At 47.3% G+C, this 57,450-nt stretch carries 55 protein-coding genes, 1 pseudogene and 1 riboswitch (2 of these 57 cut by a window edge); of the genes and pseudogenes, 17 read left to right on the top strand and 39 right to left on the bottom strand.

The annotated features are described in order from the left end of the window. The 19 genes from rpoE to CQS04_RS06525 form a co-directional block, all read right to left on the bottom strand. Positions 1–545: the 5' portion of a DNA-directed RNA polymerase subunit delta gene (gene rpoE / locus CQS04_RS06610; RefSeq protein ID WP_100353373.1), read on the bottom strand. 16 nt of this gene lie to the left of the window's left edge; only the first 545 of its 561 coding nucleotides appear in the window; the start codon lies at positions 543–545; the stop codon falls past the left edge of the window. Between the two features lie 68 nt (positions 546–613). Beyond that, a complete protein-coding gene (locus tag CQS04_RS13755; RefSeq protein ID WP_165775474.1) occupies positions 614–775 on the bottom strand; it encodes a hypothetical protein in 162 nt (53 codons plus the stop codon). A 382-nt stretch (positions 776–1,157) separates the two neighbouring features. Then, a complete protein-coding gene (gene icmF / locus CQS04_RS06605) occupies positions 1,158–4,424 on the bottom strand; it encodes a fused isobutyryl-CoA mutase/GTPase IcmF (RefSeq protein WP_100353372.1) in 3,267 nt (1,088 codons plus the stop codon). Continuing rightward, positions 4,425–5,066, bottom strand: a complete 642-nt coding sequence (locus CQS04_RS06600) for a TetR/AcrR family transcriptional regulator (protein WP_100353371.1) — start codon at positions 5,064–5,066, stop codon at positions 4,425–4,427. Next, the gene (locus CQS04_RS06595; protein WP_100353370.1) at positions 5,067–6,206 is read right to left on the bottom strand and encodes an acyl-CoA dehydrogenase; all 1,140 of its coding nucleotides are present in this window, start codon (positions 6,204–6,206) and stop codon (positions 5,067–5,069) included. 20 nt (positions 6,207–6,226) lie between these two features. Next, complete coding sequence (locus CQS04_RS06590; protein WP_100353369.1) at positions 6,227–7,363, bottom strand: acyl-CoA dehydrogenase; 1,137 nt, start codon at positions 7,361–7,363, stop codon at positions 6,227–6,229. 12 nt (positions 7,364–7,375) lie between these two features. Then, positions 7,376–8,227 (bottom strand): 3-hydroxybutyryl-CoA dehydrogenase, encoded by an 852-nt coding sequence (locus CQS04_RS06585; protein WP_094943589.1) that lies wholly within the window; start codon positions 8,225–8,227, stop codon positions 7,376–7,378. 37 nt (positions 8,228–8,264) lie between these two features. Next, complete coding sequence (locus CQS04_RS06580) at positions 8,265–9,458, bottom strand: acetyl-CoA C-acetyltransferase (RefSeq protein ID WP_100353368.1); 1,194 nt, start codon at positions 9,456–9,458, stop codon at positions 8,265–8,267. A 169-nt stretch (positions 9,459–9,627) separates the two neighbouring features. After that, complete coding sequence (locus CQS04_RS06575; protein WP_100353367.1) at positions 9,628–11,787, bottom strand: heterodisulfide reductase-related iron-sulfur binding cluster; 2,160 nt, start codon at positions 11,785–11,787, stop codon at positions 9,628–9,630. A 333-nt stretch (positions 11,788–12,120) separates the two neighbouring features. Further along, positions 12,121–12,693, bottom strand: a complete 573-nt coding sequence (locus tag CQS04_RS06570) for a cob(I)yrinic acid a,c-diamide adenosyltransferase (RefSeq protein WP_100353366.1) — start codon at positions 12,691–12,693, stop codon at positions 12,121–12,123. 3 nt (positions 12,694–12,696) lie between these two features. Further along, the gene (locus CQS04_RS06565) at positions 12,697–14,160 is read right to left on the bottom strand and encodes an adenosylcobinamide amidohydrolase (RefSeq protein ID WP_100353365.1); all 1,464 of its coding nucleotides are present in this window, start codon (positions 14,158–14,160) and stop codon (positions 12,697–12,699) included. Further along, complete coding sequence (locus tag CQS04_RS06560; protein ID WP_100353364.1) at positions 14,161–15,156, bottom strand: FecCD family ABC transporter permease; 996 nt, start codon at positions 15,154–15,156, stop codon at positions 14,161–14,163. Continuing rightward, on the bottom strand, positions 15,149–16,102 hold the full coding sequence (locus CQS04_RS06555) for an ABC transporter substrate-binding protein (RefSeq protein ID WP_100353363.1): 954 nt from the start codon (positions 16,100–16,102) through the stop codon (positions 15,149–15,151). Before CQS04_RS06555 ends, CQS04_RS06560 begins: the two co-directional genes overlap by 8 nt. Positions 16,103–16,229: 127 nt before the next feature. Continuing rightward, positions 16,230–16,367, bottom strand: a riboswitch (cobalamin riboswitch). A gap of 4 nt (positions 16,368–16,371) precedes the next feature. Continuing rightward, on the bottom strand, positions 16,372–18,036 hold the full coding sequence (gene argS / locus CQS04_RS06550; RefSeq protein ID WP_100353362.1) for an arginine--tRNA ligase: 1,665 nt from the start codon (positions 18,034–18,036) through the stop codon (positions 16,372–16,374). Continuing rightward, positions 18,037–18,453 carry a YwiB family protein gene (locus CQS04_RS06545; RefSeq protein ID WP_100353361.1) on the bottom strand — a complete coding sequence of 139 codons (417 nt, stop codon included), beginning with the start codon at positions 18,451–18,453 and terminating at the stop codon, positions 18,037–18,039. A 128-nt stretch (positions 18,454–18,581) separates the two neighbouring features. Then, a complete protein-coding gene (locus tag CQS04_RS06540) occupies positions 18,582–19,640 on the bottom strand; it encodes a diguanylate cyclase (RefSeq protein ID WP_165775473.1) in 1,059 nt (352 codons plus the stop codon). Positions 19,641–19,761: 121 nt separating this feature from the next. Further along, complete coding sequence (gene speB, locus CQS04_RS06535; RefSeq protein ID WP_100353359.1) at positions 19,762–20,634, bottom strand: agmatinase; 873 nt, start codon at positions 20,632–20,634, stop codon at positions 19,762–19,764. A gap of 1 nt (position 20,635) precedes the next feature. Next, a complete protein-coding gene (speE, locus tag CQS04_RS06530; protein WP_100353358.1) occupies positions 20,636–21,469 on the bottom strand; it encodes a polyamine aminopropyltransferase in 834 nt (277 codons plus the stop codon). A gap of 618 nt (positions 21,470–22,087) precedes the next feature. Then, positions 22,088–22,609 carry a YwhD family protein gene (locus CQS04_RS06525; RefSeq protein ID WP_100353357.1) on the bottom strand — a complete coding sequence of 174 codons (522 nt, stop codon included), beginning with the start codon at positions 22,607–22,609 and terminating at the stop codon, positions 22,088–22,090. A gap of 72 nt (positions 22,610–22,681) precedes the next feature. Here CQS04_RS06525 and CQS04_RS06520 point away from each other — a divergent pair, with 72 nt between their 5' ends. Further along, positions 22,682–22,867: a 2-hydroxymuconate tautomerase gene (locus CQS04_RS06520; RefSeq protein ID WP_094943571.1), complete on the top strand. Its 186-nt coding sequence runs from the start codon at positions 22,682–22,684 to the stop codon at positions 22,865–22,867. A 200-nt stretch (positions 22,868–23,067) separates the two neighbouring features. Here the strand turns inward: CQS04_RS06520 and CQS04_RS06515 are convergent, their stop codons facing one another. From CQS04_RS06515 to pta, 5 genes are all read right to left on the bottom strand, one after another. After that, on the bottom strand, positions 23,068–23,571 hold the full coding sequence (locus tag CQS04_RS06515; protein ID WP_100353356.1) for a YwgA family protein: 504 nt from the start codon (positions 23,569–23,571) through the stop codon (positions 23,068–23,070). A 2-nt stretch (positions 23,572–23,573) separates the two neighbouring features. After that, positions 23,574–24,875, bottom strand: coding sequence for an HD domain-containing protein (locus CQS04_RS06510; RefSeq protein WP_100353814.1), 1,302 nt, complete (start codon positions 24,873–24,875; stop codon positions 23,574–23,576). Between the two features lie 161 nt (positions 24,876–25,036). Beyond that, complete coding sequence (locus tag CQS04_RS06505) at positions 25,037–25,285, bottom strand: YuzB family protein (protein ID WP_094943566.1); 249 nt, start codon at positions 25,283–25,285, stop codon at positions 25,037–25,039. 305 nt (positions 25,286–25,590) lie between these two features. After that, a complete protein-coding gene (lipL, locus tag CQS04_RS06500) occupies positions 25,591–26,424 on the bottom strand; it encodes an octanoyl-[GcvH]:protein N-octanoyltransferase (protein ID WP_100353355.1) in 834 nt (277 codons plus the stop codon). A 29-nt stretch (positions 26,425–26,453) separates the two neighbouring features. After that, positions 26,454–27,401 carry a phosphate acetyltransferase gene (gene pta / locus CQS04_RS06495; protein WP_100353354.1) on the bottom strand — a complete coding sequence of 316 codons (948 nt, stop codon included), beginning with the start codon at positions 27,399–27,401 and terminating at the stop codon, positions 26,454–26,456. Positions 27,402–27,544: 143 nt separating this feature from the next. Between pta and hemQ the strand changes: the two genes are divergently transcribed. Further along, positions 27,545–28,294, top strand: coding sequence for a hydrogen peroxide-dependent heme synthase (hemQ, locus tag CQS04_RS06490; RefSeq protein WP_100353353.1), 750 nt, complete (start codon positions 27,545–27,547; stop codon positions 28,292–28,294). A gap of 50 nt (positions 28,295–28,344) precedes the next feature. Here hemQ and CQS04_RS06485 read toward each other — a convergent pair whose 3' ends face one another. From CQS04_RS06485 to CQS04_RS06470, 4 genes are read right to left on the bottom strand one after another with little or no spacing between them, the layout of a single operon-like run. After that, positions 28,345–28,725 (bottom strand): DUF423 domain-containing protein, encoded by a 381-nt coding sequence (locus CQS04_RS06485; RefSeq protein WP_100353352.1) that lies wholly within the window; start codon positions 28,723–28,725, stop codon positions 28,345–28,347. An 18-nt stretch (positions 28,726–28,743) separates the two neighbouring features. Further along, the gene (locus CQS04_RS06480; protein ID WP_100353351.1) at positions 28,744–29,025 is read right to left on the bottom strand and encodes a YwdI family protein; all 282 of its coding nucleotides are present in this window, start codon (positions 29,023–29,025) and stop codon (positions 28,744–28,746) included. Between the two features lie 38 nt (positions 29,026–29,063). After that, a complete protein-coding gene (locus tag CQS04_RS06475) occupies positions 29,064–29,714 on the bottom strand; it encodes a uracil-DNA glycosylase (protein ID WP_100353350.1) in 651 nt (216 codons plus the stop codon). Positions 29,715–29,718: 4 nt separating this feature from the next. Next, positions 29,719–30,459 (bottom strand): DUF4230 domain-containing protein, encoded by a 741-nt coding sequence (locus CQS04_RS06470; RefSeq protein ID WP_100353349.1) that lies wholly within the window; start codon positions 30,457–30,459, stop codon positions 29,719–29,721. 96 nt (positions 30,460–30,555) lie between these two features. Between CQS04_RS06470 and CQS04_RS06465 the strand changes: the two genes are divergently transcribed. From CQS04_RS06465 to CQS04_RS06445, 5 genes and pseudogenes are all read left to right on the top strand, one after another. Then, entirely contained in the window at positions 30,556–30,816 is a 261-nt protein-coding gene (locus tag CQS04_RS06465; RefSeq protein WP_100353348.1) for a hypothetical protein, read from the top strand. A 63-nt stretch (positions 30,817–30,879) separates the two neighbouring features. After that, a pseudogene (gene thiD, locus CQS04_RS06460) lies at positions 30,880–31,712 on the top strand (bifunctional hydroxymethylpyrimidine kinase/phosphomethylpyrimidine kinase). Between the two features lie 57 nt (positions 31,713–31,769). Continuing rightward, on the top strand, positions 31,770–32,120 hold the full coding sequence (locus tag CQS04_RS06455) for a YojF family protein (protein WP_100353347.1): 351 nt from the start codon (positions 31,770–31,772) through the stop codon (positions 32,118–32,120). Positions 32,121–32,133: 13 nt separating this feature from the next. Beyond that, positions 32,134–32,823 carry a bacillithiol biosynthesis deacetylase BshB2 gene (bshB2, locus tag CQS04_RS06450; RefSeq protein ID WP_100353346.1) on the top strand — a complete coding sequence of 230 codons (690 nt, stop codon included), beginning with the start codon at positions 32,134–32,136 and terminating at the stop codon, positions 32,821–32,823. A gap of 329 nt (positions 32,824–33,152) precedes the next feature. Further along, complete coding sequence (locus tag CQS04_RS06445; RefSeq protein WP_100353345.1) at positions 33,153–34,499, top strand: YjiH family protein; 1,347 nt, start codon at positions 33,153–33,155, stop codon at positions 34,497–34,499. Positions 34,500–34,541: 42 nt separating this feature from the next. Here the strand turns inward: CQS04_RS06445 and CQS04_RS06440 are convergent, their stop codons facing one another. Continuing rightward, positions 34,542–35,495, bottom strand: a complete 954-nt coding sequence (locus tag CQS04_RS06440; RefSeq protein ID WP_100353344.1) for an L-threonine 3-dehydrogenase — start codon at positions 35,493–35,495, stop codon at positions 34,542–34,544. 365 nt (positions 35,496–35,860) lie between these two features. On the opposite strand from CQS04_RS06440, the gene CQS04_RS06435 reads away from it, so the two are divergent. Continuing rightward, a complete protein-coding gene (locus CQS04_RS06435; RefSeq protein ID WP_100353343.1) occupies positions 35,861–36,163 on the top strand; it encodes a hypothetical protein in 303 nt (100 codons plus the stop codon). 222 nt (positions 36,164–36,385) lie between these two features. Here the strand turns inward: CQS04_RS06435 and CQS04_RS06430 are convergent, their stop codons facing one another. Next, positions 36,386–37,576, bottom strand: coding sequence for a glycine C-acetyltransferase (locus tag CQS04_RS06430; RefSeq protein ID WP_100353342.1), 1,191 nt, complete (start codon positions 37,574–37,576; stop codon positions 36,386–36,388). Positions 37,577–37,623: 47 nt separating this feature from the next. Next, positions 37,624–38,268 carry a YczE/YyaS/YitT family protein gene (locus CQS04_RS06425; RefSeq protein WP_100353341.1) on the bottom strand — a complete coding sequence of 215 codons (645 nt, stop codon included), beginning with the start codon at positions 38,266–38,268 and terminating at the stop codon, positions 37,624–37,626. A gap of 96 nt (positions 38,269–38,364) precedes the next feature. On the opposite strand from CQS04_RS06425, the gene CQS04_RS06420 reads away from it, so the two are divergent. After that, positions 38,365–40,542, top strand: coding sequence for a DNA topoisomerase III (locus tag CQS04_RS06420; protein ID WP_100353340.1), 2,178 nt, complete (start codon positions 38,365–38,367; stop codon positions 40,540–40,542). Positions 40,543–40,772: 230 nt separating this feature from the next. Here the strand turns inward: CQS04_RS06420 and CQS04_RS06415 are convergent, their stop codons facing one another. Then, complete coding sequence (locus tag CQS04_RS06415; protein WP_342745762.1) at positions 40,773–42,608, bottom strand: cation:proton antiporter; 1,836 nt, start codon at positions 42,606–42,608, stop codon at positions 40,773–40,775. A 59-nt stretch (positions 42,609–42,667) separates the two neighbouring features. Here CQS04_RS06415 and CQS04_RS13750 point away from each other — a divergent pair, with 59 nt between their 5' ends. Genes CQS04_RS13750 through CQS04_RS06405 form a run of 3 tightly spaced genes read left to right on the top strand, consistent with a single transcriptional unit; the run spans position 42,668 to position 44,711 of the window. Next, positions 42,668–42,844 carry a PAS domain-containing protein gene (locus CQS04_RS13750; RefSeq protein ID WP_165775472.1) on the top strand — a complete coding sequence of 59 codons (177 nt, stop codon included), beginning with the start codon at positions 42,668–42,670 and terminating at the stop codon, positions 42,842–42,844. Between the two features lie 52 nt (positions 42,845–42,896). Further along, on the top strand, positions 42,897–43,079 hold the full coding sequence (locus CQS04_RS06410; protein ID WP_094943536.1) for an SE1832 family protein: 183 nt from the start codon (positions 42,897–42,899) through the stop codon (positions 43,077–43,079). 51 nt (positions 43,080–43,130) lie between these two features. Continuing rightward, complete coding sequence (locus CQS04_RS06405; protein ID WP_100353339.1) at positions 43,131–44,711, top strand: ABC-F family ATP-binding cassette domain-containing protein; 1,581 nt, start codon at positions 43,131–43,133, stop codon at positions 44,709–44,711. A gap of 41 nt (positions 44,712–44,752) precedes the next feature. On the opposite strand, the gene CQS04_RS06400 is transcribed toward CQS04_RS06405, so the two are convergent. After that, the gene (locus tag CQS04_RS06400) at positions 44,753–45,295 is read right to left on the bottom strand and encodes an RNA polymerase sigma factor (protein ID WP_094943533.1); all 543 of its coding nucleotides are present in this window, start codon (positions 45,293–45,295) and stop codon (positions 44,753–44,755) included. Between the two features lie 267 nt (positions 45,296–45,562). Continuing rightward, positions 45,563–46,831 (bottom strand): hemolysin family protein, encoded by a 1,269-nt coding sequence (locus CQS04_RS06395; RefSeq protein ID WP_100353338.1) that lies wholly within the window; start codon positions 46,829–46,831, stop codon positions 45,563–45,565. 150 nt (positions 46,832–46,981) lie between these two features. Here CQS04_RS06395 and CQS04_RS06390 point away from each other — a divergent pair, with 150 nt between their 5' ends. Continuing rightward, on the top strand, positions 46,982–48,376 hold the full coding sequence (locus CQS04_RS06390) for a dipeptidase (protein ID WP_100353337.1): 1,395 nt from the start codon (positions 46,982–46,984) through the stop codon (positions 48,374–48,376). 477 nt (positions 48,377–48,853) lie between these two features. On the opposite strand, the gene CQS04_RS06385 is transcribed toward CQS04_RS06390, so the two are convergent. Continuing rightward, entirely contained in the window at positions 48,854–49,408 is a 555-nt protein-coding gene (locus CQS04_RS06385) for a nitroreductase family protein (RefSeq protein WP_100353336.1), read from the bottom strand. A gap of 96 nt (positions 49,409–49,504) precedes the next feature. Here CQS04_RS06385 and CQS04_RS06380 point away from each other — a divergent pair, with 96 nt between their 5' ends. From CQS04_RS06380 to CQS04_RS06370, 3 genes are all read left to right on the top strand, one after another. After that, complete coding sequence (locus tag CQS04_RS06380) at positions 49,505–50,080, top strand: glycerol-3-phosphate acyltransferase (RefSeq protein WP_100353335.1); 576 nt, start codon at positions 49,505–49,507, stop codon at positions 50,078–50,080. 82 nt (positions 50,081–50,162) lie between these two features. Further along, on the top strand, positions 50,163–51,008 hold the full coding sequence (locus CQS04_RS06375; protein ID WP_100353334.1) for a DegV family protein: 846 nt from the start codon (positions 50,163–50,165) through the stop codon (positions 51,006–51,008). A gap of 70 nt (positions 51,009–51,078) precedes the next feature. Then, positions 51,079–52,110, top strand: a complete 1,032-nt coding sequence (locus CQS04_RS06370) for a DUF2804 domain-containing protein (protein WP_100353333.1) — start codon at positions 51,079–51,081, stop codon at positions 52,108–52,110. Positions 52,111–52,175: 65 nt separating this feature from the next. Here CQS04_RS06370 and CQS04_RS06365 read toward each other — a convergent pair whose 3' ends face one another. Beyond that, the gene (locus CQS04_RS06365) at positions 52,176–52,880 is read right to left on the bottom strand and encodes a glycerophosphodiester phosphodiesterase (RefSeq protein ID WP_100353332.1); all 705 of its coding nucleotides are present in this window, start codon (positions 52,878–52,880) and stop codon (positions 52,176–52,178) included. 93 nt (positions 52,881–52,973) lie between these two features. On the opposite strand from CQS04_RS06365, the gene CQS04_RS13745 reads away from it, so the two are divergent. Continuing rightward, a complete protein-coding gene (locus CQS04_RS13745; RefSeq protein ID WP_165775471.1) occupies positions 52,974–53,123 on the top strand; it encodes a hypothetical protein in 150 nt (49 codons plus the stop codon). A gap of 166 nt (positions 53,124–53,289) precedes the next feature. On the opposite strand, the gene CQS04_RS06360 is transcribed toward CQS04_RS13745, so the two are convergent. The 3 genes in view from CQS04_RS06360 to CQS04_RS06350 are tightly spaced (each overlapping or abutting the next) and all read right to left on the bottom strand, a layout consistent with a single transcriptional unit that may run on beyond the window. Continuing rightward, the gene (locus tag CQS04_RS06360; protein WP_100353331.1) at positions 53,290–54,159 is read right to left on the bottom strand and encodes a GNAT family N-acetyltransferase; all 870 of its coding nucleotides are present in this window, start codon (positions 54,157–54,159) and stop codon (positions 53,290–53,292) included. Further along, complete coding sequence (locus CQS04_RS06355) at positions 54,156–55,985, bottom strand: ABC transporter ATP-binding protein (protein ID WP_100353330.1); 1,830 nt, start codon at positions 55,983–55,985, stop codon at positions 54,156–54,158. The genes CQS04_RS06360 and CQS04_RS06355 overlap by 4 nt, the downstream gene beginning before the upstream one ends. Next, positions 55,969–57,450, bottom strand: the 3' portion of a protein-coding gene (locus tag CQS04_RS06350; RefSeq protein WP_100353329.1) for an ABC transporter ATP-binding protein. It continues 255 nt past the right edge of the window; only the last 1,482 of its 1,737 coding nucleotides appear in the window; the start codon falls outside the window, past its right edge; its stop codon occupies positions 55,969–55,971. Before CQS04_RS06350 ends, CQS04_RS06355 begins: the two co-directional genes overlap by 17 nt.

Raw genomic sequence — 57,450 nt, 5'->3', positions numbered from 1 at the left:
TCGTCCTCTAAATCATCTTCGTCTTCGTCGTCTTCCACTTCATCGTCGACCAGGTCGAATTCGTCTTCGTCCTCATCTTCAATCAAGTCTTCGTCGATTTCTTCATCCACGGGAAGAAGCACTTCATCTTCGTCCTCATCGTCGTCTTCATCTTCGATTAGTTCTTCGAGCTCTTCATCTTCGTCATAAAGAAGCTCGTCCTCATCTTCCAAGATCTCTTCTTCATCGTCCGCCACTTTGGCTTTCTTCTTACGGACTTTGACCGTTGGTGCAGATTCTTCTTCAATCGTGTCTACTGGGTACCACTCGCGAAGACCCCATTTATACTCAGATGTTGCCAAGAAGCGGCCATCAATGTTCATGTCTGTGTAGAATTGTAATTTCTTTTGTTCCATTTCTTCATCTGTATAACCCGTAACGTCTTGGATAGCTCGGAATAACTCTTGAAGCTCCAAGGCTTCACGACGGTCTGTTAAAATAGCGAATGCTAAGTTGATTAAGGATTCTTCTTGTAGCTGTTCTTTCGTCATATCACGAAAATTCATTCGGTCAACGTCCTTTCTGTGTCCGTTTGCATACCTTTCATTGTACTCATTCTACGAAAAGATTTCCACTATCTCTTTGTTCTTTTTTTGGATTTCATGATGTAGAACCACACGGCGAATAAAAAGAAGGCCAGAATTAGCAGTGGGATCGCGCCGATTTGTTCGTTATAGACGAACGCTGTGATGAAGAGAAGAATCAGTACGATAAGCCAGACGATGAATTGTTTCATGGGTGGGCCTCCTTTGGCTGTTAAAGTTATCGTACTATTTTGATAACGGGAGTGCAACGAGAAAAGTGAAAGGCGTTCGCTCAGAAATCTCGTAAAAACCAGGCGGCCCAATTGAGGCGCTCTTTGCCTCGGTTGGGGTGAATGGTTTTTGCGTGTATTTCTAACGCCTGCAACTGGACAATCAGAAATGTGGAGCAGCCTCGCTCAGAAACTCCTCGGGAATCAGGCGTGACCCGTGAGGCGTTTTGTGCCTCATGGGTTGCGACTGATTATTGAGTGGGTTTCTAGGCTGCGCAACTGGACAATTAGAAAAGTGAAAGGCGTTCGCTCAGAAACTGGCAAAGAGAAAAGGCGCCTGTTACCAGGCGCCCCACATCTAAAACTACATATTTCTTCTATACTGCCCGCCCACTTCATAAAGAGCGTTCGTGATCTGACCTAGGCTCGCAACTTTAACTGTTTCCATCAACTCTTCGAAGATGTTGCCACCTGTTTTAGCGACGTCTTTCAAGCGAGCAAGAGCCGCTTCAGAAGCGTCTGCATGTGTCTGTTGGAAGCTGCGCAAGTTGGTAATTTGAGTTTCTTTTTCTTCTGTTGAAGCACGTGCGATTTCCATATTGTCGATGTCTTCTTCTGAAGCCGGATTTGGATTCAGGTAGGTGTTGACGCCGATGATTGGAAGTTCGCCAGTGTGTTTCTTCATTTCGTAGTGCATCGATTCTTCTTGAATCTTACCGCGTTGGTACTGAGTCTCCATCGCACCAAGTACTCCGCCGCGGTCGTTCATGCGGTCGAACTCTTGAAGCACCATTTCTTCAACGAGGTCTGTTAACTCTTCCACGATAAACGCTCCTTGAAGCGGGTTCTCGTTTTTCGACAGGCCGTGCTCTTTCGTGATGATCATTTGGATCGCCATCGCGCGACGTACGGATTCTTCTGTCGGTGTCGTGATTGCTTCATCATAGGCATTCGTGTGAAGCGAGTTACAGTTGTCTTGCAGTGCCATCAAGGCTTGCAGCGTCGTGCGGATATCGTTGAAGTCGATTTCTTGCGCGTGCAGACTGCGTCCAGATGTTTGAACGTGGTATTTCAATTTCTGTGAACGCTCGTTTGCGCCGTACTTCTCGCGCATTGCGACTGCCCAGATGCGACGTGCCACGCGGCCGATGACCGTATATTCCGGATCTAGACCGTTCGAGAAGAAGAACGACAAGTTCGGTGCGAAGTCGTCGATGTTCATCCCGCGGCTCAAGTAGTACTCGACGTATGTGAAGCCGTTCGATAACGTGAACGCGAGCTGTGAAATCGGGTTCGCTCCTGCTTCTGCGATATGGTACCCAGAGATCGATACCGAGTAATAGTTACGCACTTTGTGGTCGATGAAGTACTGCTGAATATCGCCCATCATACGAAGTGCAAACTCGGTTGAGAAGATACACGTATTTTGACCTTGGTCTTCTTTCAAGATGTCCGCTTGTACTGTTCCACGAACGACTTGCAGAGTTGCTTCGCGAACTTCAGTGAACTCTTCCACAGTCAATGTGCGGCCAAGCTCGTCTTCACGCTTCTTCACTTGCTGATCGATTGCCGTGTTCATGAACATTGCCAAGATGATTGGCGCTGGACCGTTGATTGTCATCGAAACTGAAGTCGATGGCGCACATAAGTCGAAGCCGTCATATAGCTTCTTCATGTCTTCTAATGTACAGATGCTAACACCTGATTCGCCGACTTTTCCGTAGATATCCGGACGGTGGTCTGGATCTTCACCGTAAAGTGTTACCGAGTCAAAAGCAGTCGATAGGCGTTTTGCCGTATCGTCTTTTGATAGGTAGTGGAAACGACGGTTCGTGCGTTCCGGTGTTCCTTCTCCAGCGAACTGGCGCTTCGGATCTTCCCCTTCGCGCTTGAACGGGAATACACCTGCTGTGTACGGGAACGAGCCCGGTACGTTTTCTTTATAAGCCCAGCGAAGGATTTCGCCGTAATCTTTAAATTTTGGTAATGCAACTTTAGGAATCTTAAGGCCTGACAAGCTTTCCGTACGCAGAATCGTGCGAATTTCTTTGTCGCGAACTTTTGTAACGAACTCGTCACCAGAATAGGCTTCTTTCAACGCTTCCCAGTTTTCTAAGATACGTTTCGACTCGGCATTCAACTCGTTTTTCACGCCCTCAATCAGAGACTCTAACGAGTTCACTAACGCTTCTTCGCTGCCCGCTTCTTTCACAGCTGCCAGTGCGCCTTCTAATTGGAACAAGCGACGAGCAAAGTTGACTTGCTGCTCTGTCTTCGCGTGGTAGCCACGAACCGTGTCCGTCAACTCGCGGAGATAGTAACGGCGGTCGTTCGGGATGATCACGTTCTGTTTTTGCGTTTTTGCGAATTCTTCGTACGATGTCACCCACTCAGAACCAGTCACTTCATTGATTTTCGCAATGAGTGCTGCAAACAACGAGTTCGTCCCTTTGTCGTTGAACTGGCTCGCAATCGTTCCGTAAACTGGCATTTTGTCAAGGTCATCGTTCCAAAGTTCGCGGCTGCGCTGGTACTGCTTCTGCACTTGGCGAAGCGCATCTTCAGAGCCTTTGCGCTCGAACTTGTTGATGACGATCAAGTCTGCGAAGTCGATCATGTCGATCTTTTCAAGCTGAGATGGGGCTCCAAACTCGCTTGTCATGACATACATCGAAAGGTCCGAAATCGTTGTGATTTCTGCGTCCCCTTGTCCGATACCGCTCGTCTCGACGATGATTAAATCGTAGCCAGCCGCTTTCACGACATCTAGGACGTCTTTGATCGCGCCAGATAGCTCTGTTCGAGACCCACGTGTAGCCAATGAACGCATGAACACGCGCTTGTTGAAGATGGCGTTCATACGGATACGGTCACCAAGAAGTGCCCCGCCCGTCTTTTGTTTCGTTGGGTCGATTGACAAGATTGCCACGCGCTTGTCCGGAAGTTCGGATAAGAAGCGACGAATCAATTCGTCCGTCAATGAGCTCTTTCCAGCTCCCCCTGTACCTGTGATACCAAGGACTGGTGTGCCTTTTGATTTGCCTTTTGCCGCTTCGATTAGCTGCTTCGCTTCTTCAGAACCTGTCAGCGTCGCTTCTTCCGCCACTGTGATCAGGCGAGCAAGTGTTTCAGGAGTTTCAACAGAAGTGGACTCTAACTTCGCTAGAGCACCTTCAGTTGGAGTCGGCACGTCACATTCTTCGATCATGCGATTGATCATGCCTTGAAGCCCTAGCTTACGTCCGTCTTCTGGAGAGAAGATACCGCTGATGCCATATGCTTGAAGTTCTTTGATTTCTTTTGGCAGGATAACACCACCACCACCGCCGTAGATGCGGATGTGCGGAGCGCCTTTTTCTTCAAGTAGATCTTTCATATATTTAAAGTATTCAACGTGTCCTCCCTGGTAAGACGAAATCGCAATCCCTTGCGCATCCTCTTGGATGGCCGCATTGACGACTTCTTCGACCGAGCGGTTGTGTCCGAGGTGAATGACCTCAACGCCGCTAGCTTGTAGGATACGGCGCATGATGTTGATTGATGCGTCGTGCCCGTCAAAAAGACTCGATGCCGTAACAAAACGCACCGGGTTCGTTGGACGGTATACTTCTACTTTTGCCGCTTGTACCACTTATAGTTCCCCCTTTGTTGTTGCCCCTAGACCGCGCAGGATGAATGCCACCTGCAGGTCCGTAAATTCATCGATTGAATAGTTCTTATGCAGTGCCCAGCGACGATACGCCCACATCTGCCCCTGTGTAAAAATCGAGTGCGCATAAAGGTCGATCTCTCGGTCATTCAAAGAGAGCGCCCCTGACTGGACACAGCTGTTCAAAATGCCTCGGAAGATTTCCGTCATCTCTTGTTCTTTTTGAAGCACATAAGACAACGCCTCTTTCGGAAGCGACTTGGTTTCTTGATACATGACGACGAACTCGTCCTGCATGTCGTTGATAACGCTGTAGTAGTAGCGGATCGCGGACACCAGTTCTTCAAGTGTGCCGTTTTTCGCACCGACAGATTCGATGCGTTCAAATACTTCATCATAGATGCTGTCACAGACGAGGTAGAGCACGTCTTCCTTCGTACGGATGTATTCATAGAGCGTGCCTATGCTGAATCCGGCTTGCTTGGCAATCTCCCGAGTAGTGGTGCGGTGGAAGCCCTTCTCTTTGAAGAGCTTGACCCCCGCTCCAATCATTTGCTGACGGCGCTTAGCAATCAGCTGTTCGTCTTTGACGGACGTTTTGACAAGGTGCTTGCCCTCTGTCATTTATTTTGTCAGATTACGCGAGATCACGAGACGTTGGATCTCTTGCGTACCTTCATAGATTTGTGTGATTTTCGCATCACGCATGAAGCGTTCCACCGGATAGTCTTTCGTGTAGCCGTAACCACCGAAGACTTGAACCGCTTCTGTAGAGACTTTCATCGCTGTATCTCCTGCCATTAGTTTCGCCATTGCAGACGCTTGACCGTATGGTAAGTTGTTCGACTCAAGCCATGCTGCTTGATACGTCAACAGACGAGATGCTTCTGTTGCTGTTGCCATGTCTGCAAGCTTGAATGAGATTCCTTGGTTCGCCGTGATTGGCTTGCCGAACTGAACACGCTCTTTTGCGTACCCGACTGCAGCGTCAAGTGCGCCTTGAGCGATTCCGACTGCTTGTGCAGCGATTCCGTTTCGGCCGCCGTCTAACGTTTTCATTGCGATGATGAAGCCTTGACCTTCTTCACCGAGCAAGTTCTCTTTTGGCACGCGGCAATTATCAAAGATGACTTCAGTTGTTGGTGATGAACGAATGCCGAGCTTCTTCTCTTTTTTACCTACGGAGAAACCTGGTGTGCTCGCTTCTACGATAAATGCAGACGTCCCTTTGTGCTTGGACTCTGGATCTGTTACTGCGAATACGATGTAGATGTCCGCAATGCCACCATTTGTGATGAAGATCTTAGACCCGTTGATCATGTACTCATCGCCATCTAGTTTCGCAGTTGTTTTCATACCACCTGCATCCGAACCTGAGTTTGGCTCCGTTAAGCAGTAAGCACCGATTTTTGAGCCTTCAGCCATCGGACGAAGGAACTGTTGTTTTTGCTCTTCTGTACCGAACTTGAATACCGGCCACCCAGCAAGAGAAGTATGAGCTGAAAGCGTTACTCCAGTAGATGCACAGACGCGTGATAATTCTTCTACTGCGATGACGTACGCCAAGTAGTCCATTCCTGCTCCGCCGTACTCTTCCGGCCAAGGGATACCTGCAAGACCCAGTTCCGCCATTTGGTCAAAGATCTTACGGTCAAAGCTTTCGTTTTCGTCACGTTCTGCAGCTGTTGGAGCCACTTCTTTTTCTGCGAAGTCGCGTACCATTTTACGAATCATTTCATGTTCTTCTGATAATTGAAAGTTCATTTCATTTCCCGCCTTTAGGTTTAGTTAGTTAGATGTTTGCCGATTACGAGGCGCTGAATCTCAGACGTCCCTTCGTAGATTTCTGTGATTTTTGCATCGCGGAACAAGCGCTCCACTGGATATTCTTCTGTATAGCCGTAACCGCCGAATACTTGGACTGCCTCAATTGCCACGTCCACTGCTGTTTTCGATGCGAACAGTTTCGCCATTGATGCTTCTTGTCCACAAGGTTTGCCAAGTTGACGCAAGTTCGCTGCGTTGTATACAAGTAAACGAGATGCTTCGACTGCTGTTGCCATGTCCGCTAGCTTGAACCCGATTCCTTGGTTGAACGAGATCGGCTTGCCGAACTGCTTACGTTCTTTCGAGTACGCAACCGCTTCGTCTAGAGCCGCTTCTGCGATACCTAGGGCCTGAGCAGCGATTCCGATACGGCCGACGTCTAGGTTGGCCATCGCGATCTTGAATCCTTCGCCTTCTTGGCCAAGTAAATTCTCTGCCGGAACGCGCATGTCTTCAAACGTCAATTCCACTGTTCGAGAGCCGTGCAAGCCCATCTTGTGCTCGTCTTTTCCGACGATAAAGCCTGGCGTGTCTTTTTCTACGATGAATGCGGAGATGCCGCGAGAGCCTTTTTCAGGATCTGTATTGGCGAAGACGATGTAGACGTCCGCTTCTCCCCCGTTTGTGATGAACACTTTCGAGCCGTTCAGCTTGTAGTGGTCCCCGTCTTTCACAGCGCGTGTCTTCAAAGAACCTGCGTCACTCCCCGCTGAAGGTTCTGTTAAGCAGAACGCACCAAGATACTCGCCACTCGCAAGCTTCGGTACGTATTTTTGTTTCTGGTCTTCTGTCCCGAAATACAGGATCGGATTTGTTCCGACCGATGTATGCACAGAGAGAATAACCCCCACTGTTGCGGAGACTTTAGACAGCTCGTGGATAGCGATGATGTAACTCATGAAGTCCATCTCTGCGCCGCCGTACTGTTCTGGAATCGTGATTCCCATCAAGCCAAGCTCGCCCATCTCTTTGATAATCTCGCGAGGAAACTCGCCAGCTTCCATGTGTTCGATAAACGGAGCAATCTTTTCTTTAGCGAACTCACGTACCATGTTGCGCATCATATTTTGTTCTTCTGTAAATCGTAGTTCCATGTGAACCGCTCCTTATTCGTAGACGTAGAATCCGCGACCAGATTTCTTACCGAGCCAGCCAGCCTTCACGTATTTGCGAAGCAGTGGGCATGGACGGTATTTGCTGTCACCGAAGCCGTCGTGCAAGATTTCCATGATGTAGAGGCACGTATCAAGACCGATGAAATCTGCGAGCTGCAGGGGCCCCATCGGGTGGTTCATACCAAGCTTCATGACATCGTCAATCGCTTCTTTTGTCGCCACGCCTTCATACAACGTGTAGATGGCTTCGTTGATCATAGGCATCAAAATGCGATTCGAGACAAATCCTGGGAAGTCATTCACTTCAACAGGGACTTTGCTGAGCTTCTTCGTCATCTCTTCGATTTCTGTGTACACTTCGTCAGAAGTCGCTAGACCGCGAATGATTTCGACAAGTTTCATGACCGGTACCGGGTTCATGAAGTGCATCCCGATGACTTGCTCAGGACGGTTTGTGACCGCTGCGATTTCTGTGATTGGAAGTGACGATGTGTTGGTCGCTAAGATTGCGTGTTTTGGTGTGATTTCATCAAGCTGTTTAAAGATCTGTTGCTTGATCTCCATGTTTTCAACTGCTGCTTCGATGACGATGTCCACGTCACTTGCATCGCTTAAATCTAGTGACTTTGTGATTCGTCCCAGGATTTCATTTTTCTCGTCTTCTGTTTTGCGTCCTTTTTCAACGTCACGAGACAAGTTTTTAGTAATCGTCGCAAGACCACGTGCGTAGAACTCTTCTGCTCGGTCGTTAAGTTTTACATCAAATCCTGCTTGCGCGCACACCTGCGCGATTCCTGAACCCATTTGTCCTGCCCCGATAACGAGAACTTTTTGAATTGCCATGAATGGTTTCCCTCTTTCTTATCAAATTCGTTGTAGATTACTGTTTTGGTACTTCGACTAAGACCGCATCTCCTTGACCGCCACCTGAACAAATAGCTGCGATTCCAAGACCGCCGCCGCGTTTCTGTAATTCCACTGCTAATGTGTAGACGATACGAGCGCCAGACGCTCCGATTGGGTGACCTAGTGCCACGGCACCGCCGTTGACGTTTACTTTTTCAGCGTCGAGGCCTGCAATTTGGTTGCTCACTAAAGCGACCGCTGCAAAGGCTTCGTTGATTTCAATCAAATCGATGTCTTCGATAGTTTTGTTGTATTTTTCAAGTAATGTGTTGATAACAAGACCTGGTGTTTGTGGAAAGTCTTCTGGTGCAACTCCTACTTCTGCATGACCGACGATGTAGCCAAGTGGTGTTACGCCTAGCTCTTGTGCTTTTTGTTCAGAAGCAAGGACTACCGCACACGCTCCGTCGTTAACCCCAGGTGCGTTCCCCGCCGTGATTGTTCCTTCTTTGCCAAACGCTGGTCTCAAATTCGCCAAGACCTCTGTAGTCGTTCCTTGACGTGGCGCTTCGTCTGTCTTGACGACGACTGGATCTCCTTTACGCTGAGGAATTTCAATCGGTGTGATTTCTTCGTCGAAACGGCCTGACTCCATTGCCGCAAGGGCACGCTCGTGAGAACGCGCTGCCCATTTGTCTTGCTCTTCACGCGAGATTTCGAATGAATCGGCTGTCGAGTTCCCGTACGTTCCCATGTGAACATTCTTCGGATGGAAGGAACATGAGAGGCCGTCGTATACCATGCCATCGATTACTTGTGAGTTCCCCATGCGGAAACCTTCACGAGCTTTTGGCAAGTAGTACGGTGCATTCGACATCGATTCCATGCCGCCAGCTACGATGATGTGTTCTTCTCCTAGGCGAATGATTTGGTCACCTAGTGAGATACTGCGCATACCTGATGCACACACTTTGTTGATCGTCTCTGTTTTGACGTTCCAAGGGATTCCTGCTTTGTGAGCTGCTTGGCGAGACGGAATTTGACCTTGTCCTGCCTGTAGCACCGTTCCCATGATGACTTGGTCGACTTGATCTGGTTGAACACCTGCGCGTTCTAATGCCGCTTTGATCGCGTGACCTCCCAGGTCTGATGCAGATAACGGGCTGAGTGCACCGCTGAATTTTCCAAAGGCCGTACGGGCGCCTGAGAGAATGGCTGTTTTCGTCATAAGTGGTAGCTCCTTTATAGAGAAGTTTTGTTGTAATCGCTTTCACGAGAATTAAAAAAATATAATCTATCGAGCGCTCGCTCAGTTTAGTTCCGTAAAGAAAGGGAGTGCACAAAACACTCCCTTCACTTACGTCCAGTTTACCGAATTGTCTATAAAATTGCAATAGTTACTGCAGGACTGGCTCCACTTCTTCTTCAGCTGTTGGAGGTTGCATTTCACCGAACACCGCAAGCTCCAGAAGTTCTGCCACATCGTACGTGCCGACTGTATCTTCTACTTCTTTCGCTTTCGTGCCGTCAGACAGCATCGTCAAGCAGTATGGGCAACCAGAAGAGATCACAGATGGATTCACAGCTAGCGCCTGCTCCGTACGAGCCACGTTGACACGGTTTCCTACGTGTTCTTCCATCCACATCATACCGCCACCCGCTCCACAGCACATTCCTGTTTCACGGTTACGTTCCATCTCTACAAGCTTGACGCCTGGGATGGCTTTTAAGATTTCACGTGGTGGATCGTAGACGTCGTTGTAACGACCTAAGTAACACGAATCGTGGAACGTGATTGTCTCGTTGACCGCGTGCTGCGGTTTCAAGCGACCTTGGTTCACTAAGTCATACAGCATTTCCGTATGATGAAGGACTTCACCCGACCACCCGAAATCGCTGTACTCGTTTTTAAAGATGTTGTAAGCATGTGGGTCAATCGTAACGATTTTCGTCACGCCTGCTTTTTCGAATTCTTTGATGTTCGCTTGCGCAAGCTCTTGGAACAAGAACTCATTTCCGAGACGACGTGGTGTGTCTCCTGAGTTTTTCTCTTTGTTTCCTAAGATAGCGAACTTGACGCCTGCTTCGTTCATCAAGTGAGCGAAAGCCAAAGCGATTTTTTGTGAACGGCTATCGAATGATCCCATTGCACCGACCCAGAATAAATACTCGAATCCTTCTCCTGATTTGTCTGCTTCTTTAACAGTTGGAATCGAGATTTCTGGACGTGCGTCACGCCAGTTTTCTTTTTCTTTACGGTTTAGTCCCCATGGATTTCCTTGCTTCTCGATGTTTGTCATCGCGCGCTGTGCATCTTTGTCCATGCGACCTTCTGTCATAACTAGGTAACGACGAAGGTCGATGATTTTGTCTACGTGTTCGTTCATTACCGGACATTGGTCTTCACAGTTACGGCAAGTTGTACACGCCCAGATTTCTTCTTCTGTGATGACATCTCCGATTAGAGACGGGCTGTAGATATCTTCGATGACCGCACCTTCAGCTCCAGCAGCCATCGCTAGCTGATTCCCTTTAGTTCCGCTGAATGCCAGTGCAGGCACCCAAGGTTTTTGTTTCGTCTCGATTGCTCCTGTGAATGTCAGGTGGTCACGAAGCTTCGTGATCAAGTCCATTGGAGACAGCATCTTCCCTGTACCAGAAGCTGGACACATATTTGTACAACGGCCACATTCTACACAAGCATAGAAGTCGATCATCTGTGCTTGTGTGAAGTCTTCGATACGACCGACCCCAAACGATGGCATCTCTTCTTCTGCTTCCGGGTTGTCTTCGTCTTCTTCGATGTCGAAGTTGATCGGACGAAGGCGACCGACGTTATCTAAACGATGGAAATAAACGTTTGCTGGTCCTGTGATCAAGTGGAAGTGCTTTGATTGCGGCACGTACACTAAAAATGTGAGTAGGAATAGTAAGTGCGCCCACCACATGATGAAGAAGATTACAGCTGCAGCAGTTGGTCCGATGAATCCGAACACGGTTGCGATTGACGATGCGACTGGCTCTGTCCACGTCGCTGCGTGGTCGTGCCAAATCATGTTCATTCCGTTTCCGATCAATACAGAAACCATCAGTCCGCCGATGAAGATCAGGACAAGTCCACTCTTCCATCCACGTTTTAAACGAGCGAGTTTTTCAACGTAGCGGCGATAGAACGCCCAAACTACAGCGATTAAAATAACGAGCGTAACGATTTCTGTGAAGAATGTGAAAGCAGGATACAAAGGCCCAAGTGGCAAGTGTGAATCCGGTTTCAAACCTTTCCAAATGAAATCAATCGCGCCTAGTTGAACAAGTAAAAAGCCGTAAAAGAACATGACGTGGATGGCTCCACTTTTCTTATCCTTTAATAGTTTTTTCTGTCCAAATACATACACCCAAATTTTACGCAGACGCTCTTTCACGTTGTCTTCAAACTCTACTTTTTTACCAAGCTTGATGAACTGGTACCGTGTTTTGAGCAAGTATGCGAATAAGTAAATGGCATAGCCAGTTACAGCAATGAATAAGACCCAGTTAGCAATTAGTAACGGACTCAATTTCTTCTCCCCCTCTAGGATGAAATTCGATCTTACTTGTAAGCATAACAACGCACTTCGAAGAAAGAAAGTATTAGTTTTAGTATAAAAATGAATGAGCATTCAGTCAAGTCTGAAAACTAAAAAGGTTTTGTGAGTATGGAGGATTGGTGTTTGATGGGGTATATTCGGTGATTGTGTCGGGAGATTCAGTACTTGTTCCGGAAGATTCGAGCCCTATTTGATTCTGTTTGGGAATTGTGACTGCCGGTTAAGGCACAACTCGTTTTATGGAAACCAATCCAACCAAAAAATCCCCCAACCAGCACCAGCTGATCAGGGGACTCCTCACTTTTAGTCTTTTTCCGTATGGAACACTTTCGCACCGCGAATATACTCGACATCGCGAACGCCAGCACGAGCATTGACCACGCGTGCTGCTGCAAACAAGTAATCCGATAAACGGTTCAAATACTTTTGTACGACAACCGGAACATCTTCTTGCTCTTTCATTAAGCTCACCATTTGGCGCTCCGCACGACGTGAGACTGTGCGCGCAATGTGAAGCGTCGCAGCTGCTGGTGTGCCCCCTGGTAAGATGAAGCGCTCAAGAGCCGGACCTTCTTCCATCAGTTCATCGATTCGTTTCTCAAGAACCGAAATCGGCTCGTCCGTCATCTTGTAGTGACGTGTTTTAGTGACAACAGCTAAGTCACCGCCGCAATCGAACAATTCGTGTTGAATCGCTTCCAAATCATCTAAGATGTCTGCAAATGTTTCGGCGTCTAACTCTGTGACTGCTTTGCCGATAAACGAGTTTGCTTCGTCAATCGTACCGTACGTTTCGATTCGTAAATCGTCTTTATCCGCACGAGCTCCGATCAAGCTGGTCTGTCCTTTATCCCCTGTTTTCGTGTAGATTTTCATGTGTTATTCCTCCCTTTGTGCATCGCGATAATGGCGAATGGCTTGGCGTGTACAGTCTACGACACCTTTGCCGATAAGTTTTCCGAGCTCTGTGATCGGCCCACCATATGGTAGTGCCTCTCCTGACTGAGTCGCAGCCACGACCAAGCTGTCAGTAGGTGTACCTGTAGCTAGTGTTTGTGTGCGGCAATCAAGCACCTGCTCTTCAGCAAGTGCCTTCGTTTTTGCTTCTGTTGCGGTCATCATCGCTTCAATGAACGCTTCGTCTGACATATGGCCGTTGACGAGGATCCATGTGTTGATTGTACCAATCGCGGGCAACGTCTGCACTTCATGTGCGCGAGACACGTCTAGAGCGTTCCCGACTCCCGCCGTCACTAAAATGACGACCGACCCGAATGGAGCCTCGTATTCACGGATGACGGCGCCTCTTGTAGCAACAGCTGTCAATTGCATGACCGTCTCCGTAGGAATCCACCCACGCGAAACGGCAAACTCTTTGACTTCTGAGGCGACATCATTGACGTTATAGGTCGGTTCGACTTGGCGGTTGACGAGGGTTCTGTACCAACCAAAGCCCGGGTTCAATACGGCAGAGGATACGACCCGCATCGGACGCTCTGTGTGAAGCAAGACGACGTCATCAAGCACTTGGATATCTGCAGCTCGCACGATGCTTCCGGCCGCTTCACTATCTTCTGGCAACAGCGTCATCTGAGGCTTCGGCTCTACGGGGTGAGGCGCTACATCAAGACGCGTCGCATACACATCTTCAAGTGTTGCTTTGTCCACTACTTGATGCGGTTCTCCGTAGGCAGAAACTCGCCCTTTTTCTAGCAGCAACAAATGGTCGCAATAAAGCGATGCTAAATTGATATCATGAAACACTATGACCACAGCGGTTTGGTGCATTTGGACATGGGTCTTCAAAGTGTCCAGCAATTGTTTTTGGTGCGCAATATCTAAGTGGTTCGTCGGTTCGTCGAGAAGTAGCAGTTCCGCTTGCTGCGCGAGAGCCTGCGCGACGAACACACGCTGTTGTTCCCCACCTGAAAGTGTGGTGATTTCTTGAAGCGCATACGGGACAACCTGTGTGATCTGCATCGCTTCCATCACCGCTTCTTCGTCCGCTGTCTTCCAGCTCGAGAACAACCCCTGTTGGTGCGGATAGCGCCCAAGTGACACCGCTTCTTTCACAGTCATTCCAAAACTTTGCGGAGGCAGCTGTGGCAACACCGCCATCTTGCGAGCGAGCTCTTTCGGTCGATAGTCTTGAATCGGTTTACCATCAATCTCGACCGTTCCTTGACTCGAAGAAAGCAATCCACTGACCATCTTGAGCAGTGTCGACTTTCCGCTTCCGTTCGGCCCAAGGATTCCGAGTATCTGACCAGGCTTCACTTCGAACGAGACGTCTTTCACTATCGGGTGCTGATAGCCTCCTGTGAGGTTGTGTACGTTCAGCATCTACTTCACACCCTTTCTGCGTTGACGGAAGAAGATCCATGCAAATACTGGTGCCCCGATAAACGCGGTCATGACACCGATCGGCAATTCAGTCGGTTCAATGATCGTCCGTGCGACAAGGTCACATAGAATCAAAAGCGTTGCGCCGTTGATCATACTGAGCGGCAGCACATGGCGGTTATCAGCACCGAACAATTGACGCACCATATGAGGTACGACAAGACCGACAAAACCGATAGTTCCGGAGACTGCAACAGCTGCTCCTGTCAACATCGAACCCGCAATGAGCACTTCGTTCTTCACACGAGAGACGTTGACACCTAAATGATGCGCACGGTCTTCGCCTAGTTGCAGGGCATTCAAATCTCGAACGCGAACGAGTAACCAAGCTCCAGCAATCAACACAAACGGAGCAATCATCTGAACATGCGCCCATGTACGAAGCGCTACACTTCCGAGTAACCAACCGATAATTTGACGCAGTTCCTCTCCAGTCAAAGCGATCATCAAGGAAATCATCGCCCCGAAAAAGGAGCTCGTGATAATCCCCGTTAAAATGATTGTCTCCATGCGAAGCGAGCGATCGATCATCCGCGCAAAGGATACGACAATTAACAGAGTCGTAATGGCGCCAATCATACTGAGAAGTGGCAATGTATACATGCCGATGACCGGTAGTGAGATGCCAAAGAAGATCGTGGCGACCGCGCCAACGGAAGCACCTGAAGAGACCCCTAAAGTGTAGGGGTCTGCCAGAGGATTTTTCAGCAAGGCTTGAAAAGCCGCTCCTGCAACAGCGAGGGCGGCTCCGACAAGGGCAGCGAGGAACACGCGTGGCATCCGAATGTTCCAAACAATCGTCGTGGCAGTTGCATCCTCACTCCCTCCCCATATCGTACTGAGTGGGATCTGGACGGCACCTACAGAGATGCCGAGCCAGACAGAGGCGAGCAGCAGCAAAATCGATGCAACCCAGCCCACTTTCCGTTTAGTCATTCATCAAGTCCGGATATACAGCCTTTGCGAGCTCTTCAAGAGCAAGCGGTAAGCGTGGTCCTGGACGTGTCACGATGTCTTCGTTCACTTGCACGACAGCGTCTTGCTGAACCGCTGTCACTTGATCAAAGCCTGGACGAGCCTTCACTGCGTCTACAGCATTTTCGATATAGTTATATGTCAACACGATGACGTCTGGATTGCGCGAGACGATTTCTTCCGAGTTCATCATGAACCAACCCTCTTGGTCGGCAACTGCATTTTCAGCGTTGATACGGTCTAAGAATTCTTGCATTAACGTGCCTTGGCCAGCTGTATAGATTTCAGGGTCTCCTGAAGACTCGATAAATACCGTTTTTTTGTCTTCAACCTCTGCTAATTTGGCCTCGACCTCTTTTACTTGTGTTTGCATATCTGCAATAAGGGTTTCGGCTTCTTCAGCTTTTCCTGTCACTTCACCAATGGCTTCAATCGTCTCATATGTCTCATCAAAACTCATGGCGTTGCCTACTACAAAGATGGGAACTCCAGCGTCTTTTAAGGGCTGAAGACCTGCTTCTGCCGTTGACCAAGCAGACTCATGCGCTAAAATCAAATCCGGCTGCAATGCCGTAATGGTTTCGACGTTAAATTCAAACCCGCCAATTTTTTCTTTTGTTGCAGCGGCTTCTGGGTAATTGTCGTAATCGCTGACTCCTACCACTTCTTCATCAAGGCCTAATGCGAAAAGGATTTCTGTATTGCTTGGAATCATCGAGACGATGGCATCCGGTGCTTCTTCAATCGTCACTTCGTTCCCGACAGCGTCCGTCACCGTCAGTGGGAATACGGAGTCTGTACCTTGTTCTATCTTAGGAGATGTTACCTCAGAAGGTGTAGCCTCTTGTTCGTTACAACCTGCAAGCACGAGTAGTGCAATCAATAAACTGCCTAACCATTTTTTCATGATGTCCGTCCCTCTTTTCTATGTATATAAAAACCCGCCTCTCCACTACGGAAAGACGGGTAGAAATAGGTATAAATCGGCTAACGTACACAAAGAGTCGACTTACACCACCCCATCCTCGTAGGTTTACGGCGCATTCAACAAGGCAGGTTTCCTGGCTTACGACAGTTGTCGTTTACAGTGGCGGGACCGCGCTGGACTTTCACCAGCTTCCCTTTTACCTCAAGCAATCCGTTACTTGAGCACCTTGTTGTAGTAGGTATAGCGTACTACATTTTTTCTGGAGCGGAAACCCCTAATAGTTTCAGGGCGTTCTCAATCGTCTGACGCGTCGCTGAAATCAGGGCAAGACGAGCACTTGAAAGTTCCGGTGCTTCTGGATCCAACACTTTGTTAGCGTTATAGAAGCTGTGGAAGTTCGCTGCAAGCTCTTGGATATACGTCGCCACGCGGTGTGGTGCACGAAGTTTTGCTGCATCCGCCACGACTTGTGGGAAGTCTCCAATTTTCTTCATCAAATCTTCTTCTTTTTCGTCGTTCAACAGCTGCAAGTTCTCAACAGAGGCAGCTAGTGACTGCTCTTCTGCAGCGCGTAAGATTGAGCAAATACGTGCGTGTGCATATTGTGCGTAATACACCGGGTTCTCGTTCGATTGCGAAACGGCAAGGTCGAGGTCAAAGTCCATGTGCGAATCGCCTGAACGCATTCCGAAGAAATAGCGGACAGCATCAAGCCCCACTTCTTCTACTAGCTCACGCATCGTTACAGCTTTACCCGTACGTTTGCTCATCTTCATTTTTTCGCCGTCTTTGTAGAGCTGAACCATTTGAATGACGCTAACTTCTAATGTGTCACGGTCATAGCCAAGTGCTTGAATCGCTGCTTTCATACGCGGGATATAGCCGTGGTGGTCGGCTCCCCAGATGTTGATCAGCTTTTCAAAGCCACGGTTGATCTTGTCTTCGTGGTACGCAAGGTCTGGAGTCAAGTATGTGTAGCTGCCATCTTGTTTGATCAAGACGCGGTCTTTGTCGTCTCCAAACGTAGTCGAGCGGAACCAAGTCGCGCCTTCTTCTTCGTAAATGTGGCCGTTGGCACGAAGTTTATCGAGTGCCACGTCAATTTTGCCGTTCTTATAAAGCGAAGACTCTGAGAACCATACGTCAAAGTTCACGCGGAAATCTGCTAAGTCGTTCTGTAGTTTTTCAAGTTCTTTTTGAAGACCGTACGTACGGAAGAACTCATAACGCTCTTCGTCTGAAAGTGATGCGTATTTGTCACCATCGTTCGCAGCCAGCTCGCCTGCGATGTCTTTGATATCTTGACCATGGTAGCCGTCTTCTGGCATGTCGCGGTCTTGACCGAGTGCTTGGAAATAACGCGCCTCGAGTGATAACGCCAAGTTGTGGATTTGATTTCCTGCATCATTGATGTAATATTCGCGGCTGACATCGTAGCCTGCAAAATCCAACACGTTGCATAGAGAATCTCCTACAGAAGCTCCACGTGCGTGACCCAGGTGCAAGTCTCCAGTTGGGTTCGCTGAAACAAACTCGACTTGGACTTTTTCCCCTTCGCCCGCATCAGAGCGACCATAAGCAGAGCCCGCTGTGAAGGCCATGTTGACGACTTGTTGGAGGTAATCTTTTCTCGTGCGAATGTTCAAGAACCCAGGGCCCGCGATTTCAATCGACTCGATTGGCGTGCCTTCCGTCTTCAAGTTTTCAAGAATCTTTTCTGCGATCATGCGTGGGTTTTGCTTTGCAATCTTTGTTAGTTGCATTGCCACGTTCGTTGCATAGTCCCCGTTCGCTTTGTCACGTGGTGCTTCGAGATGGATCGAGACCGTCTGATCTCCCGCAAGACCTGTTGCGTCTACTGCTTGTTGCAGCGCGTCTTTAATCGATTGTTGCAGTTGTTCTACAGCGTTCATTTAGTTGCCCTCCGTATAGTAATAGTCAATGGTATAGTCGCCCATTTTTTGATTGTCTTGAAACAGGGCGTATTCGATGCGGTCATGTCCTACTGAATGGATGATCCGGTTCGTGTAGACCTCTAGTGGCATCGTATGGCCATGCATTTTGTAATGTCCCTTCGTCTGCTTCCCTAGTTCAAATTCGAGGCGCATGTCGGCGACGCCGCGCCGCCGGATGAACCCACCCGAACCCTCAAATTTCACTAGTGTCTGCGTGACTTCTTCCGTCACTTCTTCAAAGCGAAGATAGCGTTTCTCATCTCTATAGTGCATCGTGCCGGTTGCACGGTGGTATTCCTGTGTCATTTTCGTACCGGGATGCTTGAAGGTTGACACAATCTTCAGCTGAATCGGAATCCCTGCCTGTTCGGTCATCTCAAGCCCTCATTTCGTTTGGTTGAATTTTTCTATAACCTTTTTAGTATACGAGAAATTGTGTGGAATGTGAAGATATAGTGGTTCACGAAAAAAAGAGCCTGTCGGTGGACGGGCTCTTCTCATATCTAAGATGAAATTCTCACGCTGTTTCGGCCACCTAGCTTCGCATCATAAAGTCGTTCATCTGCTTTTTTATAGAGATCCGGCATCGCTTCCGCATCGTCCGGATAACATGCTACCCCTATGCTTACAGTCACTCGGAGTTCTAGACCTTCAGGGAGCTGAAACCTTATCGAATCCACACTCTTTCTCAGAAGTTCTGCTTGTTCGAGTGCATGGTGTGTGGTGGTAGCGGAAAGAAGCACTCCGAATTCTTCTCCTCCAATACGCGCAACTTCTCCTCCAAAACTAGTTGTCGTTCGCTTCAATCTGTCAGCAAGTTCCACTAGGACCAAGTCACCCGTAGGATGTCCGTAAGTATCATTCACTCGCTTAAAGTAGTCGATATCAAGAACAGCCAGATGAAATCTCTCCCTTTCTTGACGCCAGTTATAGAAACGTTCTTCAAACTTTCGGTTGTTGGGAATTCCGGTCAAATAGTCAGTAGACGAGTGCTGTTCAATCTGCTCCACTTCTCTTGAAAGCTGATCCATTTTTAAAAGCGTGACATACACAATAGCAAAGCTTATGACCGAGTAGAGGATGAACACAGCTCCTCGACCTGCTACAAACTCGTTGGCAAAGGAAAGGGATCCAATAACAAGCACCGTTTGAATCGTTGTATACGCAAAGTACTTCCAAGCATTTTGAAATGTGATGGGAATCCGCCTCGCTACCAAACCGATGATTAATCCAATGATTATAGTATTGGTACCCGCAATAATGGCAGGCCAAGTTATTTCATTCACTAAAATTCGCGCCATCCCCATTATTGTACCGGCAATTATAGGTGCAACAGGTCCCCCAAAAAGTCCGGATAACGCGAGGACCACCATACGACCGTCGATAATAATAGCACTTCCCACATGAATGGATTTCAGCATCAATACGACGCCGAAAACACCCGATATCAAGCCAATCGAATACCCTGGAAATTTTCGTAGAAGAGGGAACTTGGTTCGCTTTTGCTGTCGAGCCACCCAAAACAGGAGCATTGCGAACGTGAACAGAATACAAAAATTCACAAACAAGTCTAGGACCATGTTCCCCTCCCCCTTTCTTCATAGGTTCATTATACGGCTAAGGGTAGTCGCTTGGATAGAAAAAAAGAGCCTGTCGGATGACAGACTCTTTCTACATCTAAAACTATTTAATCCATCCCAACAACATCTCACGAATTAGTTTCGATGCTGTGTTCGCTGTTTGTTCAGATGAATCGTAGATTGGTGCGACTTCAACTAAGTCGAAGCCAACGACGTTGACGCCTGAGTTCGCAATCGCATGGATTGAAGCAAGTAGCTCACGGCTAGTGATTCCGCCGCAGTCCACAGTTCCCGTTCCTGGCGCATGCGCTGGGTCTAACACGTCGATGTCGATTGTCACATAAACCGGACGGCCTTCAAGCTTCGGTAGCACTTTTTTCAGTGGCTCCAACACTTCGAACTTCGCGATTTCCATGCCATTTGCCTTCGCCCACTCGAACTCTTCTTTCATTCCAGAACGGATTCCGAATGAGTAGACGTTGTGTGGTCCGATGTGCTCGGCAATCTTACGAATCGGTGTCGAGTGAGAGAGTGGCTCTCCCTCATACTCTACGCGAAGATCTGTGTGCGCATCCATGTGAATGATGGCGAGGTCTTTATGAACTGCTGCCACTTCTTTCATGACTGGCCAAGATACTAAGTGCTCGCCGCCCATGCCGACAGGTACTTTGCCGTCTTGAAGCAGTTGACGGATGAACCCGCCAATGAGTTCCAGGCTCTTCTCTGCATTTCCGAAAGGAAGTGGAATGTCTCCTGCATCAAAGTAGTTCACGTCGTCTAGTTCGCGGTCAAGATACGGGCTGTACTCTTCAAGACCAATCGACACTTCACGAATACGCTGTGGGCCAAAACGAGAACCCGGACGGTAGCTCACTGTCCAGTCCATCGGCATTCCGTAGATCACAGCTTGTGCATTTTCATAATCTTGTTTGCTTTTAATAAAGACGTTGCCGCTGTAAGCTTCATCAAATCTCATGTTACTCACCTGCAAGATCTTTCACGAATTTCGGTAGTACGAAAGCTGCTTTGTGAAGCTCTTTCGTGTAATACTTCGTATCGACTTCATGGAACTGCTCATCTGGCACAGCAAGCGGATCGTGTTTCTTCGAACCGATTGTGAAGCACCATAGACCTGATGGGTATGTTGGAATGTTAGCAGTGTATAGCTTTGTGATCGGGAAGATTTCCTTCACGTCGCTTTGTACTTGCTTGATCAGGTCTGCTTTGAACCAAGGGTTGTCAGACTGCGCTACGAATAAGCCGTCTTCTTTCAGTGCTTTGTGGATCCCTGCGTAGAAACCTTTTGTGAACAGGTCAACTGCAGGTCCCATTGGCTCTGTAGAATCAACCATGATGACGTCGTATTCGTTTTCTGATTTTGCGATGTGCATGAAGCCGTCACCAACGATGACTTCCACACGTGGGTTGTCGAGTTCCCCAGCAATTTCAGGAAGGTATTTTTTCGAGTACTCGATTACTTTTCCATCTATATCAACTAACGTCGCTTTTTTGACTTTTGGGTGCTTCATCACTTCACGAATAACCCCACCGTCTCCTCCACCAACGACTAATACGTTTTCTGGGTTCGGGTGTGTGAATAATGGCACGTGTGCCACCATCTCGTGATAGACAAACTCGTCTTTTTGAGACGTCATGACCATGCCATCTAGGAACAACATGTTGCCCCATTCAGCTGTTTCCGCCATCTCTAAGAACTGCCACTCTGTCTGTTCAACGTGTAACGTTTTATTTATCTTCATCGTAATGCCGAAGTTTTCGGTTTGCTTTTCTGTATACCAGTTTCCGCTCATTTATCTATCTCCTTTCAAACTCAAAAAATTAAAATACAGACAAACTATACAGGTTTTTTCAAAAAGTGCAACTGTTTTTCGTTTAATCTGCCCGTTCCCTTTCCATACTAGAGGAAAGGGAGGGAATCGTCTATGAATCGTGCGCAGTTTCGCCGTAGAAAGAAACAAAAGTCCCGGATTCGCACACGATTTCTAGAGCGGCGTTCTACACACATCTAAAGTAATCGAGTTGCGCCTCCTAGAAACACACGCCAAATATCATCGCAACCGATGAGGCAAGGAACGCCTCCATAGAGGCAAAAGCGCCTCTACACGCAAGCGAGCTGCACAGGCTAGAAGCACACTCAAAAATCGAACGCACCCTCTGAGGCACAAAACGCCTCACAGGGTACGCCCGATTCCCGAGGAGCTTCTGGGCGAGCCTGTTTCGCATCTAAAATATAAAAAACCCCAAATGGTTTCCGGCCATTTGGGGTCGTGACGCCTGCTTTTACGAGCGTGTACGGGTATGCAAACTAGTAAAAGAGCGTCGTGTCCTAGCATTACAGTTACGTAAGCTTTAATTTCATTTTACTTTCTTTAAGTCCGAAATTCAACCGGATTTGAAATTGTCACAGTTTAGTCAGAACTTGCAAGTGCTTGTTTGAGTTCTTCTGGACTTCTTTCCCACATCGCTTCGTCGTGTGTAATCAAGAAGTCACGCAAGATCGTTTTTGAACGCTCATCCAAGTTTTCGAGTAAAAACTTCCGCTTCATAGACTTGTCCATCCGGTTGACGTGATCGGCTAGCAGTTTGTAGCCTCGGCGTTTTTCTCGGTTGATGACCATTTCGCAAGAAGCCATCCCTGCATAATAAGGGCCTTGTGGCATCTGATCGATTGTGACCCAAACTAGCCAGTAAGGTTTACCACCTTCCGAATCCTCACGATTGGTCGTGAATTTGATCCCACGCTCCGTATCACTTCGTGCGTGCATGGCACCGACCTCTACTCGAGCTACTCCTTCTTCCACGTCGATGATGACGGGAGATACATTTTCTAATGAGAGCGATCCGATGCCGTAGCCTTTGTGGCCATCTGTCGGATCATTTTTTATGATGGTAAAGCCGATTTTTTGTTTGGGTTTCTGTTCTTCTGACATATCGCCTCGCTCCTTCCTCTATGGTACGATAGCTATTAGTATACCGAACATCTGACGGAAGGAGGAAGAAAAATGCCATATGTAACAGTGAAAATGTTAGAAGGTCGCACAGACGAGCAGAAACGCGCGCTTGTAGAACGAGTGACGGCTGCCGTTACAGAAACAGTCGATGCTCCTGCTGAGAAAGTGGTCGTGTTCATCGAAGAGATGCCGAAAAACCACTACGCGGTAGCTGGAAAGCGTCTTTCAGATCAATAATCTTTACTATCAAGAAAATTATAATTCAACTAGAAAAAGCAATTTCTCATGAAACTTAAGAGAAATTGCTTTTTTGTGCTTTTAAGGTGTAGGGGTAGCGTTCCGCGGGCGCGGGCTGAGCCAAGATCTCAGCTTCCGCTTGTAATCCCGCTGGAGTCACCCCTACACTCTTTATAACTCGATTGCTTCTCAAAAAAATCTCAGCAATTATTTTTCTTCAAGTCGTCGATAAATTGAAAAGCTTCCTCAAATTCCTCGTCCGTGAAATTCAATTTCCCTTTCACAATATGTACCTTTTCAACTTGAGCCTCTCGTTCTAAATCATCAAAATAAAATAGCGTCGCCACTAATTCTAAGAAACGAGACGACTTGTGCTTCATTTCTTCGATACAAGTGGAGAACGAGTCGGTAAGTGGAGGGACGAGTTCCATGAAGGCGCTGCTTTCAGGCGTCGTCTGATAGGCGTACTGTGTGTATGCCCCCTTGTCCTCTTTTTGCTCGGATAAGAAGCCCATCGTACACAGTTCTTCAATGCGAGCCGTCAGTTCTTCGGAATACGGGCCGTACATATGGAACTCATATTTTTCATGAACCGGATAGCCCAGTTTCTTGGCGATGTACATCATCTTCTGAAGTTTTTTACGTCCAGTGATGCCTTGTGCCTGTGCGACAAAGCGCACGATACTTGCGTGGTCACGTAGCATGGTTACACCTCCTTCAGTCCTAATACGTCTCGGATGCAGCGCTCAGCAGGTGTGTTCCCGCGCAGTCGCTCTTCCGGAAAATATAGCTTATGGTCAGATCGTCGCTTGCCTGAGACGGCTTCGACGATTTCAGATTGACGTGACAGTTCTTTGATTTCGCCTGATGGCATCAGCAGATGGATTGGAATCCGTTCGCCTTCTTCTCCCGGACGGTAAAAGTCGTAGGGTAAGTCAGACGATGAATCGAAGACGAGATAGTAATCTGGGTCGATTCCCGCTTCACGGAACAGCTGCTCCAGTTCTCTCATCTTCGTGAAGTCTTTCGCTGGATCGAATTCGATGTACTGGAACAACTTGCGGTACATGAACCGCGAACAGAGGTCTGCTAGGATTACATCCTCTTCCTTTGTCCACAGCTGGAAATACGTCAGCAAGACACTTTCATCGAGCGACACATAATCTTCGAGCGTGAACGTTCCATCGAAAAAGCTCTTGAAATGCGTCGGCTCATGTGCGAACTGGTAGCCCTCTTCACTCAGCTTTTTCGCACGGTGCAGGGCTTTCGTCAAAATCACTTCCGCACTGCGAGAGACGGGATGAAAGTACACTTGCCAATACATTTGGTAGCGGCTCATGATGTAATCTTCTACAGCATGCATCCCGCTAGATTTGATGACGACTTGATCTTCACGTGGTCGCATGACGCGCAAGATTCGTTCCATGTCGAAGTGGCCGTAACTCACCCCAGTGAAATAAGCATCTCGCTGGAGGTAATCCATGCGGTCTGCATCAATCTGGCTTGAAATTAAGCTGACGACTTGTTTGTTCGGGTAGGTCTTGGCGATGACGTCCGCGACTTTTTGTGGGAAGTCCTCACTCACTCGACTTAAAATTTCATGCACTTCGGTGTTACCAAGTAAGATAGCCTGTGTGAAATTCTCATGATCAAGTTGAAAAACATTTTCAAAGGCATGTGAAAACGGACCGTGCCCGAGGTCATGAAGAAGCGCGGCACATAATACAACGAGGCGCTCTGATTGGTCCCATTCTGGACGCCCTTCAAAACTGTTGTCGATGATGCGGCGGACGATTTCATAGACTCCGAGTGAGTGGCTGAAGCGGCTGTGCTCTGCTCCGTGAAACACGAGATACGTCGTCCCAAGCTGGCGAATCCGGCGCAGGCGCTGAAATTCTTTGGCTCCGATGACGTCCCAAATGACTTGGTCGCGAATATGTATGTAACGGTGTACGGGATCTTTGAACACTTTTTCTTCTGCTAGTTTTTGCTGTGCATACGGAAGCATGCTTTCACCGTCTTTCTGTGCTGTTCTCTCAGTATAAGGAAGTTTCTTTTTGAAAAAAAGGGTCTTCCGCACTGCTCTTCTATACCCTATTTGTTCGTGAACAAGGCCTCATTTTCCTTTAAAAAATAGAAACAGCCTGACAAAAAATCTCCGTCAGACTGTTAGGTGTTCGGCAGCATCCCTTGGGACTCTAGCTTGGCCACGATTTTTTCCATCAGTTCTTCTTCCGACAAAGCGGCTACGGGACGATTGTTGACGAATGTGAACGTCTTCTTCCGACCAGGTCCGCAGTAGGATTGGCATTCTTTCACTTCTATTTCAGCCTCCGGATCGAGGGCTTTTAATTTAGGAAGCAATGTTTTGAGATGGACGGCATCGCATTCAGTACAAACGCGGAAATGGTTTGCCATACTCTTCACAACCTTCTTTGATAGTGTGGAACTGGTTGTCATTGTAGCGCACTCCCTTGTTTTCTAGCAAGCGAAATTTCTGTGAATAAAAGTCTTCAAATCTGCCTATGCTAGATACTAGAACACAAGAGAGAAGAGGGAATTACCTATTACGCACCCGTGCGCTAAACTACTCTGATTATTCACTACAATTTTATGACTATTCAAGATGTGTTCAATGATACTAAGAAAGATCCTTCATTTATGCAAATTGAGTTGAATTGTTTGACGCACAGGTATACAAAAAGGGCAGCCGCGGCTGCCCTTTACTTCGTTTTCGCTAGCATTTTCTGATTTCGTTCGAGCACTCGCGTCAGATACGACGTGTACAGCTCCATCTCGTCTTGCGCAAGAGACTGAATCCGCACATCGCCAGCAAGCGCTTGAATGGCTTGGTAGCTCCTCACGACGAGGTCTTGGACGGTCAGTGGCAAGCCGGTCAGCTCAACTAAAGAAGCCATCACTTCAGGTTGAATCGCCGGATAGGTGAACTTCGTCGGCTCTCCCTGTAAACTTCGCTCGTAAAACTCACGCACGAGTTCGGCTCGCGCAGGGCCACTCCCTTCGACGCACAAATAAATCTGTACGGCGATTCCTTGTCGGATGCGACGCTGTGAGATACCAGCAAACTTCTTACCATCGATACTCAAATCGTAATCACCTGGACAATACGAACCGACGATTTCGTAGGCTTCGATTTGATCAGCAACTTCTGGCAAGATCAAGCGAACAAAATTGACCATCGCCTCGTAACCGGCTGGAATATCGATAGACTCTTCATTCTCAGAAAACACAAGAGACAGATTCAGCACACCGTCATCAAGTACAACAGCGAGTCCTCCTGAGTTTCGCACGATGGGTGTGAATCCCTGCGTACGCAAATACTCCATACCGTCCTCCAAATAAGGAAGTCGGTGATCTTGAATGCCGAGCACGACGGTTTGGCGATGAACCCACGTCCGTAGCGTCGGCGGGGACAACTGCTGGCCTACCGCGTGACACAACGTATCATCGGTAGCAAACGATTCTAAAGCGGAACGAGACTGCGCACTGAGCGACTCGTCCCAAAAGCGCCACAACGGGCGTTGTAAAAGTTTCATGGGGCAACTACTTTCTTTCCATATCGATTCTACTGCAGACTTTGTGCAGCAGTTAAATAACTTAATTTATAGACGTCTTCTGCAGAACAGCCACGGGACAGGTCGTTCACCGGTTGGTTCAACCCTTGCAAGATCGGACCGATAGCTTCGAATCCGCCAAGGCGCTCAGCAATCTTGTAGCCGATGTTTCCTGCTTCAAGTGATGGAAACACAAAGACGTTCGCTTGACCGGCAACTTCCGAACCTGGTGCTTTCTTAGCGGCAATCGAAGGAACAAGACTCGCATCGAACTGAAGCTCCCCGTCTACTGACAACTCAGGTGCCTTTTCTTTCACAAGAGCCAACGCCGTTGACACTTTTTCCGTTTCCGGTGAGACAGCAGAACCTTTTGTAGAGAACGATAGCAGCGCCACTTTCGGATCGATTCCAAAAGCCTTCGCCGTCTTCGCGCCTTCTACTGCGATTTCTGCAAGATCTTCGCTCGTCGGTGCAATCGTGATCGCACAATCTGCGAATACGTAACGCACATCGTCTTTTACCATGATGAACGCTCCGCTTGTCTTGTTGATGCCAGGCTTTGTTTTGATGATTTGTAATGCTGGTCGCACGGTATCTGCTGTCGTATGAGCTGCGCCGCTCACTAGACCATGTGCTTTTCCTGTATAAACAAGTAATGTACCAAAGTAGTTGACTTGCTTCAATAACTCGCGCGCCTGCTCTTCTGTCGTCTTTCCTTTTCGGCGTTCAACAAACGCTTCTACCAGTTCGTTCAGATGCTCGTACGTTTTAGGATGGATGACTTGAATTCCACGCGCAGCAAGTTCAGGTACGTCACCAATGACGATCGGCGTGATGATGCCTTCCTCGTGAAGACGAATGGCAGCTTCTTGAATGCGGGAATCGTTCCCTTCAGGTAAAACGATGGTCTGGTTGTATGGTTTTAGTAAGTCTTTAAGCTGATCAATAAAATGAGTCATAAGGTCTCCTCCTCCGGCTCTACTATTGCAAGAATACATGATTTTGCCACAGTTTGTCATGCCCTGTCATCGCTAGGATAGAAAGGGCGGCAAGACATATGGTAAACTGAGAATGTTGAGAAGTACTAAAGGAGTGTTTAGATATGAACGAAGCAGCAATTACATTAGATGGCTGGTACGTCTTGCATGATTTCCGCACTATGGACTGGTCATCATGGAAACAACTACCGGCTGAAGAGCGCCAAGCCGCTACTGCAGAATTTTTAGTGTTCTTAGACGAGATGCAACAAGTGGACGAGTCGAAAGAAGGCGCACATGCTTTCTATACAGTTGTTGGTCAAAAAGCAGACTTCATGCTGATGACACTACGTCCTACAATGGACGAGTTGAACGCTATCGAAAACCGCTTCAACAAACTGACGATCGCAGAATTCACGATTCCTGCTTATTCGTACGTTTCTGTAGTAGAATTATCGAACTACTTAGCGGGCGAATCAAACGAGGATCCGTATCAAAATCCACATGTTCGTGCACGACTATACCCAGAATTGCCACGCACGCAGTATGTCTGCTTCTATCCGATGGACAAGCGCCGGCAAGGAGACGACAACTGGTACATGCTTTCTATGGACGATCGCAAAACCATGATGCGCAGTCACGGCATGATTGGTCGCGGTTATGCGGGTAAGGTGAAACAAATCATTTCTGGCTCTATCGGTTTTGACGATTTCGAATGGGGTGTGACGTTGTTCTCGGACGACGTACTTCAGTTCAAAAAGCTAGTTTATGAGATGCGTTTTGATGAAGTGAGTGCTCGTTACGGGGAGTTCGGTTCGTTCTTCGTAGGAACATACCTAGACGGCGAGAAGCGCAAAGAGTTCTTTACTATCTAATTAGACATACAAAATCCGGTCCGCAACCAAGCGAACCGGATTTTTTAGTTTTATAAAGCTGATTTGGCAACCGCTACGATGAGCATTACCCAACCTACTAAGAACGCCACGCCACCGATTGGCGTGATGGCACCTAAGATACCAACACCGCTAAGCGCTAGCGCGAAAAGACTTCCTGAGAAGATGATGATTCCGATTAAGATGGCATAGCCTGCAGTCGATAAAGCGCCGCTTGCTCCCAACAAGTTCGGGTGCATCAAGATAGCAATCGCAATCAATGCGACTGCGTGGAACATCTGGTACTGGACCGCCGTTTCCCAAATAGCGAGATACTTTTCGGATAGACGTTCTTTTAGTGCGTGTGCCCCAAACGCTCCTAAGGCTACAGATAAAAAGCCGTTAATGGCTCCTGCAATTAAAAACAACTTCACTACAATTCCTTCTTTCTATTAAAAATCAAACAGCGAATCTCCGTTGGCATCGTCTTCTTCAAAGCGTTTGCCACTTAACGGAACGCTTGGTGTGACTGGCGGGCTCACTTGCGTGGGAACAGCTTGTACAGGCGGTGGCGTCGCTATACTCTGCGAAGGTGTCGGCCCAGTTGCTAGCCCAACATCACAAAGCGCCTTGATGGCCGCAAAACACTCTCTTCGCTCCGCGTCACTTGTCGCCACTTGGAGTCGCTGTGTATACGTCTGTATTTGTGTTGCCACTTGTTGATAACTGATCATGTCTGTCGACTCCTTTTCACCGTTTCATGCTAGCGCAGTTACCGGCAAAAATCAATTGGGGACTGCCCCCATCCTTCGAGTTGCTGATTGATTTTCGAGTACGGTTTGCTCCCAAAGAACCCTCGAGAAGCACTTAACGGGCTAGGGTGAACCGACTCAATGATGACGTGCTTTTCCGTATCAATCAATGCTTTCTTCGTCTGAGCAGGTCGCCCCCACAATACAAAAATGACAGGTTCGTCTTTATCGGAGACGGCACGTATCACTGCGTCCGTGAACTCTTCCCAGCCCCATCCTTTGTGTGAATGGGCATTGCCCTGTTCGACCGTCAATACGGTGTTGAGAAGTAACACACCTTGAGCCGCCCAACTGCGAAGGTCCCCTGTATTTCGTTTGCAGCCGAGATCCGCTTCGAGCTCTTTGTACATATTGCGAAGTGACGGTGGCAGCGGAGTGCCTGGTTGAACAGAAAAGCTCAACCCGTGCGCTTGACCTGGCCCGTGATATGGATCTTGCCCGAGAATGACCACACGAACATCGTCATACGCTGTGTATTTCAAAGCATTTAATACGTCATCCCACTTCGGAAAAATGGTCTTTTGCTTGTACTCTTCCTCTAATCGCTCTTTTAAGAATAGAAAATACGGAGCTTCCCATTCATCTGCAAGTACTTCTTTCCATTTCGGCATCCACTCACTCCTCGAATTCGATTGTGACCTCGTACTCTACTAGTTGGAACATATCTTGCAAGACTTTCTCGGCGTTGGTTTCGGCGAGAGTTAGTAAGCCGATAGATTGTGCTCTTTCCACCATCAACTCTTGAGCTTCACTTGCAATTTCAAAACCTTCTGTAATGGAAGCTTCGTCACGTAACAGCCCTTCAATCGAATACACTTTAACTTGATCATTCATAATTGTAGGTTGCCCAAGCAATTCAGGTTTCGGAACGGTAATAGTAGCGGTCATCGTCTCTTCATCTAGCTCCACATCGTTCTCTGTCACTACAGACATATCAATCCCTGCTCTCACTGTCCCAGGGACTTCCACTAATACTTTGCGAAACGTCCCAGGGATAGGGAAGCCAATTTCTTGGCCAAACAACTCATTGTTCTCTCGTTGAATAATGACAGTTGTTACGGCTTCAGCAGTAGTCAACTGATCTAATTTTTGCAGTCGCTCTACTACCATACTTTTTTGTTCTTTGTAGGAGCTACCACTAATGAAGCCAACAAAGTCCATACGACTAATTGCTACGACTGCAACTAGTAGAGCTATACCCAAAACGAGGAATACCCAAAGCTTTTTCGGAAGTCCGTTGAAAGGTCTCTCAAAACTCCTCGACCGCCCCGGAGCTTCCGCATATGTAGCAGCCTCTTTTCGCTTCAGTTGCTGAAGCTGTTTTTCAAGGTCTTGGATTTTTTTATCTCTCGACATGAGGTTCCCTCTTTCGCCATTTTCTTACACCTTACCAGAAAAATTCTGCTAGGAGCAACGGAGAGCGCGTGATAGGATGGCAAGAGAGGTGAAATTATGTCAGATTTACGATTTCGAGAGAAACTTCGTCAAGTGGAAAAGGCTACGACTACCAGTGATCAAGTGCCTGAGAAAGCCAAGCGAGTTGGCGTATTGATAGTCTTTGCATTCGCCATTTTAGTGATCATGGGATTGTTGACGCTCGCTGTATTTGCTGCCATCGGTTCAAGCTACGGAACGGCCATCGTCCTCACTGCTATCGGTCTTGGTCTCACCTTTATCGTCTGGAATGTCTACCGGGCGCCGAAGCTTCCTTAATGGAAATTCGGTGAGAGTCTGATACAATGAAACATAGAAATTTAGGAAAATGGGGGAACTCGCATGGCAATCAAGAAAACTCTTACAATTGCAGGATCCGATACTTCAGGTGGCGCAGGAATTCAAGCGGACTTGAAAGCATTCCAAGAACACGGGACGTACGGTATGACGGCCTTACGGTAGTCGTCACAATGGACCCAGACAATGGCTGGAGCCACGGTGTGTATTCTCTTCCAACAGATGTATTGAAGTCTCAGATCAAGACGGCTCTTTCTACTGGGGTTGATGCGATCAAGACAGGAATGCTCAGCACGGAAGAAATCATTGAAATCGCGGGTAATGCGATTCAAGAAGCTGGGGTAGAGAACGTCGTCATCGATCCGGTAATGGTGTGTAAAGGGGAAGACGAAGTATTGAACCCAGGTACTGTCGGCGCGATGATCGAGCACTTGTTGCCACACGCTAAAGTTGTGACACCAAACTTGTTCGAAGCGGGTCAACTTTCTGGCCTTGGCGCTTTGAAGACAATCGAAGATATGAAAGCTGCTGCTCAAAAGATCCACGAGCTAGGCGCGAAAAATGTCATCATCAAAGGCGGCAAGCAGTTGCAACATGAAAAAGCGGTCGACTTGTTCTTTAACGGCGAGACTTTCACGCTTCTTGAGACAGAAAAAACACCAACGACTTACAACCACGGTGCTGGATGTACATTCGCTGCTTCTATTACAGCGAACTTGGCAAACGGCATGTCCGTTGAAGACGCCGTATTTGAAGCAAAAGAATTCGTTTCAGCTGCAATTAAAAACGGTTGGAAACTGAACGACTATGTAGGACCTGTCCTTCACGGTGCAAAGAGCATTCACGGTGCACCCGAAGTAACAACAACTCAAGTTTAATCACACTAGAGCCTGCAGCAGCAGGCTTTTTCTATCGAACGCATAAGGAGGGTTCCCATGGAAACTGTACAAGTTGCTACATTACAACAGCATCTCGACCGGTTTGCCGGAGAAGATGTATTTATCCATTTAGAAACGACAAATGGCGCATATGCGAACCATTTTAACGAAGAAGTTTTCAATGCCGGTGCCTTCATTCGGAACGTCCAGCTTCGCTACGAACTAGCAAAAGTAGTGGGCGATTCTCCGCACCGCGTCGGACTGAAGCTGCCAAACGGTTGGGTCTACGCTCAAGGAATCACACATTTTGAAATCGATGAACACGACCGTCTGTTGATGGCAGGTCATGACTTTAGCGGAAAGCTTGCGGTGGCACTCCAGATCAGCCGCACGCCATTCGCTTATTAAGGAGGAAGATGAAATGACTATTCCACACGAAGAAGCTGTCCTCGTCATCTTTCCTCACCCAGATGACGAAGCATTTGGTGTCTCAGGCACCATTTCAACGTATATTAAACAAGGAACTCCTGTGACTTATGCTTGCTTGACTTTAGGCGAGATGGGCCGCAATCTAGGGAATCCTCCTTTTGCAACTCGTGAGTCGTTGCCACAGATCCGCAAGAAAGAACTTCAAGCTTCAGCAGACGCTATGGGCTTGAAAGACCTTCGCATGATGGGTCTGCGCGACAAGACGATTGAATTCGAAGATGACAATAAGATGGTACAGCTCGTTCAAGATTTGATCGACGATGTGAAGCCTTCTCTGATTATCACGTTCTATCCGGACTATTCGGTTCACCCGGACCACGAAGCGACAGCTCGTGCCGTGTCGCGTGCTGTGTACCGCATGCCACAAGAACAGCGTCCGAAAATCTACGCAGTAGCGTTCTCCAACGCGACGAAAGATGACTTAGGCGAGCCACACGTTATCCATGACATTACGGAAGCTCGCGAACAAAAGATGGGCGCCATGCGTGCGCACATCTCGCAGACTGCTTGGATGTTAGAAGAGATGGAAAAGCGCTTGGCTGACGGAGAACCAGAGGCGGAGAATTGGCTCCACTTCGAGCGTTTTTACATTTTCGATGTTGAAACTAGTAAGTATCAGTAAAATCTAATCAGATGCTTGCCATTGGCAGGCATCTTTTATTTTTTTCTGATTTTTTTCGTATTGATTCGACTTTTGAAGTATATTCAAAAATTCTGTATATTCATTCAACATTATGCACTTTAGCGCTATAAAGCATGCATATAAATTGAATAGTTTGAATACACAAAATAGTTCTATTTTACTAAAATAAATCAAATTTATCGCTATTTTTCCTATAAAATCAGTAGTTTTCCGCCTTCATTCCAATATCTTACATAGACATTTGTAAGCGCTTTTCGTATGATAAGTTCACGGTTTCGCCGTATTTTTCTACATAAAGGAGACTTCCCATGAAAAAGAAATTTTCTCTTTCCACATGGTTGTTATTTTTAATCCCTTCCATCGTGGGTGTTGTATTGTTTATGATTCCGCTTCCTGATGGGGACGCTATGCGCGTGCCAATCGCTTCCCTAGCAAGTATTCTTTCTGGATGGCTGTCGCCAATCGTTCAATGGCTAGCACTTATCACGATTGCCATTGCTGCTATCGGATCTTTGCTGTACATCCCACGTCCAAAAGACGATTCATTCGGTGCTAGTTTGTTTAAGGTAACACCTTTTTGGTTGGTTGTTCGTCTTGTTGCGCTTGTCTACGCTGTGATGATCATTTTCCAAATCGGACCGGAACCTGTTTGGAACGAGAACACAGGTGGACTGCTACTTGAACCTACAGAAGGTCTTGTTGCCTTCCTGTTCACGATTTTCTTGTTCGCTGGTCTTTTCTTGCCATTACTTTTAAACTTCGGTTTACTTGAATTCTTTGGTGCGATGCTTGTCAATGTCATGCGTCCGTTGTTCCGCTTACCAGGTCGGTCTGCAGTTGACGCGGTCACATCTTGGGTCGGAGACGGAACAATCGGTGTATTATTGACAGCTCGTCAGTACGAAGAAGGTTTCTACACGAAAAAAGAAGCCGCTATTATCGGATCTACCTTCTCGGTCGTTTCGATTACATTTAGTATCGTAGTTATCGAAGAAGTTGGTTTAGGAAACTATTTCTTACCATTTTACGCAACTGTCATTTTTGCTGGGATCGTATTGGCACTAATTATGCCACGTATCTATCCATTACGCGGGAAGCCGGAAGAATACATCGATGGCCAACCACTTGATTTGAGCCGTGAAGAGTTGCCAGATCACCACTCTGTTATCTCTTATGGTCTAGAAAATGCGTTGAAAACTGCAGATGCAAACCGCTCTGTTTCGAAATTCTTTAAAGATGGGCTTCGCAATGTGGTTGATATGTACATCGGAGTTGCACCAGTCGTTCTTGCGTTCGGTACAACAGCATTAATGCTTGCTGAGTTTACGCCTGTATTTACAATTTTAGGAAAACCATTTGAACCACTTCTCACGCTTGCTGGAATGCCAGAAGCATCTGAAGCTGCAGCGACGATGGTCGTCGGTTTCGCTGACATGTTCTTGCCAGCGATTTTAGGTTCAGGAATTGAATCCGAAATGACTCGTTTCTTCATCGCAACCATGTCGGTCACGCAGTTGATTTACATGTCTGAGGTCGGTGGCTTGCTACTTGGTTCGAAGATTCCTGTAAACTTCAAAGATTTACTGATCATCTTCTTGCTTCGCACAATCATCGCGTTCCCAATCATTGCGGTTGTTGCGCACATTCTATTTTAATAGCTAACAAAAATGAGGCCCTCGTCGGGGCCTCATTTTTTATTACACTAATTGTTGTTTCGCACGTAGTTGCTTGAGCATGTCGCGAGTCATCGCATCTAGGTCATACTTCGCTTGGAAGCCCCACTCGTCACGAGCTGCCGTTGCGTCGATAGAATCTGGCCAACTATTCGCAATCGCTTGGCGCACAGGATCCACGTCATAAGAAAGCTTGAATTCTGGAATCTCTTTGCGAATCGAAGCCGCAAGCATTTCCGGGTCAAAGCTCATTGCTGTCACGTTGAATGCGTTGCGGTGGATTAGTTTCGTAGGATCCGCTTCCATCAAGTCAACGATAGCTTGAAGTGCGTCTGGCATGTACATCATGTCCATGAATGTGCCTTTGTCGATGTAAGATGTGTAAGCTCCGTCTTCTAGCGCTTTGTAATAAATGTCGACTGCATAGTCCGTCGTTCCGCCACCTGGCAATGTCTCATATGAGATAAGGCCTGGAAAACGAACACCGCGAGTATCAACGCCGAACTTTTGGTAGTAGTAGTCACATAGCAGTTCACCAGATACTTTGTTGACTCCGTACATCGTCGTAGGACGCTGTAAAGTGTCTTGTGGTGTGTTCACTTTTGGAGTCGAAGGACCGAATGCTCCGATCGAGCTCGGTGTGAAGAACTGCATGTTCTCTTCACGAGCCACTTCTAGTGCGTTCACAAGTCCGCCCATGTTGATGTTCCAAGCAAGAAGTGGCTTTGCTTCTGCAGTTGCAGAAAGAAGGGCCGCCATGTGCATCATCGTGTCTGCACCAAAATCTTTGGCGATACGGTGCATTTCTTCCGCGTTCGTCACATCGAGGATTTCAAATGGACCTTGCTCTACAATCGGACTGTCTGTGCGGCGAATGTCTGTAGCCAATACGTTGTCGTTGCCGTATTCTTTGCGAAGCTTGGTGATGAGCTCTGAACCGATTTGACCAAGGGCTCCGGTGATCATGATTTTCTTCATTTCATTTCGCTCCTTATTTACAGTTGTATTTTTGGGAAGGACATTATAGTAGTATAGAACCTTGATATGAGTATGTTTTTACATAACGTATTATAGTATGTTCTTTCCACAGAAACAACACTAAGATGTGGAAAACGCCGCTTCAGTTTGATAGTTGAGCGGTCGTTCTGGAGCATTAGAGAGGTTTTCTTCTGCATGAAGGATTGCTTCTTCTACAAGGAGCAGGATTTCTTCTGCATGAAGCGAATTTCATCTACATAGAGAGCCCGTTCTTCTGCATCAAGATATGTTTCTTCTCCATCAAGATTCATTTATTCTTCATAGTACTGTAAGTTATGATCCAGTTAATTCTATAGGAGGATTTTATGCGAGTAGCGTATAGTGTATTGCGAGAAATACAGAATCAGAATCACCAGCCAAAAGGTAGTGACTATGGAATAACTCAAAGAGAGTTTGAAAACTTTATCTTTTTCCTTGAGAATCAGGGGTTATTAGAAAGGGTTTTGAGACTTCAAGATTTGGTCTCTTTAGGTCCTGCTCGCTTGACTGAAAAAGGACACGCTTTCCTAATTGAAAATGAATCCTTAGAAGTGAACTATCCGTCAGAGCGAGAGAAACTTCTGGAGTGGGTGCAGATTGAAAAAGAATTGTATTCGAATGATTCTTGAAGAAAGTTCCACTGTTCCAGCTGGACACCCTAGCGTAAAGCGCTTCTGTCGAAAGGAACCTCAAATTTGCGTAAAGGACTTTCGAATTTGTTGGATAGATATCCAAATTCGTCGAAAAGAACCCACAATTCGTCGAAGAACGACCGCTCACCTCCCCTCCCCTCCAAACAAAAACCCCCACGTCTGGAGATTCCTCTCCAGTTGCAGGGGTTTCCAATCTATTTAGCTGATAACGCCAAGCTCTTTTCCGACTTTCTCGTAGATTGCAAGTGCGTCGTCAAGCATTTCTTTCGTGTGGGCAGCCGTTGGCATGTTGCGCACGCGGCCTGTGCCTTTAGGGACTGTTGGGAAGACGATGGATTTTGCATAGACGCCTTCTTCTGCCAAACGTTTTGAGAACTGTTGAGTCAGCTTCTCGTCCCCAATGATGGTTGGTGTGATCGGTGTCTCTGAGTGCCCGATATCAAAGCCCAATTTCTCAAGACCGGCTTTGAAGTAGTTGCCGTTGTCCCAAAGCTTGTCGTGAAGCTCTGTAGAGTCCAGAAGCATCTGTACAGCTGCTGTGATAGCCGCTACGTCTCCTGGTGGAAGAGCTGTCGAGAACAAGAATGGACGGGAACGAACTTTCAACCAGTCAATCAGTTGTTTCGAACCTGCCACGTATCCTCCGATCACTCCGATAGCTTTTGAAAGCGTACCGATTTGGAAGTCGATTTCTTTTTCGAGACCGAAGTGTTTCACAGTCCCTTTCCCTTTACCCATAACGCCAGAACCGTGCGCGTCATCGACGTACGTGATCAAGTCGAACTCGCGAGCAATCTCCACGATTTCAGGAAGCTTCGCAAGGTCGCCATCCATAGAGAACACGCCATCCGTGATGACCATGATTTTGTTGTATTGGCCAGATTCTTTCGCTTCTTTCGCTTTTGCGCGAAGGTCTTCCATGTCGTTGTGCTTGTACGCGATGATTTTCGCACGAGACAAGCGGCAGCCATCGATGATGGATGCGTGGTTCAACTGATCCGATAGAATCGCATCGTTCTTGTCCATGACTGCTGAGATAGCGGCCATGTTGCAGTTGAATCCAGATTGATACGAAATCGCGGCTTCTGTTCCTTTGAACTCCGCAAGCTTTTCTTCAAGCTTCACGTGAAGGTCGAGCGTTCCGTTGATTGTACGAACGGCACCAGCACCAACACCGTACTTGTCTGTTGCTTCTTTTGCGATGCGCTTCAACTCGTCGTTTGTCGCAAGGCCTAAGTAGTTGTTTGAAGATAAGTTGATCAGGTCTTTGCCGCCGACCTTGATGATGGGACCATTTGGGCCTTCCACCGGATCGATTTCATTGTAGAGACCTTGATCCTTCAATTCGTTTAAGTTGAGTTCTAAAAATGAATCAAGTGATTTAGACATGTTCTTCTTCCTTTCCTAGCTGGAATAAAACGTTCAGTAGTAGTGTATCATTTATGGCCCGGTTTTGCCTTCACATCAAACGGTTCTTGTGAAAGCTTTTCTATCAGCTTCTCGACAGCGGGAAGCGTGTAATGCACCAATTGGCCGAGTCCAAAGGCAATCAACAGGGTCCCGACACCGAGCGGACCTCCGAGCAACCACCCGATGAATGCAACGCCCATCTCCATCGACGTCCGAATCGTCTTGACCTTCGCCCCCGTCTTTTCAACAAGTAACATCATGATGGAGTCTCGAGGACCCGCACCAACGCGAGCTGCCACATAGGTACCGGCACCGATTCCCATGACGATGACTCCGAGTACGAAGAGAATCGTCTTCACAAGAGTCGTTTCTGGGTCAGGTAGCAACCAGTTATAAAAATCGATGAATGCACCGATCAGTAAAATGTTCAGCCACGTCCCAAGGAGCGGGATGCGTTTTTCAAATACGACGACAATTCCAATCAGCGCGAAGCCCAGTAAAATAGACCACGAACCAATCGTCAAACCAAACAGCTGAAACAGTGCCACATGCAGGACGTCCCAAGGACCGATTCCTAGGTAGTCTCCTTTGATCGTCAACGTTATGCCGAGCGCCATCAACAAGAGTCCAATCAAATAGACACTCCAGCGCACGATGTAATTCTTTCTCACAGTAACCCTTCTTTCTTACACACTCCTCTAAGTATACGACATGAGGTCAAGCCCCGGATATGGTAAGATAGGGACACATGAAGGAGAGATACTAGTATGAAAAAAGTAGTTTTAGCAGAAAAACCATCTGTCGCACGCGACATTGCTCGTGTCCTGAAATGCACGAAAAAAGGGAACGGCTTTTTAGAAGGCGACAAGTATATTGTAACGTGGGCACTTGGCCATTTAGTGACCCTTGCAGACCCTGAAACCTACGACAATAAGTACAAGTCATGGAATTTAGAAGACTTACCGATGATGCCGGACAAACTCAAACTTACGGTCATCCGCCAATCCAGCAAGCAGTTCCATGCCGTAAAATTGCAACTTGAGCGAAATGACGTTGACGGCTGGATCATTGCAACAGATGCTGGTCGTGAAGGCGAACTGGTCGCTCGTTGGATTTTTGCGAAAGTGAAAGCGAAGAAGCCGATTCAGCGCCTCTGGATCTCGTCTGTTACAGACAAAGCTATCAAAGACGGCTTCGCAAAACTGCAACCAGGCCAAAAATACGAGAACCTTTACCATGCAGCCGTAGCTCGCTCTGAAGCGGACTGGTATGTCGGACTTAATGCGACACGTGCACTTACGACTCGTTTTAACGCACAGCTCTCAGCTGGACGCGTACAGACACCAACAGTCGCCATCATTGCTGCTCGTGAAGAAGAAATCAAAAATTTCACGCCGAAGACGTATTACGGTATTCAAGCCATCACGAAAGAAGGGTTGACGCTGACGTGGCGCGACGCGAAGTCTGGTGCGAGCCGTTCCTTTGATGCAGCGAAAATTAAAGAGTTAGTGGCAGCGGTCGATAACCAACAAGCCGTCATTACAGCGCTCGATGTGAAAAAGAAAAAGACCTACTCTCCTGCCCTTTATGACCTGACAGAACTGCAGCGGGACGCCAACAAACGATTCGGCTTCTCTGCTAAAGAGACGCTCAGCACGATGCAGAAGCTCTATGAACAACATAAAGTGCTGACGTATCCGCGGACGGATTCTCGTTACCTATCAAGCGATATCGTGCCGACACTTGCGGAACGTTTGAAGGCTTGTGCAATCAGCGATTACCGTTCCATTGCGAACAAGATTTTGACGAAACCGATTAAAGCATCTAGTTCGTTTGTAAACGATGCTAAAGTATCCGATCACCACGCCATCATCCCAACGGAAGAGCCTGTGAACTTAAGTGCGATGAATGACAAGGAACGCAAGATCTATGACCTCGTAGTCAAGCGTTTTCTAGCCATCCTCATGCCTGCTCACGAATTCGAACAGCTTACGGTCGTCACTCAAGTTGGCAAAGAAGAATTTGTAGCGAAAGGAAAAACGGTTCTTCAACAAGGCTGGCATGAAGTAATGAATAATCACGAAGACGAAGAAGATGAAGTTGCAGAACAGACTTTGCCGAAGCTCGAAAAAGGGCAGAAGCTCACTATCGATTATGTACGTGAGACATCTGGGCAAACTAAGCCACCTGCTCGTTTTACGGAAGCGACACTTCTGTCTGCGATGGAAAACCCAAGTGGTTATTTAGAAGACTCGAACAAACAGCTCGCCGATACACTCAAAAAGACTGGCGGTCTCGGAACCGTGGCGACACGCGCCGATATTATCGAGAAACTGTTCAATTCGTTCTTGATTGAAAAACGAGGAAAAGATTTGCATGTGACGTCTAAAGGAAAGCAGCTTCTCGACCTTGTCCCGCAAGATTTGCGTTCTCCTGAGATGACAGCAGAGTGGGAAATGCAGCTTGAAGCCATCGCTACTGGGAAGAAGAAAAAAGAGGCATTCATCCAAGAGATGAAGCAGTACACTCAGAAAATCGTACAAGAGATCAAATCGAGCGACGCAAAGTTCAAGCACGATAATATCTCGTCCAAATCGTGTCCAGACTGCGGCAAACCAATGCTTGAAGTGAACGGCAAAAAAGGCAAGATGCTTGTCTGTCAGGACCGCGAGTGCGGGCACCGCAAGAATGTATCGCGCGTCACGAACGCTCGCTGCCCTCAATGTAAAAAGAAACTTGAATTACGTGGTGAAGGCGATGGCCAGATCTTCGTATGTAAGTGTGGCCACCGTGAGAAGTTATCCGCGTTTGAAGCACGCCGCAAGCAGCAAGGTACCGGAAAAGCGGATAAACGCAGTGTGCAGAAGTACATGAAAGAACAGCAAAAAGACGAGCCTGTGAACAATGCGCTTGCAGAGGCATTGAAAGGTTTAAAATTTGATTAAAGACAGACAAAAGAGGCTTGGACATAACTCATCCAGTTCCACGAAATTAAAGATAATAGAATTAAAAATGGGTAGGGGTGACTCCAGCGGGATTAAAGCGGAAGCTGAGACCTTCGCTCAGCCCGCGCCCGCGGAACGCTTCCCCTACACACAATAGAACATACAAAAGGGAGTTTCTCATCACACGAGAAACTCCCTTTGCTGGTTTTTGTACCAGCCCCTTTTTCATATTATTGATTTTTCATGGAGGAGATCCGTTCCTGTGCTTTCTCCATTTCTTTCACTGGAGGCGCCAGAGATACGAGTGTATCCCCTGCTTTTAATGTGAGCTTCCGCTTCGGTGCCCAGAACTGGACCGATCCATCTTCTCGTTTAATATACAGTAACAAGCTTTTGTCAGGACGCGTCTTAAAATAATCGTCCTCTGTGAATTTGTCCGTCAAAGTGGTCTTCCGGATCACGTGTCCTCGGACAATCCGAGAATTCAATGAATAGATATCAGCTTGCTCATCAAATAATACAATGCCACCAAGCGACGGATGGTAGTCTTCTTTATCCGCCCTATAAGGTGCTGTCTGGAACAACATCTCTCGCCCAATCTCGGGAATAAAGTTCGATGAGATCAACGCGTTGTAAGCATCGGTCTCTGTTGCAGCAATCATGACCGGATACGGAGCGAAATCAAGCGAGTACTCCGTCTGCTCCGATAAAATGTCGCCGCGATACGTAGGGATTCCCAGTTTTCTCGCAAAGCGCAGGTGTTCCCAAGAACTGTCCACAATCAATGTCTCGACTCCATCGTTCTTCAAGGACTCTCCAAGTTTTGCTGAAAATTCGGTCCCCCCTACAATCAGAACTCCAGGTCGATCGGAAGCAGCGAGATCCAGCTTTTTCGCAAGCCAGCCGATTGAAAATCCATGGAACACAACTGTCGAGAACACTAGCGCAAATGTGAGCGCCGTCAAAATATCCGCATCTTGATAGCCGTTCTCCGTCAATACTCCCGCGAAATACCCCGATACAGTGAGCGCTACGATTCCGCGCGGTGCAATCCAGCCGATCAATGTCTTTTCTTTCCAGTGTAAGTCTGTACCAATTGTCGAGACCCAAATAGACAGCGGACGAACTACAAAGAGCATGGCCGCCACGAACACAATGATGCGCCAGTCGAAAATGGCAAGCAGTGTCTCTGCTTGTAAGGAAGCCGTTAACATCACGAATATCGTAGATATCAAAAGCACTGAAATATTTTCTTTAAAATGGCGAATATCGTTGATTGAGGCAATGTGCATGTTGGCCATCATGATCCCCATGGCCGTTACAGCAAGAAGTCCCGTCTCATGCATGACTAAGTCGGATACAACAAATACGAGCAAGACGACTGCAAACAATACAGGAGCTTTCAAATACTCCGGAATCATCCCTCTCTCGAGCATCTTCCCTTGTCCCCAACCGACGCCAACACCTAAGAGCGTTGCAAAAATAGAAGCTCCGAAGAATAGTAAGAATTCTTCTAAAGTAATGGTGCCCCCTGCAAATTTAATAAATTCGTAGGCAAATACCGCAAGTAAGGCTCCAAACGGATCGACCACGATCCCTTCCCATTTCAAAATGGCCGCAGGGCGAGATTTCAGCTTGGCTTGTCTGAGGAGCGGCAAAATCACTGTCGGGCCTGTCACGATGAACAAGCCTCCAATAATGAAGGCGACCTCTAATGACAAACCAGCTAAATAGTGTGCCGCAAGAGAACCTGCAATCCACGCAATGAATGCGCCAAGTGTGACGATATGTGTCAGCGGCTTACTGAATGTCTTCACTTCTCGGAAATCCAAATTCAAACTGCCTTCAAACAAAATGATGGCGACAGCGAGGGAAATTAATGGACTAAACAATTCTCCAAGACTCGCCTCAGGATTGATCAAGCCGAATACGGGTCCGACCAGCAAGCCCACAATCGACATGATGACGATGGCAGGCATCCGAAATCGCCAAGCGAGCCATTGAGAGAAGATACCTAAGAAAATGATGACCATTAACACAACTAATAATGAGTCCAAAATTTCCACTCTCCTTTCGCATAGTTTCTTAATTCGTTCATAGAGTGAATTATAGAGGAAAAAGGAGGATGAATGCTATAAAAATTGCCTATCTTTTCGATCCGACTACAGAAATGACTGGTTATGCACGAAAGCGTGCGGAATACTTCCAACAGCAGCTCGAAAAGCTCGCAAGCAGCTTACATCCTGAAGACCTTCTCCTCGAGCTCAGGACACTTGCCGAACTTCGGGAATTCACATCCTAGTAGGTAGTGTGGTAAACTAAAGGGTAGATTGTCACGAAAAGGAAGTAATTAGATGACGAAGCATGAGCTTGAACAACAAATCGCTGAACTGAAGATGGACTATGTGCGCCTCCAAGGAGACATGGAAAAGCTTGAATCGACGGGTCATCCCGCGATGCTCGAAAAAGCGGAGCAACGACTCGCCGCAATGGAAGCCCAGTTACAGGAATTGAACGAAGCGCTCGCTAAGATCTAATCTAGCGAGTTTTTTTGTGCAAACTATATCGTAAGGATCGAGGAACCAACCATGAGTTTATTAACAGTAGATAATTTAGGACACTCCTTTGGAGACCGTACCCTATTTAAAGATGTATCGTTTCGTTTAGTCGAAGGCGAACACGTCGGCCTAGTCGGCGCAAACGGCGTCGGAAAATCCACGATGATGTCCATCATCACAGGAGAACTTGTTCACGATACAGGACGCGTTGAATGGCTGCCAGGTACGCATTACGGCTATTTGGATCAGCATACACGGTTGCAACCAGGGCGTTCGATGATGGATACACTGCGCGATGCGTATTTGCCACTCTATGAAAAAGAAGCGAAGATGAATGACATCGGCATGCAGATGGCGGAGGCCTCGCCAGAAGAACTTGAACAGTTGCTCGACGAGATGGCAGAGATTCAAGATGCGTTGGACGCTGGCGATTTCTACACACTTGATATGAAGATTGAAGAGGTTGCACGAGGACTTGGCCTAGATGCAATCGGCCTTGAAAAACCGGTTGATGCCTTGTCAGGTGGACAACGTACAAAAGTTTTGCTTGCCAAACTTCTTTTGGAGAAGCCAAAAGTTCTCTTACTCGATGAGCCGACCAACTACTTGGACGAGGAGCACATCAATTGGCTCGCAAACTATTTAAAGAACTATCCGCATGCTTTCATGCTGATCTCCCACGATACGGAGTTCATGAACAGCGTGACGGACGTCATCTTCCACTTGGAATTCTCGAAGTTGACGCGCTACACAGCGACATATGAAAAATTCATCGAGCTTGCGGAGCTCCACAAACGCCAGCACATCGATGCTTATGAGAAACAACAAGACTTCATCAAAAAGCAAGAGCAGTTCATTGCGAAGAACAAAGCGCGTTACTCGACTACAGGTCGTGCAAAGTCTCGTCAGAAACAACTGGACCGCATGGAGCGAATCGACCGTCCAGAGACAGCACAAGACGCGCAGTTCAGCTTCAAAGAAGCACGTGGTTCCAGTCGTTATGTAGTAGAAGCAGATCACTTGGTCATCGGCTACGATAAGCCGCTTCTACCTCCCCTAACGTTCTCGATTGAACGTGGTGAGAAAATTGCCTTAGTGGGAATGAACGGTGTCGGGAAATCGACACTTCTGAAGACAATGCTTGGCAAGATTCCTGCGCTTGATGGGAAAATTGCCCGCGGAGACTTCTTAATTCCTGCCTACTTTGAACAAGAAGTGAAAGCTGGAAATGTCACGCCGATCGACGACGTCTGGGGAATGTTCCCTAGTATGGATCAGCACCAAGTCCGTGCAGCGCTAGCCCGTACAGGATTGAAAAATGATCACATCTCACGCCCTCTTTCTAGTTTAAGTGGGGGCGAGCAGGCGAAAGTTCGTCTGTGTAAACTGATGCTTGATGAGAGTAACTGGATGCTGTTCGATGAGCCGACGAATCACTTGGACGTTCAAGCGAAAGCAGAGCTTAAACGCGCGATGCAAGAATACAAAGGCACGATTGTGCTCGTCTCTCACGAACCTGATTTTTACGAAGGTCTGGTTACGAAGGTTTGGAATGTAGAGGAATGGTTCTCGACAGGCGAAGAATTTGTTGAAGAACGCACAGAAAAATAAGCATAAAAAATCCCAAGACCACGCGTCTTGGGATTTTTTTATTAAACAAGCAACATTTCTGCTGTTTCTGCGTCATTTAAGATAAGCTCACGTAATCGCTGCTTCGCACGGAATAGACGAGACTTTACCGTCCCAATCGAAACTTTCATCATTTCAGCGATTTCGACTAATGATAACTGTTTTACATAGAAGTAAAAGACCGTTTTGCTGTAGATAGAATCCAGTTCGCCGAGTTTCTTTTGAATCAACTCGCTGACATCTGCTTTTGCCAACTGATCTTCAATCGGTAACGTATCTGCTGCAATCAAATCAAGGATGGAGACATCCAGTTGATCGGGTTGTACGACCATGTGCTTGCTGCGACGAACGTCTTTGCGGTATTTGTCACGGAAGGTATTCATCGTGATGGTCGTCAACCATGCCTTCTCGTGGTCTACGTTTTCTAGATACGATTCATAACGAACGACTTTCATCCAGACGTCTTGCATAAGGTCTTCAGCTTCTGCTTGGTTTTTCGTGAGTTTTAGACATAAGTAGTAAATTGAGCGATTGTGTTGTTCATATACGGTTTCAATCTTAGACATGATTGTTCCCCTCCGGTTCATTTCTTTGTAAGGCTATCTTCTCAAACAATTACCTTACGAACCATCGAGTGTTCTTTCATGTTCATTACACTTGTGTAATCTATACTATCCAGCTATTCACCTGAGAAGTCTTTTCCATATTTCATAGTGTCCAGTTACACCGGCTAGAAACACACTCAAAAATCAAACGGACCTAATGAGGCAAAGTACGCCTCACTAGGTCCGTCTGATTCCCGAGAAGTTTCTGACCAAGCCGGTTCCACATTTCTATGCACGAGCTAGTTCGTTTTCCTCTTGTTCTGTTGTATCGTGAAGTTTCGTGACTGTCAGCTTGACGATGCGGTTGCGGTCCATCTCGTTGACTTCAAAATGTAAGTTCTCGAATGTGACCGTTTCTCCTTCGTCTGGAACATGACCGAGAAGCTCCATGATAAAGCCTCCGATTGTTTCATTTTCCGTTTGGATATCCATCTCCATCAAATGATTGAAGTCTTCGATTTCAAAACGAGCGGCACAGATCAAACGGTCGGCAGTATGTTCATATACCAGTGGCTCGTCGTCTTCATCTGTCTCGTCTTCAATCTCTTGACCAATCATTTCTTCGATAATATCTTCGTGCGTCACAATTCCAAGTGTTCCACCGTACTCATCCAAAACAATAGCCATGTGCTTTTTCTTCGCAAGCATCTGTTTGTAGACTTTCTCGACACTTAAAGATTTGACAACGAATAGTGGTTCTTGATCCACGAACTCTTCAAGCTGCCGCTCTGGGTTCATCGTCCACTCGATAAAACGCTTTGTGTAAAACATGCCAATGATTTGGTCCATGCTGTCTTCATAGATAGGAAAACGCGTGTATTTATTTTCTAAGATGATGCTGCGGACTTCTTCAAACGTCGCTGTCGTCGGAATTCCAACAATCTCTGTACGGTGTGTCTCGAGTACATCTTCCACATCTTTATGTGGGAAATCGAGAACTCCTTTTAATCGCTCGGACTCGTCCTCTTCAAACGTTCCTTCTGTAGACGCAATATCTACCATAGAACGAAGCTCTTCTTTTGTCAGCGTCGCCTCTTTAACTGCGCCTTTTGACAAGATGCGGATAAAGATGTTCGTCAGCTGTGCAAGCAAGAACGTGATGGGACGAAGAATTTGAACTAGAAGCCCAATGATCGGAGCTACTAGATACGCAATACGATCTGAGAAGGTTACAGAAATCGTTTTTGGCAAGACCTCTCCAAAGATAATAATCAATACCGTCAAGACAGCCGTAGCAATGGCCACATCCCAACCGTATTGTAACGCGATGATTGTCAACAAGGTCGGCATCGCGATGTTCACGATGTTGTTTCCGATCAAGATTGTTGTAATCATTCGGTCCGGCTTAGAAAGAAGCACTAATAGCTTTTGAGACGCACGGTCTCCTTGCTCCGCTCTAAGCTGGACCTTCATCCTATTGACTGCAGTTAATGCAGTTTCACTGCCGGAAAAGAAAAACGACAGTGCTAAACAGATGCCTAAATAGACAAATTCCATTGGTTTGTTATTCCCCCTATGTACTAACGTTCAAAAATTATAATAGAACCACTATATCATATTTCCTCGCAAACTTGCATTTGAAGCTCTGCTATTCTGAAAGTTTGCTATACTTAAACAGAGATTCTAACTACAAGAAAGAGGGATTCGATGCACTCACCACAGCTAGATCGTTATTTCGCAGACCATCGCGAGACGCACTTGGCGGAATTGAAAGAATTTTTAGCGATTCCAAGTATTTCTTCGTTATCGGAACACAAAGAGGATATGAAGAAAGGAGCCGAATGGTTGGCAGAGGCTTTGAAAAAAGCAGGTCTTGAAAACGTCAAGATCGACCCAACTGCAGGTCACCCAGTTGTCTATGCGGACTGGTTACACGCTCCAGGAAAACCAACGATTTTAATGTACGGCCACTACGATGTGCAACCAGTAGACCCGCTTCACCTTTGGGAGACAGCTCCATTCGAAGCGACCATTCGTGACGGAAAGATGTTCGCACGTGGCGCAAGTGATGACAAAGGTCAGGTCTTCATGCATGTAAAAGCTGTAGAAGCGTTACTTAAAGAAACAGGCGAACTTCCGGTCAACATCAAATTCTTAATCGAAGGCGAAGAAGAAATCGGTAGCCCGAACTTAGATGCGTATGTGGAAGAAAACAAAGAAGCACTTGCAGCGGATGTGATTGTGATTTCTGATACTGGCATGCAAGGACCTGGACAGCCAGCAGTCTGCTATGGTCTTCGAGGTCTTGCCGGTATCCAAATCGATGTGAAAGGTGCAAAAGGCGACTTGCATTCAGGTCTTTACGGCGGTGGCGTTCAAAATGCGCTACACGCAATCGTAGAGCTGCTCGCATCGTTCCGCGACAAAGAAGGCACGATTCAAGTTGACGGGTTCTACGACAACGTCCGCCCTCTTGCTGACGAGGAGCGCGAAGCTTATGCTGCACTCAACTTTGATGAAGAGGCGCTGAAGAATGAACTTGAAGTTCCCGCTCTGTTCGGCGAACCTGGTTATACACATCTAGAACGCGTGTGGGCTCGTCCAACCCTTGAAATCAACGGCGTCTTCGGTGGCTTCTCAGGCGAAGGCATCAAGACCGTGCTTCCAAACGAAGCCGGTGCGAAAATCACGTGCCGTCTTGTACCCGATCAAGATCCAGATGAAATCGTGGCGAAACTGAAAGCACACGTCGAAGCGAACAAACCTGAAGGTGTGGAAGTGACGGTTTCTGAGTTCGATAAAGGAAAGCCATTCATTACTCCTTATGACCACCCTGCTATCCAAACTGCAGGTGCTAGTTATGAAGCAGTCTACAATGTACCAACTGCTTACGTCCGTGGAGGCGGCTCGATTCCAATCGTGGCATCTTTCGACGAAATCTTAGGGCTTCCTGTCGTATTAATGGGCTTTGGTTTGGCAACAGAAAACTTCCACGCTCCAAACGAGCACTTCCACTTGGAGAACTTTGATAAAGGATTACGTGTGATCGGCAATTACTATGAGCAGATGGCGCAGTACACTCCTGAACAATTGAAGAAGTAAACCGATCCGGCCCTTGTGCCGGGTTTTTTTAATCTCTACCAACCTAAAAAGCTTGTTCTCGTGTTCTTTTCACCTGAGATACTATTTCCAAGGGGAGAACCTGCGAGTCTCCTCGCGCTACACCTCGGTTAAAATCACTAGAAACTCATACGAGATATAAGAACGGCAGAGCATGGATTACGGGCGACTGCGGGGTCTCGCAGAACCTCTTAATACCCTGGGAAATGGTATCTCAGGCTCATACATCCCATAGATAGAATTAATTCAACTACTCAGTTTCTTAGATGAGATACTTTTAGCAAAACATATCATATACGTGTAGGGGTGACTCCAGCGGGATTATAAGCGGAAGCTGAGACGTTGGCTCAGCCCGCGCCCGCGGAACGCTTCCCCTACACGTAAAGACAGGAAAAAAGGTAGTTTCTCAAACTTCATGAGAAACTACCTTTTCTATGATTTGGCTGGGATTATTCCCACTCACTCAAAGTATTCAAGAATGTCTTCCACAGGTTTCCGTGGCTTTGCTTTCGGCATATCATCAAAATGCCCGAACTGCAGCATGCTGATGATGCGTTCGCCCGGCTTAACTCCTAAAGTCTGACGGAATTTTGGATGGTCGATAAACGGAGGAGTCTTCCAGCAAGAGCCGATCTCCATCTCCCAAGCAGCCAGCTGCATGTTTTGGATCATCGCACTAACTGCACTGAAATCTTCTAAGCGCTCTTTTTGACGAGCATCTTCAGGAACAATCACAAATAAAACTGCTCCAGGCTGCATAAACTTAGCTAACGCAGTTTGTAGCTCTTCTTCCGACATATCGCGCCACTTCGGAACAGCTACTTCTTTGATGGCGTCGATCATGCGGTCCATCGCTTCTCCAACAGCTCCTACTAAGCGCCAAGGTTCACGTGTTCCGTGGTTCGGAGCCCAAGTCCCCGCCTCCACGATTTGTTTCAATTGCTCTTTTGTAACGGGGTGTCCGTTAAATTTTTTGATTGAACGTCTTGTTTCAATGGCTTCACGTACATTCATCGTGCATCTCTCCTTCTCTTTCCCTATTCTATCAAATACCAAAGCGCTTCCGCCACATGGTACACTGAATAAAAATGGACTAAGGGAGCAGTGTGTATGATTCAGTCGGGGTACTGGGTGGTCAGTTATTTAGTGGGAACTATTTTGACTGCTTGGTTTGTTGGAAAGTGGAAAGGCGTGGATCTGCGGCAGCATGAAAGCGGCAATCTTGGAGCAAGGAATGCAGGTACGGTTCTTGGTAAAGATGCCTTTTTAATCACGTTCATTGGAGATGCTGGAAAAGGGGCGCTCATCATCGGACTCGGCCACTGGTTGAACCTTTCGCTCGTAGAAATTGCAATTGGAGGAATCCTTGCTGTAATCGGACATCTCTTCCCCATCTGGCTAAAAGGTCGCGGTGGCAAAGGCATTGCGACGTTCATTGGTGTGACACTTGCTTTTCATCCGCTCGCTTTTCTCGCAGTGGTCGTCGTCTTCCTCGTAGCATTTGCCAGTTTGAGAAGCGCGACGCTAGCCATGAATCTTGCTTATCCAGCATACGCAATTGCACTATTTTTCTTAGAAAATGATATTTTCGGCTATCTATTTTCGATTCTCGTCGTCTTGATTTTATGGAGGCACCGTTTCGACACGAAAGAGTCTTGGGACGCGCGTTGGTGGCACCATCAATAATTTCAATTTTTGCTTAATTTGAATCTATATCATGCTATACTTATTATTCAAAGAATACTATTAAAGGAAGTGTACATACACGATGACGAAAATTGCATGGGTCACGGATAGCAGCGTCTATCCTTCAGAAAAATTGAAACAGCATCCAGATGTTCATATCGTACCTCTAGCTATTCATTTTGATAACGAGACCTATCTTGATGAGGTTTCTATTACAAAGACAGAAGTCTATGACCGCTTAGCTAACGACAAAGAAAAGGCAAAGACATCCCAGCCTCCTGCAGGCGAATTCGCCAAGCTTTATGAAGAGTTAAAAGAGAGCTATGACGCTATCATCGCGGTTCATCTTTCGAACGAGTTAAGCGGCACGATCGCTTCTTCCAAAAGTGGCGCTGAGATTGCAGAAGTGGATATTCACTTAGTAGACTCCCACTCCCTATCTGCTGGAATCACGGATTTGATCGAATTTGGATTAGAACTTCAATCTCAAGGTCAACCACCAGAAGAAATCGCAGAAACTCTTCGTAACCGCGTTAAAGATTTTGAAAACTACATTTTGATTGGCAGCTTGGATCAGTTGTACCGCGGCGGTCGTCTGAGCAGTGCGCAATTTTATCTAGGCAACCTTTTAAAAATCAAGCCCATCATTCACATTGCGCCTAACGGGAAATTGAACGAAGGTGAAAAGGTTCGCTCGATGAAAAAAGCTAAGCAAGCTCTACTCGACAAAGTAGCTGCTTCTTACAACAAGCAACCGATCCGTAAAATCTACTTGATGCACGGGAATTGTGAAGACGAAGCAAACGAGTTTGCGAAATCTCTTCAAGAAGTTGCCCCTGATAGTGAAATCATTGTCGGCGATATCAGCACGGTACTTGCGGTTCATGCGGGTCAAGGCACACTTGCAACACTTTGGTATAACAATTAATCATTTCGACACACATGGGAAAGATGGAACTATGTTACAGTTATCGTAGAAACGATTCGAGGTGACTGCCATGGCAACCAAACAACATAAAGAATCTCTCTTAGAACACCCAGTAACCCTTTGTGACGCAAAAGGGCAGCTCAATCCGCTGGCAATCGGCTATGCGAAGACTCCTCTCATCGAGAGCAATTTGAGCGGCCACTACATGCGTAAGAAAAAGTGGAACTACTGGTGCGTCTTCGGAGAGGAAATTTTATTCTCTGCAACCATCAGTCACATGGACTATGCAGCTGTTTGCTTTGTCTACTTGTTCCATTATGAATCCCAGCAAATGATTGAAAAGACCGTCACCATTCCACTCGGACGCGGCGTCTCTCTATCACCCCACGTCCTAGGCCCAGCGACTGCGACTTCTAACGAGATGCAGCTTCGCTTTATACCGAAAGACGGCAACAAAACGTTGCTAGAAGTGATAATCGACGATTTCGACGGCGAACCTTTAAGAGCCGAACTGCTAATCAAACATCCCGTGGATCAAGAATCGTTGAACGTCGTCATCCCTTGGGACCGCAATCACTTCCAATTCACCGCGAAGCACCATACACTTCCCGCTGAAGGCACCGTCTCGCACGGAGACCACGTCTACACTTTTGAAGATGACGAAAGTTTTGCCGTCCTTGATTATGGACGTGGCATTTGGCCACGATCCGCTACTTGGAACTGGGGCTTCGCCTCCCAGCGCATCGGCAACCGAAAGATCGGCTTGAACTTTGGCGGTAAATGGACAGACGGTACAGGGATGACAGAAAATGCGGTCCTTATCGATGGCAAACTCTATAAAATCAGTGAAGATGTTTTGTTCACTTACGATTCCAACGACTTTATGAAGCCATGGACCCTGAAGACGAAGTTCTCATCGGATGTCTCTCTAACTTTCATCCCGTTTTATGAACGTGTAGCTCGGACGGATGTCAAACTCGTCTACTCAGAGGTGCATCAAATGTTTGGCTACTTCAAAGGAACGATTCATTTAGAAGGGTACGGGAAAGTCGTGATTTCGCATATGCTCGGTTGCGTGGAAGAGCATATAGCGAAATGGTGAGCAAACTCGAAAACCACTAAAAACTATAAAAACTCGTTCTCCCAAAAGGAAAACGAGTTTTTTTGTTAAATAAACTTCTCAGGAAAGTCAGTAAAGATGGCATCTACTCCGACCTCTTCAAGCAGCCGGGCATAGGTTTCATCATTGACTGTAAACGCCCGAACCGGAATGCCTGCTGCTTTCAACTCATGCCCCATACGACGAAGCGCTGTCGGAAAGAAGACGTGCGCGGCAGGCGACGGGATTTGTTTCAAGTAGTTCGGAAAATCGATCATCACTTCCATCGTCAGGCACGCCGTTTCGATATCTGGATACTCTACAGCCACATAGCGCAGCACTTCATGATCAAACGATGAAAGGATGACCCGGTCTTCAAGTTCCATGAAACGAATCAGCTTCATCACTTGATCTGCCATTCCTGGATACGGAAAAATATCAGATTTCAGCTCAATATTTAGCACATGATGCGTACCTGAAAATAGTTCGAGCACTTCAGATAGAAATGGAATCCGCTCTCCAGCAAACTCCTCACCCATCCAACTTCCGGCATCTAAAGCTCGCAACTGATCACTCGTCATATCCTTCACAAAGCCTTTACCATCCGTTGTGCGATCCACGAGTTCATCATGAATAACCACCAGTTCCCCGTCTTTTGATAAGTGAACATCGAGCTCAATGCCATCAATCGGGAGCTCGCGTGCTGCGCGGAAAGCGGCCAACGTGTTCTCCGGGTAGGTGCCTGAGCAACCCCTATGTGCAAAAATCTTCACTGCATTCGCTCCTTTTTTAAAAAGCTCCCAGGGAAGATTTCTAAAGCGAGTGTACTTGCTTTATGGAATCTTCCCTAGGAGCTGCTTTGGTTAATGAAAAACTCTGATGCAGAAGAAATCAACTTTCATGTCGAACAAATCGTGCTCGATGTAGAAGAAATCCCAACGCATGGAGAACAAATCGTAATTAATGAAGAAGAACGCACGCTCAACGCCTCAGCGAGGGGCGTTCTTCACATCTAATCGAAATCGAGTTGCGCCTCCTAGAAGCTCCACATCTAATCGAAATCGAGTTGCGAACGCCAGAAATCCCCATCATAACCATTCACCCCAACCGAGGCAAAGTGCGCCTCAATTGGTGCGCCTGGTTTTGATGAAATTTCTAGAGCGGCGTTCTTCACATCTAAAACTAATTCTTCCAGTACTTCGTATGATTCACCGTCTGAAACCCGACGCGTTCATAGATCGACAATGCCGTCTCATTGTCCGTCTCTACATCTAGGTAGACTACTTTCAAGCCTTCGTTGTAGGCATATTGTTGCGCGTAACGGAGCAGACTGCTCGCTACTCCTTGGCCGCGCGCCATAGAATGTACAGCTAGTGCTGTTACCCAAATGCGCTCGCTCTCGCGAACGATAGTCATCGCACCGATGGCTTCACCGTCTGCATGGGCTAAAAAGAATTGGCGGTTCGGCGCGTGAGTCGTAAATTCAATCAACGCGTCGACTTCTTCTGAAGAGTCACCAAATGCATTCTCGATGATGCCTTTTAAGCTCTCAAGATCGCTCTCCTCATCAAATGGGCGTACTGTCAAATCGGCATCAAGTTCTACAGGTTTGGCGAGTGCTTTCATCGTCCTTTCAGAATACGCATATTGATAGCCAAGTTTCTTTAAAAACGCAGCAGAGTGCGGGCTATTGGATGGGTTCATCGCAGTCTGCGAGTTGAAATCGCGTTTTTCAAACTCCTCAATCAATCGTTCATAAATCCGAACGCCAAGTTCTTTACTGCGACGCTCTGGATGTACCATAATGCTCCATTCGTAATCGCGTGTATTGATCGGATCGATTGCCGAAGCAAACCCGAGTAACTCATCTGTCTCTTGGCTGTAAGCTAGTAAGCAAAAGCCATAGAAGTGAGGATCTTTTAAATTTTCGACGCCAAAGATCGGCGCGTAGCTGATACTGTCCTTGGATGATGCGGCGGTAACGAGTTCACTGATTTCTTGCCATGTTTCCTGGTCAACAGGCGTCGACACGACTACTAAATCTTCTGTCATTCGTTTTCTTCCTTTCCAGACATGAGCATTTGGTAATAGCGCCCCTTCTGTTCAAGTAGCTGCTGTTGCGGACCTCCCTCGACAAGACGTCCATGTTCCATTACAAAAATCATATCAGCTTGGCGCACGGTATTCAATCGGTGGGCAATAACAAAGCTCGTCCGCCCTTCCATCAAACGCTCCAACGCTTCTTGAATTTTCATCTCCGTCACGGTATCGATGCTTGATGTGGCCTCATCAAGCAACAAGACTGCAGGATCTGCGACCAAAGCACGTGCAATGGACAACAGCTGCTTCTGCCCTTGCGAAATCTCGCCTCCGTCTGCATTCAGAACGGTCTGATAGCCATTCGGCAACTTCATGATAAAATCGTGTGCATTGGCTTGCTTTGCTGCTTCCATGACTTCTTCATCTGTCGCGTCGAGCTTGCCGTACCGAATGTTCTCCATGACCGTCATTTCGAACAAGAACGGGTCTTGAAGTACAAATGCCATTTGGCTGCGTAATGTTTTACGTGGAATGTCTCTAATATCGATGCCATCAATGCGAATGGCCCCATCGTCCGTCTCATAAAAACGAGCGAGCAGTTGCATGATCGTCGTCTTCCCGGCACCTGTGGCTCCGACAAGAGCTGCCGTCTGCCCCGGTCGCACTTCAAACGACACATGGTCGATGATCGGCTGGGACTCTTCTTTGTTGTAGCGGAATACGACGTCTTTGAATTCGACGTGGCCTTTTAATGTGACATCATTTTCAGCAAGACCCGTATCTGCTTCCGGCTCCTCGTCGATGATTTTAAATACACGCTCCGCCCCTGCAATCGCAGACAAGACTGTGTTGAACTGGTTCGAAAGATCATTCAGTGGTCGCGTGAACTGCCGTGCGTACTCGGTGAAGATGACGATTTCCCCGATGGAAATCTGATCATAGAACGCAAGCACTCCGCCAATTGCTGCTACCATCGTAAAGCTCAAGTTGTTCAGTAAGTTCATTACTTTTGGAATGAATCCTGAGTACGTCAGTGCCCAGAAGCCCGTCGTACGAAGTCGAGTACTCTTTGCTGAGAACTCCTGCATCATGCGCTCTTCTTGAGAGAAGGCCTTGACGATACGCTGCCCAGAAATGGTCTCTTCAATCATCCCGTTCAGTTCTCCAACAGCTTTTTGCTGCTCTTTGAAGAGCTTCGACGTACGTTTTGTGATCCAGCGAATGGCCACGAACATCACAGGCACAATGGTGAGCGTAATCACGGTCATCAGTGGGCTTAAAAGTAGCATGACGACCGTCGTTCCGATTAGAGTCAAAATACTCGAAAACACTTGAATGAAAGATGTATTCAAAGTCTGGCTGACGTTTTCAATATCATTCGTCACACGAGACATCAGTTCCCCATGTTGACGGCGGTCAAAGAACGATACAGACAGACGTTGCAAGTGGCTGATGAGTGTCGTTCGCAGACGGTAAATGGTCTGCTGCGCGATACCGATCATCCAGTAGTTCTGTAGGTATAAACTGACTGACCAGCCAACATAAATGACAGCAAGCCAGATAATGATAGTAGAAAGCCCGGACAGGTCCCGGTTCGTGATGTAGTCGTCAATAATCCGTCCAACTAGATAAGGACCTGCTAAAGCGAGTACGGAAGATACAAGAACAAGTGCCAACACGACAATCAACAAAGCGCGTTGTTCATCGACAAATTGCCAGATGCGGTACAGCACAGACTTCCAGTCGGATGCTTTATCGACTTTCTTCTCAGATGTCCCATTGATATCTTCTTTAGTTAAAATCGGTTCATATCCAAACGGCTTACGAAAGAAGCTCATGTTCATCGCCTCCTTCTTGTTGCGACTGCGCAATCGCGCGGTATAAATCAGATGTCTTCATCAGTTCATCATGAGAACCAAAGGCAGCGACACGGCCTTCATTCAATAGAAGGATAGCGTCTGCCCCTTTTGCCGTCCGAATCTTTTGCGTGATGACAAGCATCGTCGCAGATTCCTCATCGAGCGCTTCCCACAGAGCATTTTCCGTGTTGACGTCAAGCGCACTCGTACTGTCATCTAACAATAGAATTTCAGGGCGTCGTACAATGGCGCGCGCAATAGACAAGCGCTGCTTCTGACCACCGGACAAGTTGACTCCCTTTTGCCCGACTCGCGTCTGGTACTGATTCGGGAACTCTTCGATTGAAGAGTGGATCTGTGCTTTGCGAGCTGCATTTACTAGCCACTCTTGCTCCGCTTCCGTGTCTCCCCAACCTAAGTTCTCTTCAATACTGCCTGTAAACAGGATTGATTGTTGTGGCACATAACCAATCGTCTCTCGGAGTTCTCGTAGCGGCCACTGCTCGATGGCAAGCCCGTCAATACGAATCGTCCCGCGTGTCACTTCAAAGAAACGCGGAATCAAATTGAACAGCGTCGACTTCCCAGCACCAGTCGCCCCCATCACAGCTAGCTTTTGACCGGACTTCAAACGGAAGGACACATTCTCCAACACCCATTCCTTCGCATTCGGATAACGGAACGATACGTTTTCAAATTCGATTTCTCCATATGCACGACGAGGTGACTTCCCGCTATCCAGACCCTTTTCAAGCTCTTCATCGACAAGGAGCACTTCCTCCATACGCTCACTCGAAGCCTTCGCACGAGAGAAGAAGATAATGATGAAGGCAAACATCGAGAATGCACCTGTCATTCGCATGACGTAGTTGACGATGGCTACTAGGTCTCCTAGTGGTGCTTCACCTGTGTTCACCAGGTCTGCTCCGAACCAGAGGACCGCAAGTAAACTGATGTTCATCACAAGAAGGAGCACCGGAAGAATAAACTCCATGATGCGAAACGCGGTGACGTTGACGGAACGCAACTCATCTGCGACACCATTAAAGCGCTCTGCTTCATAACGCCCACGCAAGTAAGCTTTAATGAGACGCACAGCTTGTAAGTTCTCTTGAATCTGACGGTTCAATCGGTCGAGCGCTTTTTGAACGCGAGTGAACATATGCATCCCTTTGCGACTCATCCAGTACATAAAGATGAGTAAGAACGGGAATCCGATCACTAAGTACACGGCAAGTGAAGGGTTCACAAAGAACGCCATGATGATACTCCCTATGACGACAAGTGGCGCACGGAGCATAATACGAAGTCCCATGAAGATGACGTTTTGTGTCATCACGACATCTGTTGTCAGACGCGTGATCAAGCTAGCGTTCGGAAAGCGCAAGAACGCGGTCATCGTAAAGTCTTGCACTTTTCGGAACAAAGCCATGCGAATGTCATA

This window comes from Chryseomicrobium excrementi, from assembly GCF_002798305.1.
GTDB lineage: Bacteria > Bacillota > Bacilli > Bacillales_A > Planococcaceae > Chryseomicrobium > Chryseomicrobium excrementi.
Note: the sequence above shows the minus strand (reverse complement) of the source record. Positions and strands in the feature narration are given on the sequence as shown.

Bases quoted from the DNA above. Each gene is read 5' to 3' on its own strand.
- CQS04_RS13755 (WP_165775474.1), bottom strand. From the start codon at position 775: ATGAAACAATTCATCGTCTGGCTTATCGTACTGATTCTTCTCTTCATC.
- CQS04_RS06600 (WP_100353371.1), bottom strand. From the start codon at position 5,066: ATGACAGAGGGCAAGCACCTTGTCAAAACGTCCGTCAAAGACGAACAG.
- CQS04_RS06595 (WP_100353370.1), bottom strand. From the start codon at position 6,206: ATGAACTTTCAATTATCAGAAGAACATGAAATGATTCGTAAAATGGTA.
- CQS04_RS06590 (WP_100353369.1), bottom strand. From the start codon at position 7,363: ATGGAACTACGATTTACAGAAGAACAAAATATGATGCGCAACATGGTA.
- CQS04_RS06585 (WP_094943589.1), bottom strand. From the start codon at position 8,227: ATGGCAATTCAAAAAGTTCTCGTTATCGGGGCAGGACAAATGGGTTCA.
- CQS04_RS06580 (WP_100353368.1), bottom strand. From the start codon at position 9,458: ATGACGAAAACAGCCATTCTCTCAGGCGCCCGTACGGCCTTTGGAAAA.
- CQS04_RS06570 (WP_100353366.1), bottom strand. From the start codon at position 12,693: ATGAAAATCTACACGAAAACAGGGGATAAAGGACAGACCAGCTTGATC.
- CQS04_RS06565 (WP_100353365.1), bottom strand. From the start codon at position 14,160: ATGCTGAACGTACACAACCTCACAGGAGGCTATCAGCACCCGATAGTG.
- CQS04_RS06560 (WP_100353364.1), bottom strand. From the start codon at position 15,156: ATGACTAAACGGAAAGTGGGCTGGGTTGCATCGATTTTGCTGCTGCTC.
- CQS04_RS06555 (WP_100353363.1), bottom strand. From the start codon at position 16,102: ATGAAAAAATGGTTAGGCAGTTTATTGATTGCACTACTCGTGCTTGCA.
- argS (WP_100353362.1), bottom strand. From the start codon at position 18,036: ATGAACGCTGTAGAACAACTGCAACAATCGATTAAAGACGCGCTGCAA.
- CQS04_RS06545 (WP_100353361.1), bottom strand. From the start codon at position 18,453: ATGACCGAACAGGCAGGGATTCCGATTCAGCTGAAGATTGTGTCAACC.
- speB (WP_100353359.1), bottom strand. From the start codon at position 20,634: ATGAGATTTGATGAAGCTTACAGCGGCAACGTCTTTATTAAAAGCAAA.
- speE (WP_100353358.1), bottom strand. From the start codon at position 21,469: ATGAGCGGAAACTGGTATACAGAAAAGCAAACCGAAAACTTCGGCATT.
- CQS04_RS06525 (WP_100353357.1), bottom strand. From the start codon at position 22,609: ATGTCAGAAGAACAGAAACCCAAACAAAAAATCGGCTTTACCATCATA.
- CQS04_RS06520 (WP_094943571.1), top strand. From the start codon at position 22,682: ATGCCATATGTAACAGTGAAAATGTTAGAAGGTCGCACAGACGAGCAG.
- CQS04_RS06515 (WP_100353356.1), bottom strand. From the start codon at position 23,571: ATGCTACGTGACCACGCAAGTATCGTGCGCTTTGTCGCACAGGCACAA.
- CQS04_RS06510 (WP_100353814.1), bottom strand. From the start codon at position 24,875: ATGCTTCCGTATGCACAGCAAAAACTAGCAGAAGAAAAAGTGTTCAAA.
- CQS04_RS06505 (WP_094943566.1), bottom strand. From the start codon at position 25,285: ATGGCAAACCATTTCCGCGTTTGTACTGAATGCGATGCCGTCCATCTC.
- lipL (WP_100353355.1), bottom strand. From the start codon at position 26,424: ATGAAACTTTTACAACGCCCGTTGTGGCGCTTTTGGGACGAGTCGCTC.
- pta (WP_100353354.1), bottom strand. From the start codon at position 27,401: ATGACTCATTTTATTGATCAGCTTAAAGACTTACTAAAACCATACAAC.
- hemQ (WP_100353353.1), top strand. From the start codon at position 27,545: ATGAACGAAGCAGCAATTACATTAGATGGCTGGTACGTCTTGCATGAT.
- CQS04_RS06480 (WP_100353351.1), bottom strand. From the start codon at position 29,025: ATGATCAGTTATCAACAAGTGGCAACACAAATACAGACGTATACACAG.
- CQS04_RS06475 (WP_100353350.1), bottom strand. From the start codon at position 29,714: ATGCCGAAATGGAAAGAAGTACTTGCAGATGAATGGGAAGCTCCGTAT.
- CQS04_RS06470 (WP_100353349.1), bottom strand. From the start codon at position 30,459: ATGTCGAGAGATAAAAAAATCCAAGACCTTGAAAAACAGCTTCAGCAA.
- CQS04_RS06465 (WP_100353348.1), top strand. From the start codon at position 30,556: ATGTCAGATTTACGATTTCGAGAGAAACTTCGTCAAGTGGAAAAGGCT.
- CQS04_RS06455 (WP_100353347.1), top strand. From the start codon at position 31,770: ATGGAAACTGTACAAGTTGCTACATTACAACAGCATCTCGACCGGTTT.
- bshB2 (WP_100353346.1), top strand. From the start codon at position 32,134: ATGACTATTCCACACGAAGAAGCTGTCCTCGTCATCTTTCCTCACCCA.
- CQS04_RS06445 (WP_100353345.1), top strand. From the start codon at position 33,153: ATGAAAAAGAAATTTTCTCTTTCCACATGGTTGTTATTTTTAATCCCT.
- CQS04_RS06440 (WP_100353344.1), bottom strand. From the start codon at position 35,495: ATGAAGAAAATCATGATCACCGGAGCCCTTGGTCAAATCGGTTCAGAG.
- CQS04_RS06435 (WP_100353343.1), top strand. From the start codon at position 35,861: ATGCGAGTAGCGTATAGTGTATTGCGAGAAATACAGAATCAGAATCAC.
- CQS04_RS06430 (WP_100353342.1), bottom strand. From the start codon at position 37,576: ATGTCTAAATCACTTGATTCATTTTTAGAACTCAACTTAAACGAATTG.
- CQS04_RS06420 (WP_100353340.1), top strand. From the start codon at position 38,365: ATGAAAAAAGTAGTTTTAGCAGAAAAACCATCTGTCGCACGCGACATT.
- CQS04_RS13750 (WP_165775472.1), top strand. From the start codon at position 42,668: ATGAATGCTATAAAAATTGCCTATCTTTTCGATCCGACTACAGAAATG.
- CQS04_RS06410 (WP_094943536.1), top strand. From the start codon at position 42,897: ATGACGAAGCATGAGCTTGAACAACAAATCGCTGAACTGAAGATGGAC.
- CQS04_RS06405 (WP_100353339.1), top strand. From the start codon at position 43,131: ATGAGTTTATTAACAGTAGATAATTTAGGACACTCCTTTGGAGACCGT.
- CQS04_RS06400 (WP_094943533.1), bottom strand. From the start codon at position 45,295: ATGTCTAAGATTGAAACCGTATATGAACAACACAATCGCTCAATTTAC.
- CQS04_RS06395 (WP_100353338.1), bottom strand. From the start codon at position 46,831: ATGGAATTTGTCTATTTAGGCATCTGTTTAGCACTGTCGTTTTTCTTT.
- CQS04_RS06390 (WP_100353337.1), top strand. From the start codon at position 46,982: ATGCACTCACCACAGCTAGATCGTTATTTCGCAGACCATCGCGAGACG.
- CQS04_RS06385 (WP_100353336.1), bottom strand. From the start codon at position 49,408: ATGAATGTACGTGAAGCCATTGAAACAAGACGTTCAATCAAAAAATTT.
- CQS04_RS06380 (WP_100353335.1), top strand. From the start codon at position 49,505: ATGATTCAGTCGGGGTACTGGGTGGTCAGTTATTTAGTGGGAACTATT.
- CQS04_RS06375 (WP_100353334.1), top strand. From the start codon at position 50,163: ATGACGAAAATTGCATGGGTCACGGATAGCAGCGTCTATCCTTCAGAA.
- CQS04_RS06370 (WP_100353333.1), top strand. From the start codon at position 51,079: ATGGCAACCAAACAACATAAAGAATCTCTCTTAGAACACCCAGTAACC.
- CQS04_RS13745 (WP_165775471.1), top strand. From the start codon at position 52,974: ATGAAAAACTCTGATGCAGAAGAAATCAACTTTCATGTCGAACAAATC.
- CQS04_RS06360 (WP_100353331.1), bottom strand. From the start codon at position 54,159: ATGACAGAAGATTTAGTAGTCGTGTCGACGCCTGTTGACCAGGAAACA.
- CQS04_RS06355 (WP_100353330.1), bottom strand. From the start codon at position 55,985: ATGAGCTTCTTTCGTAAGCCGTTTGGATATGAACCGATTTTAACTAAA.